At 49.6% G+C, this 56,974-nt stretch carries 58 protein-coding genes (2 of these 58 running past the window's edge); 32 read left to right on the plus strand and 26 right to left on the minus strand.

The genetic code is table 11. The annotated features are described in order from the left end of the window. From glnL to KDN34_RS16450, 7 genes are all read left to right on the plus strand, one after another. Positions 1–550, plus strand: the 3' portion of a protein-coding gene (gene glnL / locus KDN34_RS16420) for a nitrogen regulation protein NR(II) (RefSeq protein WP_212594767.1). Its footprint begins 518 nt before the window's first position; the window shows 550 of its 1,068 coding nt (coding positions 519–1,068); its start codon lies off the left edge, out of view; its stop codon occupies positions 548–550. Positions 551–572: 22 nt separating this feature from the next. Next, positions 573–1,976, plus strand: a complete 1,404-nt coding sequence (gene glnG, locus KDN34_RS16425; protein WP_212594768.1) for a nitrogen regulation protein NR(I) — start codon at positions 573–575, stop codon at positions 1,974–1,976. Between the two features lie 302 nt (positions 1,977–2,278). Then, positions 2,279–3,352 (plus strand): HlyD family secretion protein, encoded by a 1,074-nt coding sequence (locus KDN34_RS16430; protein ID WP_212594769.1) that lies wholly within the window; start codon positions 2,279–2,281, stop codon positions 3,350–3,352. 5 nt (positions 3,353–3,357) lie between these two features. Further along, positions 3,358–6,105, plus strand: a complete 2,748-nt coding sequence (gene rbbA, locus KDN34_RS16435) for a ribosome-associated ATPase/putative transporter RbbA (RefSeq protein ID WP_212594770.1) — start codon at positions 3,358–3,360, stop codon at positions 6,103–6,105. 2 nt (positions 6,106–6,107) lie between these two features. After that, entirely contained in the window at positions 6,108–7,238 is a 1,131-nt protein-coding gene (locus KDN34_RS16440) for an ABC transporter permease (protein WP_212594771.1), read from the plus strand. A 373-nt stretch (positions 7,239–7,611) separates the two neighbouring features. Continuing rightward, positions 7,612–8,835 carry an ISL3 family transposase gene (locus KDN34_RS16445; protein WP_212594041.1) on the plus strand — a complete coding sequence of 408 codons (1,224 nt, stop codon included), beginning with the start codon at positions 7,612–7,614 and terminating at the stop codon, positions 8,833–8,835. A gap of 27 nt (positions 8,836–8,862) precedes the next feature. Next, positions 8,863–10,089 (plus strand): RNA-guided endonuclease InsQ/TnpB family protein, encoded by a 1,227-nt coding sequence (locus KDN34_RS16450; protein ID WP_212594772.1) that lies wholly within the window; start codon positions 8,863–8,865, stop codon positions 10,087–10,089. Positions 10,090–10,142: 53 nt separating this feature from the next. Here KDN34_RS16450 and fieF read toward each other — a convergent pair whose 3' ends face one another. Continuing rightward, a complete protein-coding gene (gene fieF / locus KDN34_RS16455) occupies positions 10,143–11,054 on the minus strand; it encodes a cation efflux pump FieF (RefSeq protein WP_212594773.1) in 912 nt (303 codons plus the stop codon). 48 nt (positions 11,055–11,102) lie between these two features. Next, the gene (locus KDN34_RS16460) at positions 11,103–11,702 is read right to left on the minus strand and encodes a Spy/CpxP family protein refolding chaperone (protein WP_212594774.1); all 600 of its coding nucleotides are present in this window, start codon (positions 11,700–11,702) and stop codon (positions 11,103–11,105) included. A gap of 224 nt (positions 11,703–11,926) precedes the next feature. Here KDN34_RS16460 and KDN34_RS16465 point away from each other — a divergent pair, with 224 nt between their 5' ends. The 6 genes from KDN34_RS16465 to cowN all read left to right on the plus strand — a co-directional run bounded on the left by KDN34_RS16465 (position 11,927) and on the right by cowN (position 16,884). Then, positions 11,927–12,613: a response regulator gene (locus KDN34_RS16465; protein WP_212594775.1), complete on the plus strand. Its 687-nt coding sequence runs from the start codon at positions 11,927–11,929 to the stop codon at positions 12,611–12,613. After that, complete coding sequence (locus KDN34_RS16470; RefSeq protein ID WP_212594776.1) at positions 12,613–14,100, plus strand: ATP-binding protein; 1,488 nt, start codon at positions 12,613–12,615, stop codon at positions 14,098–14,100. Before KDN34_RS16465 ends, KDN34_RS16470 begins: the two co-directional genes overlap by 1 nt. 73 nt (positions 14,101–14,173) lie before the next feature. Continuing rightward, positions 14,174–14,638, plus strand: a complete 465-nt coding sequence (locus KDN34_RS16475; RefSeq protein ID WP_212594777.1) for a tRNA (cytidine(34)-2'-O)-methyltransferase — start codon at positions 14,174–14,176, stop codon at positions 14,636–14,638. 68 nt (positions 14,639–14,706) lie between these two features. Next, positions 14,707–15,714 carry a hypothetical protein gene (locus tag KDN34_RS16480; RefSeq protein WP_212594778.1) on the plus strand — a complete coding sequence of 336 codons (1,008 nt, stop codon included), beginning with the start codon at positions 14,707–14,709 and terminating at the stop codon, positions 15,712–15,714. 163 nt (positions 15,715–15,877) lie between these two features. Further along, positions 15,878–16,513 (plus strand): Crp/Fnr family transcriptional regulator, encoded by a 636-nt coding sequence (locus tag KDN34_RS16485; protein WP_212594779.1) that lies wholly within the window; start codon positions 15,878–15,880, stop codon positions 16,511–16,513. Positions 16,514–16,590: 77 nt separating this feature from the next. Next, entirely contained in the window at positions 16,591–16,884 is a 294-nt protein-coding gene (gene cowN, locus KDN34_RS16490) for a N(2)-fixation sustaining protein CowN (RefSeq protein ID WP_212594780.1), read from the plus strand. Between the two features lie 56 nt (positions 16,885–16,940). Here the strand turns inward: cowN and KDN34_RS16495 are convergent, their stop codons facing one another. The 3 genes from KDN34_RS16495 to KDN34_RS16505 form a co-directional block, all read right to left on the minus strand. Further along, positions 16,941–18,398, minus strand: a complete 1,458-nt coding sequence (locus tag KDN34_RS16495; protein WP_212594781.1) for a M16 family metallopeptidase — start codon at positions 18,396–18,398, stop codon at positions 16,941–16,943. Further along, positions 18,395–19,723 carry a M16 family metallopeptidase gene (locus KDN34_RS16500; protein WP_212594782.1) on the minus strand — a complete coding sequence of 443 codons (1,329 nt, stop codon included), beginning with the start codon at positions 19,721–19,723 and terminating at the stop codon, positions 18,395–18,397. Before KDN34_RS16500 ends, KDN34_RS16495 begins: the two co-directional genes overlap by 4 nt. 120 nt (positions 19,724–19,843) lie before the next feature. Further along, on the minus strand, positions 19,844–20,209 hold the full coding sequence (locus tag KDN34_RS16505; RefSeq protein WP_228730375.1) for a hypothetical protein: 366 nt from the start codon (positions 20,207–20,209) through the stop codon (positions 19,844–19,846). Between the two features lie 202 nt (positions 20,210–20,411). Here KDN34_RS16505 and KDN34_RS16510 point away from each other — a divergent pair, with 202 nt between their 5' ends. After that, positions 20,412–22,520 (plus strand): putative bifunctional diguanylate cyclase/phosphodiesterase, encoded by a 2,109-nt coding sequence (locus KDN34_RS16510; RefSeq protein WP_212594783.1) that lies wholly within the window; start codon positions 20,412–20,414, stop codon positions 22,518–22,520. Between the two features lie 406 nt (positions 22,521–22,926). Further along, complete coding sequence (locus KDN34_RS16515; protein ID WP_212594784.1) at positions 22,927–23,229, plus strand: hypothetical protein; 303 nt, start codon at positions 22,927–22,929, stop codon at positions 23,227–23,229. On the opposite strand, the gene KDN34_RS16520 is transcribed toward KDN34_RS16515, so the two are convergent. Next, entirely contained in the window at positions 23,220–24,632 is a 1,413-nt protein-coding gene (locus KDN34_RS16520) for a DUF4145 domain-containing protein (protein ID WP_228730376.1), read from the minus strand. The two genes, KDN34_RS16515 and KDN34_RS16520, sit on opposite strands and share 10 nt — an antisense overlap. Before the next feature lie 15 nt (positions 24,633–24,647). Further along, positions 24,648–25,349 carry a hypothetical protein gene (locus KDN34_RS16525; RefSeq protein WP_212594785.1) on the minus strand — a complete coding sequence of 234 codons (702 nt, stop codon included), beginning with the start codon at positions 25,347–25,349 and terminating at the stop codon, positions 24,648–24,650. A gap of 180 nt (positions 25,350–25,529) precedes the next feature. On the opposite strand from KDN34_RS16525, the gene KDN34_RS16530 reads away from it, so the two are divergent. Together KDN34_RS16530 and KDN34_RS16535 are read left to right on the plus strand one after the other, a co-directional pair. Continuing rightward, positions 25,530–26,066, plus strand: a complete 537-nt coding sequence (locus tag KDN34_RS16530) for a DUF2780 domain-containing protein (RefSeq protein ID WP_212594786.1) — start codon at positions 25,530–25,532, stop codon at positions 26,064–26,066. 62 nt (positions 26,067–26,128) lie between these two features. Then, positions 26,129–26,584, plus strand: coding sequence for a tellurite resistance TerB family protein (locus KDN34_RS16535; protein WP_212594787.1), 456 nt, complete (start codon positions 26,129–26,131; stop codon positions 26,582–26,584). Between the two features lie 104 nt (positions 26,585–26,688). Here the strand turns inward: KDN34_RS16535 and yjeH are convergent, their stop codons facing one another. After that, positions 26,689–27,945 (minus strand): L-methionine/branched-chain amino acid transporter, encoded by a 1,257-nt coding sequence (gene yjeH / locus KDN34_RS16540; RefSeq protein ID WP_212596701.1) that lies wholly within the window; start codon positions 27,943–27,945, stop codon positions 26,689–26,691. 146 nt (positions 27,946–28,091) lie between these two features. Here yjeH and KDN34_RS16545 point away from each other — a divergent pair, with 146 nt between their 5' ends. Beyond that, positions 28,092–28,523, plus strand: coding sequence for an Lrp/AsnC family transcriptional regulator (locus KDN34_RS16545; protein WP_212594788.1), 432 nt, complete (start codon positions 28,092–28,094; stop codon positions 28,521–28,523). A gap of 10 nt (positions 28,524–28,533) precedes the next feature. Here KDN34_RS16545 and KDN34_RS16550 read toward each other — a convergent pair whose 3' ends face one another. From KDN34_RS16550 to KDN34_RS16575, 6 genes are all read right to left on the minus strand, one after another. Then, entirely contained in the window at positions 28,534–28,965 is a 432-nt protein-coding gene (locus tag KDN34_RS16550) for a hypothetical protein (protein ID WP_212594789.1), read from the minus strand. A 2-nt stretch (positions 28,966–28,967) separates the two neighbouring features. Further along, the gene (locus tag KDN34_RS16555; RefSeq protein WP_212594790.1) at positions 28,968–29,636 is read right to left on the minus strand and encodes a TorD/DmsD family molecular chaperone; all 669 of its coding nucleotides are present in this window, start codon (positions 29,634–29,636) and stop codon (positions 28,968–28,970) included. Positions 29,637–30,076: 440 nt separating this feature from the next. Continuing rightward, a complete protein-coding gene (nrfD, locus tag KDN34_RS16560; RefSeq protein ID WP_212594791.1) occupies positions 30,077–31,021 on the minus strand; it encodes an NrfD/PsrC family molybdoenzyme membrane anchor subunit in 945 nt (314 codons plus the stop codon). Further along, positions 31,018–31,698: a 4Fe-4S dicluster domain-containing protein gene (locus tag KDN34_RS16565; RefSeq protein WP_212594792.1), complete on the minus strand. Its 681-nt coding sequence runs from the start codon at positions 31,696–31,698 to the stop codon at positions 31,018–31,020. The genes nrfD and KDN34_RS16565 overlap by 4 nt, the downstream gene beginning before the upstream one ends. Positions 31,699–31,708: 10 nt before the next feature. Next, positions 31,709–32,179 carry a multiheme c-type cytochrome gene (locus tag KDN34_RS16570; RefSeq protein WP_212594793.1) on the minus strand — a complete coding sequence of 157 codons (471 nt, stop codon included), beginning with the start codon at positions 32,177–32,179 and terminating at the stop codon, positions 31,709–31,711. Between the two features lie 86 nt (positions 32,180–32,265). Continuing rightward, positions 32,266–32,733, minus strand: a complete 468-nt coding sequence (locus KDN34_RS16575; RefSeq protein WP_212594794.1) for a hypothetical protein — start codon at positions 32,731–32,733, stop codon at positions 32,266–32,268. A gap of 376 nt (positions 32,734–33,109) precedes the next feature. Between KDN34_RS16575 and KDN34_RS16580 the strand changes: the two genes are divergently transcribed. The 5 genes from KDN34_RS16580 to menE all read left to right on the plus strand — a co-directional run bounded on the left by KDN34_RS16580 (position 33,110) and on the right by menE (position 39,114). Next, on the plus strand, positions 33,110–34,069 hold the full coding sequence (locus KDN34_RS16580; RefSeq protein ID WP_212594795.1) for a LysR family transcriptional regulator: 960 nt from the start codon (positions 33,110–33,112) through the stop codon (positions 34,067–34,069). Between the two features lie 89 nt (positions 34,070–34,158). Further along, positions 34,159–35,880 carry a 2-succinyl-5-enolpyruvyl-6-hydroxy-3-cyclohexene-1-carboxylic-acid synthase gene (gene menD, locus KDN34_RS16585; RefSeq protein ID WP_212594796.1) on the plus strand — a complete coding sequence of 574 codons (1,722 nt, stop codon included), beginning with the start codon at positions 34,159–34,161 and terminating at the stop codon, positions 35,878–35,880. Next, the gene (menH, locus tag KDN34_RS16590) at positions 35,880–36,671 is read left to right on the plus strand and encodes a 2-succinyl-6-hydroxy-2,4-cyclohexadiene-1-carboxylate synthase (RefSeq protein ID WP_212594797.1); all 792 of its coding nucleotides are present in this window, start codon (positions 35,880–35,882) and stop codon (positions 36,669–36,671) included. Before menD ends, menH begins: the two co-directional genes overlap by 1 nt. Further along, positions 36,668–37,711, plus strand: a complete 1,044-nt coding sequence (menC, locus tag KDN34_RS16595; protein ID WP_212594798.1) for an o-succinylbenzoate synthase — start codon at positions 36,668–36,670, stop codon at positions 37,709–37,711. The genes menH and menC overlap by 4 nt, the downstream gene beginning before the upstream one ends. A gap of 8 nt (positions 37,712–37,719) precedes the next feature. Next, positions 37,720–39,114: an o-succinylbenzoate--CoA ligase gene (menE, locus tag KDN34_RS16600; RefSeq protein WP_212594799.1), complete on the plus strand. Its 1,395-nt coding sequence runs from the start codon at positions 37,720–37,722 to the stop codon at positions 39,112–39,114. 234 nt (positions 39,115–39,348) lie between these two features. On the opposite strand, the gene KDN34_RS16605 is transcribed toward menE, so the two are convergent. The 5 genes from KDN34_RS16605 to ftsY all read right to left on the minus strand — a co-directional run bounded on the left by KDN34_RS16605 (position 39,349) and on the right by ftsY (position 44,460). Next, positions 39,349–40,380 carry an IS110 family RNA-guided transposase gene (locus KDN34_RS16605; protein ID WP_407695776.1) on the minus strand — a complete coding sequence of 344 codons (1,032 nt, stop codon included), beginning with the start codon at positions 40,378–40,380 and terminating at the stop codon, positions 39,349–39,351. 105 nt (positions 40,381–40,485) lie between these two features. Then, a complete protein-coding gene (gene rpoH, locus KDN34_RS16610) occupies positions 40,486–41,343 on the minus strand; it encodes an RNA polymerase sigma factor RpoH (RefSeq protein ID WP_212594800.1) in 858 nt (285 codons plus the stop codon). 160 nt (positions 41,344–41,503) lie between these two features. Then, complete coding sequence (gene ftsX, locus KDN34_RS16615; protein WP_212594801.1) at positions 41,504–42,466, minus strand: permease-like cell division protein FtsX; 963 nt, start codon at positions 42,464–42,466, stop codon at positions 41,504–41,506. Positions 42,467–42,478: 12 nt separating this feature from the next. Next, positions 42,479–43,162, minus strand: a complete 684-nt coding sequence (gene ftsE, locus KDN34_RS16620; RefSeq protein ID WP_212594802.1) for a cell division ATP-binding protein FtsE — start codon at positions 43,160–43,162, stop codon at positions 42,479–42,481. Positions 43,163–43,164: 2 nt separating this feature from the next. Next, positions 43,165–44,460 carry a signal recognition particle-docking protein FtsY gene (gene ftsY / locus KDN34_RS16625; protein WP_212594803.1) on the minus strand — a complete coding sequence of 432 codons (1,296 nt, stop codon included), beginning with the start codon at positions 44,458–44,460 and terminating at the stop codon, positions 43,165–43,167. A 244-nt stretch (positions 44,461–44,704) separates the two neighbouring features. Here ftsY and rsmD point away from each other — a divergent pair, with 244 nt between their 5' ends. Both rsmD and KDN34_RS16635 read left to right on the plus strand, forming a co-directional pair. Next, the gene (gene rsmD, locus KDN34_RS16630; protein WP_212594804.1) at positions 44,705–45,289 is read left to right on the plus strand and encodes a 16S rRNA (guanine(966)-N(2))-methyltransferase RsmD; all 585 of its coding nucleotides are present in this window, start codon (positions 44,705–44,707) and stop codon (positions 45,287–45,289) included. Beyond that, a complete protein-coding gene (locus KDN34_RS16635) occupies positions 45,289–45,582 on the plus strand; it encodes a DUF1145 domain-containing protein (protein WP_212594805.1) in 294 nt (97 codons plus the stop codon). Before rsmD ends, KDN34_RS16635 begins: the two co-directional genes overlap by 1 nt. 9 nt (positions 45,583–45,591) lie before the next feature. Here the strand turns inward: KDN34_RS16635 and KDN34_RS16640 are convergent, their stop codons facing one another. From KDN34_RS16640 to KDN34_RS16655, 4 genes are all read right to left on the minus strand, one after another. Beyond that, positions 45,592–45,942, minus strand: coding sequence for a DUF4870 domain-containing protein (locus tag KDN34_RS16640; protein ID WP_212594806.1), 351 nt, complete (start codon positions 45,940–45,942; stop codon positions 45,592–45,594). Between the two features lie 2 nt (positions 45,943–45,944). Beyond that, the gene (locus KDN34_RS16645; protein ID WP_212594807.1) at positions 45,945–46,667 is read right to left on the minus strand and encodes an MOSC domain-containing protein; all 723 of its coding nucleotides are present in this window, start codon (positions 46,665–46,667) and stop codon (positions 45,945–45,947) included. Between the two features lie 369 nt (positions 46,668–47,036). Beyond that, positions 47,037–47,882, minus strand: coding sequence for a PfkB family carbohydrate kinase (locus tag KDN34_RS16650; RefSeq protein ID WP_212594808.1), 846 nt, complete (start codon positions 47,880–47,882; stop codon positions 47,037–47,039). A 21-nt stretch (positions 47,883–47,903) separates the two neighbouring features. Beyond that, a complete protein-coding gene (locus KDN34_RS16655; RefSeq protein WP_212594809.1) occupies positions 47,904–48,770 on the minus strand; it encodes a patatin-like phospholipase family protein in 867 nt (288 codons plus the stop codon). Positions 48,771–48,911: 141 nt separating this feature from the next. Here KDN34_RS16655 and KDN34_RS17525 point away from each other — a divergent pair, with 141 nt between their 5' ends. The 4 genes from KDN34_RS17525 to KDN34_RS16675 all read left to right on the plus strand — a co-directional run bounded on the left by KDN34_RS17525 (position 48,912) and on the right by KDN34_RS16675 (position 51,637). Next, positions 48,912–49,220, plus strand: a complete 309-nt coding sequence (locus KDN34_RS17525) for an excalibur calcium-binding domain-containing protein (RefSeq protein WP_228730377.1) — start codon at positions 48,912–48,914, stop codon at positions 49,218–49,220. 232 nt (positions 49,221–49,452) lie between these two features. Then, complete coding sequence (locus KDN34_RS16665; protein ID WP_212594810.1) at positions 49,453–49,716, plus strand: hypothetical protein; 264 nt, start codon at positions 49,453–49,455, stop codon at positions 49,714–49,716. Then, entirely contained in the window at positions 49,713–49,994 is a 282-nt protein-coding gene (locus KDN34_RS16670; RefSeq protein WP_212594811.1) for a hypothetical protein, read from the plus strand. Before KDN34_RS16665 ends, KDN34_RS16670 begins: the two co-directional genes overlap by 4 nt. Positions 49,995–49,999: 5 nt before the next feature. Further along, positions 50,000–51,637 carry a PepSY-associated TM helix domain-containing protein gene (locus KDN34_RS16675; protein WP_212594812.1) on the plus strand — a complete coding sequence of 546 codons (1,638 nt, stop codon included), beginning with the start codon at positions 50,000–50,002 and terminating at the stop codon, positions 51,635–51,637. Positions 51,638–51,794: 157 nt separating this feature from the next. Here the strand turns inward: KDN34_RS16675 and KDN34_RS16680 are convergent, their stop codons facing one another. Both KDN34_RS16680 and KDN34_RS16685 read right to left on the minus strand, forming a co-directional pair. Beyond that, positions 51,795–52,334 carry a hypothetical protein gene (locus KDN34_RS16680; RefSeq protein ID WP_212594813.1) on the minus strand — a complete coding sequence of 180 codons (540 nt, stop codon included), beginning with the start codon at positions 52,332–52,334 and terminating at the stop codon, positions 51,795–51,797. 381 nt (positions 52,335–52,715) lie between these two features. Continuing rightward, positions 52,716–53,600, minus strand: a complete 885-nt coding sequence (locus KDN34_RS16685; RefSeq protein WP_228730378.1) for an AraC family transcriptional regulator — start codon at positions 53,598–53,600, stop codon at positions 52,716–52,718. A 179-nt stretch (positions 53,601–53,779) separates the two neighbouring features. On the opposite strand from KDN34_RS16685, the gene KDN34_RS16690 reads away from it, so the two are divergent. Continuing rightward, a complete protein-coding gene (locus tag KDN34_RS16690) occupies positions 53,780–54,937 on the plus strand; it encodes an iron-containing alcohol dehydrogenase (protein ID WP_212594814.1) in 1,158 nt (385 codons plus the stop codon). A gap of 68 nt (positions 54,938–55,005) precedes the next feature. Here KDN34_RS16690 and KDN34_RS16695 read toward each other — a convergent pair whose 3' ends face one another. Further along, on the minus strand, positions 55,006–55,410 hold the full coding sequence (locus tag KDN34_RS16695) for a hypothetical protein (RefSeq protein ID WP_212594815.1): 405 nt from the start codon (positions 55,408–55,410) through the stop codon (positions 55,006–55,008). A 178-nt stretch (positions 55,411–55,588) separates the two neighbouring features. Here KDN34_RS16695 and KDN34_RS16700 point away from each other — a divergent pair, with 178 nt between their 5' ends. Further along, a complete protein-coding gene (locus KDN34_RS16700; RefSeq protein WP_212594816.1) occupies positions 55,589–56,314 on the plus strand; it encodes a response regulator in 726 nt (241 codons plus the stop codon). Beyond that, positions 56,307–56,974 carry the beginning of a sensor histidine kinase gene (locus KDN34_RS16705; RefSeq protein ID WP_212594817.1) on the plus strand. It continues 793 nt past the right edge of the window, so only the first 668 of its 1,461 coding nucleotides appear in the window; the start codon lies at positions 56,307–56,309; the stop codon falls past the right edge of the window. The genes KDN34_RS16700 and KDN34_RS16705 overlap by 8 nt, the downstream gene beginning before the upstream one ends.

A 56,974-nucleotide genomic window follows, 5' to 3' on the forward strand; every position in this document is an offset into this window, starting at 1 on the left:
GCAGGCAGATCGCTTGCGTAGCTTGGTGGATCGGCTGCTAGGACCTCAGAAACCTTCGCAGCACCGGGTGTTAAATATTCATATGGTGATTCAGAAGGTGCTGAATCTGGTGAGTGTCACGCTGCCACCGAATATCCGTTTGCGCCAGGATTACGACCCCTCCATTCCAGATCTGCCGATGGATGAGGATCAGCTGCAACAGGCCATCCTCAACATCGTACAAAATGCCATTCAGGCGCTGGAGCAGCAAAAGGCGGGGGATATTATGATCCGTACCCGCACCGCGCATCAGGTCACCATCGGCACCCAGCGTCATAAACTGGCGCTGATACTGTCGATTATTGATAACGGCCCAGGGATTAAGCCGGAGCTTGTCGATACGCTGTTCTATCCCATGGTGACAGGACGTAAGGATGGCAATGGCCTGGGGCTATCGATTGCCCATAACATTGCCCGTTTACATGGTGGCCGTATCGACTGTAATTCAGCACCTGGCCACACAGAATTCAGCCTGACCCTGCCAATTAATTTGGATCAGGACAACTTATAAGATCTGCAAAACAGGGAGCAATATGAGCGAACAAGTATGGATCCTCGATGATGATAGCTCCATCCGTTGGGTACTGGAGCGTGCACTGCGTGGTGCCAAAATTAGTTGCGCCAGCTTTGCTGCCGCCGAATCACTGTGGGATGCATTGCAGATTTCACAGCCTCGCGTCATTGTCTCTGATATTCGCATGCCGGGGACTGACGGCCTGACATTGCTGGAACGCATTAATGTGCACTATCCGCATATTCCAGTCATCATCATGACCGCACATTCCGACCTGGATAGCGCCGTCAGCGCCTATCAGGCCGGTGCGTTTGAATATCTGCCAAAGCCGTTCGATATTGACGAAGCCATTACGCTGGTGGAGAGAGCGATAACGCATGCCACTGAGCATTCTCCGGTGCCGGTTGAATCCCAACTCAATACGCCTGAAATCATCGGCGAAGCACCGGCCATGCAGGAGGTGTTCCGGGCGATTGGCCGTTTGTCTCGTTCATCTATCAGCGTCCTCATCAACGGCCAATCCGGAACCGGTAAGGAGCTGGTTGCCGGGGCACTGCACAAACACAGTCCGCGCCGCGATCAATCTTTTATTGCACTGAACATGGCGGCTATTCCCAAAGAATTGATTGAGTCTGAACTATTCGGCCATGAAAAAGGGGCGTTTACCGGTGCGGCTAACGTACGCCAGGGGCGCTTTGAACAGGCAAATGGTGGCACCTTATTTCTTGATGAAATCGGCGATATGCCGCTGGATGTGCAAACCCGACTGCTGCGGGTATTGGCTGACGGACAATTCTACCGCGTGGGCGGGCATTCCCCAGTCCGCGTAGATGTACGTATCATTGCCGCAACCCATCAGGATCTAGAATCTCTGGTGCAAAAAGGCCAGTTCCGTGAAGACTTATTCCACCGTCTGAACGTTATTCGTATTCATCTGCCACCACTATCGCAGCGACGCGAAGATATTCCGCAACTGGCGCGGCATTTCCTGGCACAAGCGGCCAAAGAGATTGGGGTTGAAGCCAAAATTCTCACCAAAGAAACCTCGGCGAAACTGCAACAACTTCCGTGGCCAGGTAACGTTAGACAACTGGAGAATACCTGCCGCTGGCTCACCGTTATGGCATCTGGGCAAGAGATCCTGCCACAGGATTTACCCCATGAACTTTTTAAAGAACCAGTGACGCAAACCAGTGGTTCCAGCAATTCACACGATTGGCAAACAGCCTTACGTTTATGGCTGGATCAGCGCTTATCACAAGGTGAAAATGATCTTCTGACCGAAATCCAACCGGCGTTTGAGCGGATTTTGTTGGAAACCGCGCTAGAGCACACGCAGGGACACAAACAGGAAGCCGCCAAACGTCTCGGCTGGGGTCGCAATACCCTGACACGAAAATTGAAAGAGCTTTCGATGGATTAGCAACGATGATGGTGATCTGTCATGCTGGCACATGTAGCCGCTATCAGATCACCGCATCAGCGTCTTTGGCGAAGTCCCCTCCTCATCCCTTTATTTCTAAGCAGTTTCTTCCGCAGCATCCTGCCACCAATACCAGGGTGGCATAACACCACTTAAGAACCTCCGCGGGCGGATAATTCAAGTTGATATTTAATGTGAAACTAACGCCATGAAATGGCAAAACCGCACCACATTATCTAAGGTTTAAACGAGTGCAGTTGTTCATTTCCACTGGGTGATCCTATCGGACTAGGGAAAGGGTTATGGACCTTCTCCGCCAACGTAAATGGCTTGGGTTACTTACCGTCTTACTGTCGCTAATATTGACTGCTGCAGTGTGGTTTTACTTTAAACAAGCCGCCACGGATGAGACGGTTATCTGCCGCAATGGCAGAATCGAAGCCGTAGAGATCGATGTATCCGCAAAAAGCCCCGGGAGATTAGCCACCATTTTAGTTAACGAGGGTCAATTTGTGGTGGCGGGACAAGTGCTCGCACAAATGGACACGAAGGCACTTCAAGCGGAGCGATTACAGGCAGAAGCCCTGTTAAAACAAGCAGCAGAATCCGTTGTCACTGCAGAAAGCCAGTTGGCCTTACGTGAAAGTGAAAGAAAGTCAGCGTTAGCGGTTGTAAACCTGCGACAAACAGAACTCACCCTGGCGGAGAAAAGAAGCAAAAGAATTATTCAGTTAGCCACATCAGGTCACACTTCAGCACAATCTGTTGATGATGCTAACGCGGCGGTTGATAGCGCTAAAGCGGCGTTAAATGCAGCGACGGCTCAGGTGGCAGCAACTGCAGCAGCGATTGCTACAGCGTATGCCCAAATCGACAGTGCCAAGTCCTCAGTGGCTGCTGCTCAAGCCGGAATCACCCGCATCCAAGTTGACATTGACGACAGTGACCTTAAAGCACCGGTCAATGGCCGCATTCAGTATATTGTGTCGCGGCCAGGAGAAGTGATTGGTGCTGGCGGCAGCATTCTCAATCTGGTGGATGTCACCGATGTCTTTATGACGTTTTTCTTGCCAACAGCTTATGCCGGACGGCTGGCAATTGGTACGGAAGCGCGTCTGGTTTTAGATGCGGCACCAACATATGTCATCCCCGCACACATATCGTTCATCGCCGATGTTGCGCAATTTACCCCTAAGACAGTTGAAACTGACAATGAACGCGAAAAATTGATGTTCCGGATTCGGGCTAAAATTGCGCCGGCACTACTGGTCAAACATATCAAGCAAGTGAAAACCGGTTTACCCGGTGAAGCCTGTCTGCGTATTGCAGAAGACCAACCCTGGCCTTCTCGATTACAACAGAATCTGGTCAGGTAAGCGCTATGGCACCACCAATAGCGGATTCCACAATAGTCAAATTACAGGACGTGAGTTTGCAATACCTCAAGACTGACGCCCTTAAGCAGATTACGCTGACGCTTAATGCTGGCACGATGACGGGGCTGATTGGTCCTGATGGCGTCGGCAAATCCAGTTTGTTGTCGCTAATTTCCGGTGCAAGAGTGATCCAGCATGGCAGTATTGAAGTGCTCGGGGGCGATATGTCAGATGCCAAGCATCGACAGCGAGTATGCCCCGATATCGCCTACATGCCTCAGGGGCTGGGCAAAAATTTATACGAGTCACTCTCGGTATTTGAGAATATCGACTTCTTCGGTCGTTTATTCGGTCTTCCCCAAGAAACACGTGAACACCGCATCACCGAACTCTTAAATGCCACCAGCCTGGCAGCTTTTAAAGATCGCGCTGCGAACAAGTTATCCGGGGGAATGAAACAGAAACTGGGATTGTGTTGTGCATTGATACATGATCCAGATTTATTAATCCTTGATGAACCCACCACGGGTATCGATCCTTTATCTCGACGCCAATTTTGGGAATTAATCGCCCGATTCCGCCAGCAACAGCCAAACATGGCCGTGTTAGTTGCCACCTCCTATATGGAAGAAGCGGCTCGATTTGATCAGTTAGTGGCGATGAATCATGGACAGATATTAGCCAGTGGCACACCTCAGGCATTACTCAGTAGTACCCAAAGCCACACATTGGAACAAGCCTTTATACAGCTAGTCCGCCCCACCTCAACGCCTATTGGCAAACCGGTCACGACAATCCCCCACCATGTTACTGCTGATGCTGATATCGCCATAGAAGCACGTGGATTAACCAAGCGCTTTGGCCACTTTACCGCAGTTGATAATGTCAGTTTTTCCATTCGCCGCGGGGAAATCTTTGGCTTTCTCGGTTCCAACGGCTGTGGCAAGACAACGACCATGAAAATGTTGACAGGGCTGCTCTCGAAAAGCGCTGGCGAAGCGCAGCTCTTTGGTCATCCGGTGGACCCAGATGATCTCGAGACTCGACGCAGAGTGGGATATGTCACGCAATCATTCTCGTTATATAGCGAGCTCAGTGTTAAACAAAATCTTGAACTTCATGCACATCTTTACGGTATTGCAGCATCGCAGATTAACCATAGGGTTCAGCAGATTGCCAGCAAGTTTGCGTTACAAAAGCGCTTGGGTAGCTTACCTGGCGCCTTACCATTAGGTGAACGCCAGCGCTTATCGTTGGCGGCGGCAATGATCCATCAACCAGAAGTCCTGATCCTCGATGAGCCAACCTCTGGAGCCGACCCGCTAACGCGTGACGATTTTTGGCAAATCTTAGAGAGATTGGCTCACGAAGAAAACGTGACCATTTTTATCTCCACTCATTTTATTAATGAAGCCGCGCGATGTGATCGGGTGTCACTGATGCATGCCGGGAAAGTGCTTGTCAGCGACACACCAAGCGCCATCGTGGAAGGGAAACACGCGCAGTCACTTGAGCAAGCATTTATTGACTATCTTCAGGATGCTGAAGGCCAGAATCAACAACTACCCAATCCAACCCCCTCGGCAAACAACACCCGGCACACAAGGCGGCCTACTGGCACCGCTTTATTCAGCTTACGTCGTTTAATGAGTTACACGCATCGAGAAACACTGGAGCTACTGCGAGACCCAATACGTTTGGCACTAGCAGTTTTCGGCAGTGCCTTATTGCTGCTGGTGCTCAGTTACGGCTTGAACATGGACGTACAAAACCTCAGGTTTGCTGTGTGGGATCAGGATCAGAGCAACACCAGTCGCAATTATATTTTAGAACTTTCAGGCTCTCGGTTCTTCGATGCGCGCCCCCCCATCCAAAGTTATGCGGAACTGGACGCCCGTATGCAAGCGGGAGAGATCAGTCTGGCGATGGTGATCCCCAGTGGTTTCGCCCGCGACTTAGCCAAGGGAAATCAGGTAGAAATTGGTGCCTGGATTGATGGCAGTATGCCGCAACGAGCAGAGACGCTCAGAGGTTATGTACAAGGCCTGCACTATCAGTGGCTGACAACCCGTACCCGCGAAATTTATGGCAAGCACGCGATAGCGCCACTACTGAATATTGAGACACGTTTTCGCTATAACCCAGATGTAGAAAGCTTGCCAGCCATGGTACCGGCAATGATCCCTATTTTGCTAATGATGATCCCGGCCATGCTTAGTGCGCTGTCGATTGTCAGGGAAAAGGAGTTAGGCTCCATCATCAATTTCTATGTCACCCCCGTCACTCGGCTAGAATTTCTATTAGGTAAACAACTGCCTTATGTTGCGTTATCCATCCTGAGCTTTGTATTACTGGTGCTACTGGCATTATTTTGTTTTCAGGTACCAATCTCCGGCAGCGTGCTGACGTTGGCATTCGCAGCGGTGTTTTATATCTTGGCGGCGACGGCTCTAGGCCTGCTGGTATCAACCTTCGTAAACAGTCAGGTTGCAGCCATCTTTGGCACGGCGATCGTCACCATGTTACCCGCCGTACAATTCTCAGGATTGATCGAGCCAGTCACCGCCCTTCAAGGGATAGGTCGGCTTATTGGTGATATTTATCCAACCACTTATTTTGTCATGATTGCGCGCGGCACCTTTTCCAAAGGACTCAATTTTACCGATTTGCACAGCGCCTTTATCCCTTTGATTTTGGCCTTTCCGATCCTAATCGTGATTACGGTGGCGCGACTCAGGAAACAGGAGCGCTGACCATGGACAGGATAAGCGGCCGTCATATCTTCCATTTAGGGGTAAAAGAACTGCAATGTATTTTGCGTGATCCCATCATGCTGTTTCTGATCATTGTTTCCTTCACTTTTTCCGTATATATCGAAGGCAAATCGATGCCGGAGACACTGAACAAAGCGGCTATCGCCGTGGTGGATGACGATAACTCGCCACTCTCCCGGCAACTCATTGACGCCTTCTACCCACCGTATTTCTTGCCTCCAATCGCGATTACGCTGGCGCAAATGGATCAACGCATGGATGCAGGAATGGATACATTCGCTTTACATATTCCGACAGGCTTTGAGCGCGATGTGTTAGCCGGGCACAACGTGACGGTACAATTGAATGTGGATGCGACCCGCATGAGTCAGGCCTTTACCGGTAGTGGCTATATCCAAGCGATTATCACCGCAGAAGTTACGGAGTATCGGCAACGATTTCGTCACGATAACATCATGCCAGTGGAGTTGGTGCTGCACGCCCGCTTTAATCCCGAACTGAACAGCGTTTGGTTTGCCTCGGTGATGGAACTGGTCAGCAACATCACCATGCTGGCGATTATTCTGGCCGGAGCAGCGCTGATCCGAGAACGGGAACACGGTACGCTTGAACATCTGCTGGTGATGCCGGTGACACCATTGGAAATTATGCTGAGTAAAGTTTGGGCAATGGCGTTAATCGTCATGCTGGCTTCAGGCTTTTCACTGATAGCGGTGGTTCAAGGGGTATTGGGCGTGCCCATCGCTGGCTCGCTGCTGTTATTTTTTGCGATAGTCGCCCTGAATGTCTTTGCTGCCACCGCTATGGGTATTTTTTTGGGCTCGGTTGCCCGCTCCATGCCACAATTTGGATTATTGATGTTCTTGGTATTACTGCCTTTGCAGATACTTTCGGGTGCCATGACGCCGTTTGAGAATATGGCAGCGCCCGTGCAATGGGTAATGCGACTGGCACCAACAACCTATTTTGTTTCTTTGTCACAAGCTATTTTATATCGGGGTGCCGGGTTCGCCATGCTGTGGCCAGACATATTGATCATCAGCATCATTGGCACCGTATTGTTCTATATCGCATTGGTGAGACTACGAAAGTCTCTCAGTATGATGGAATGATGCAGCGGACTCAAAGATGACATGGCTTGCTAAGATCCATGACGTAAATATCCCCAGACTTTAGCCAAAAGCGTCAACGCACGAATAAGTAAAGGACGCCGTAGCGTCCTTTATAGACCGTTGGCGAGAAAACCCAGTGATCAGCGCTGCTGTCGCTGGGATGAATCGCCTAGCCCTGTTCTTGAATGTACTTGCGTACCGTGTCAGCACTATTTAACAATGAGAATAATGTGTAAGGCTATTAGGTGCTTACAGTGGGATCTTGTTCTGTATTCCATAGTTGACAACCCCTATATACTGTACATAATAGGCTCTTCACTGAATGTGGTGGAACAGTTAAAGTTCACCCACAACATACTCTCAAAATTCAGTGATGAGCGAAGCTGCCTTATATCAACAAATCTTGGGATTAACCCCTCCCTGGAACGTCTCTAATGTTCATCTTGATGAACAACATCAGCGTATTATTGTCATTGTTGAATATGCTGCATCATCAAACATTCAATGCCCAATATGCGAGGCTCCCAGTCGTCACTATGACTCCCGTCAGAGAACATGGCGGCACTTAGATACTTGCCAGTATCAAACACTTATTCAGGCTAATGTTCCGCGTATTCACTGTCCGACACATGGTTACCAGACCCTTCAGGTTCCCTGGGCAAATGAAAGTAGCCGCTATACCGAATTATTTGAAATGCATGTCCTTACGCTGTTGTCGATGAGTACCCTTAATGCTGTCAGCCGATTTTTCAAACTCAGTTGGGGAGCAATTGATAGGATCATGGAGCGAGCGGTTAATCGTGGTTTGGCAAAACGCGGTGCGGTGAAGACCCAGCATTTATTAGTAGATGAGACGGCTCTTAAAAAGGGACATGAATATGTCACCTTACTTTCAAACCACGAAGGGCAAGTACTGGCGGTATCAGAAGGGCGTTCAGCGACCAGTTTTGCTGATTGTCTGGCACAACTCCCTGCAAATTCAGTAAGTCATACTCAGTCGGTGTGTATGGACATGAGCCCTGCCTACATTAAAGCGGCAAGACGACACATACCAAATGCCGAAAGGAAAATAGCCTTTGACCATTTCCATATCGCTAAATTACTGACTGAAGCGGTCAATAAGATCCGTAAAGCAGACCTCTTCGGATTGGCACCATCAATGAGACAAGAAGCTCATAGGACTCGTTTTAGCTGGTTAAAGCGGCAAGAAAATCTGTGCGATACAGACAAAGAAAGGGTTAATAAGCTTGTTCCCGCCATGATGAATACTGCACTGGCTTGGTATTTTAAAGAACTCGCAAGAAATATCTGGTACAGCAACCGAGTGAGAGGAGCTAAACAACGCTGGAGCAACTGGATAGCGTTGGCCAAAGCCACAGAGTTAAAACCGTTAATCGCAGTGGCAGACACAATAGAGAATAAGCTCTGGGGGATCCTTAACGCTATGCGTTTTGGTCTATCAAATGGACTAGCAGAAGCGATAAATAGCCAGGTTAGGCAACTAAGAGTAAAAGCGATGGGATATCGGAATTCGGCACGATTTCGACGTGCGATATTGTTTCATTTCGGAAAGCTGGATATGGGATTCCACCAATAACGGCGAAGAGCCACATAATAACAGTATATGAAAAAGACGCTCAGATACAATTATCGCCTCAAACCAACACCGGAGCAGGAAGCTAAACTCATTGAGTTTGGCTCTTATTCGCGTGGATTGTGGAACCTATTGTTGTCTGAAAATCAGCGTCAACATGAGCAAGATGGCACATTTCTTTTTTACAAGGATATGGCCTCACGTATTAAGCAAGTTAAAAATCTCCCTGAGTTTGCGTGGGTTAAAGCATTTGACTCCGCAGCAGCTCAACAAGTTGCCCGCGACTTAGATACTGCACTCAGAAATGGGACGTCTAAGGGAGCACACCAGAAATTCCCGAAGTTCAAAGTGAGTTACAAGATCAAAAAGCTTCATAATGACAGCTTCAGAGCCGTAAATAACTCCAACTGCATCAGAATAGAAAATGGCACCATCAGCCTACCTAAAATTGGGTGGGTCGATATCGTTCTTCATCGCAGACTTGTAAGTAATATAAAGACAGTCACCGTTCAGTTCAGACATGGGAAATGGGAATGCAGCATTACTCAGGAAGTGGAGTGCAAAGAGGCTAAAAAGGTACTTAGTTCCATTGTCGGCTATGACATCAACTCTAAACAAACAGTGGTTGGATCAAATGGGTTGACCGTGAGCAACCCTAAGTTCCTCAAGCAATCTAAAGAAAAACTAAACACCCTACAGCGGCAGTTAGCCAGAAGAAAGAAAGGCTCTGCCCGATGGAATAAAACAAAAAACCGCATCAACACTTTACACGGAAAAGTCTCCAGACAACGATTAGACTTTGCCCACAAGACAGCCCGACAGATAACCAATGCGAGTGATATTGTGGTATTTGAAGGTTTGAACGTAAAGGCAATGCAGAAATTCAACGGTCAGATGGTGGCTGACAACATCATGGGCTTGATCTCCGACTTAACCAAGTACAAGGTTGAGCTTGAAGGTAAAATCCATCATGAGATAGGCAGATTCGAACGCTCAACAGGCATATGTTGCGAATGTAATCACCGACATAAGCTGACGTTGAAAGACAGAACCTTCACCTGCGTTAATTGTGGTACACACAATGATCGAGACTATTCAGCCTCAATCAGTATCAGAAACTCAGGTGAACGAGATTTAATGGCGAATGGAACCATCGTCAGGGTTAAACCCATGCCTCAGCAGAAATTACTTGGTAAAACGAAAGTCTTTGAACTCTCAAAGTTAAGTACGGGATCTGAGGAAAAATCGGCAGCATAACGCTACCGAAGCCCAGTGATCACGCTTCGCGTGTCGCTGGGTAGTTCACTGCTTCAAAAATCGATTACGCTCAGATCCGCGCGCTCTTCCACTACGTCATCGGGATCTTGATGGATAATCACTTCTGCACTCGGGAACTGCTCTAGAATGCGATTTTCTGCAGCTACCGCGATTTCATGTGCGTCATGGAGTGACAAGGCGCCATCCAGTTCCAGATGTAGCTGAATAAACACCGTTTGTCCGGACTGGCGAGTACGTAAATCGTGAACCCCTTTGACCCGTTGGTCCTGACAAGCTATGTCGGTAATCTGCTGGCGAGTTTCTTCGTTAAGCTCTCGATCCAACAAGGCTTGAACCGAACGGTAACCCAATCCCCAGGACTGATGACCGATGTACAGTGCAATCAATACGGCAAATAGGCCATCCGCCCACCACCAGCCATACTGTGCCAGCACCAATGCCAGTAACACCGCAGCGTTTAAAAATAGATCTGATTTATAGTGCAGCGAATCCGCTTCCACAACACTGCTGGCAGTCGCATCCAAGGCTTTTTTCTGCACGATAACCAACGCCAATGTCAGCACAATCGCGATAACAGAAACGACAATACCTACGGTGGCATGCTGCAGTGGTTCAGGAGCGGTCAGTCGGCCACCACCATGTAATAGCAGTAAGAACGCACTCCCCATGATAAAGGCCGACTGCGCGAGTGTTGCCAGATGCTCCGCCTTACCATGACCATATCGGTGGTCATGATCAGCAGGGATCAGCGCGTAGCGAATAGCGATAAAATTGACCACCGATGCCATTACATCGGCGATAGAATCAGTAACAGACGCTAGCATACTGGCCGAACCAGACCACAGCCAGGCCAGTAACTTAATGACGATCAGCGTTGAAGCCGTGGCAATTGCAGCACGGCTTGCTAACTTGACCCAAAACGCATAATGAGAACTTCGTGTCATCTAACAGGCTCAAACAACTCACAAAAGTTGAACCTATGTTAACAGATTTCAGTCATCCTGGTCTGCGTTCCACATCGGCATTTTTTCCATCTCACTCTTGAGCTTAGTTTTCTGCTCATCGGTCAGCAGGTTATAGATCTGATTATGCAACTTCATCCGTTGCAACTGCCGCTCAGTTCGTAACTGTTGCTGCTGTTCAATCAGTTTCTTAGCCTTGGATTCATCAAATTTAGTGGCCGTCATCAATTCCTGCATGGCTTTGCGATGCGCGCTACGCTCAGCTTTCATGCTATCGCGCTGTGCGTCAAACAGCTTTTTGATTGCGGTCTGTTGGGCGTCAGTCAACTCCAGCTGATGCAGCATCATAAAGCCCATATGATCCCAGCCGCCACCCATACCATGACGGAAGCCACCGTGCATGCCAGGCCCCATACCCGGCCCCTGCATCATGCCTGGTCCAGGCCCCATACCTTGACCCTGCATCATACCTGGCCCCATGCCCATATGCTTAGGACACTGGCAGGCTGGCGCAGCAGGTGGTGGAGGCGCATCTTTAGCTTTATCGGTATCAGCGGCGAATGCGGTGGTCGCCCAGATACCTGATACTGTCGCCAGCACCAACATACCCGTTTTGAAATTGTTAACCATTGCTCAGACCCTCTGGTTGCAAAGTGTTTCCATATCAGACACCTTATATTCTATAAACTATATAGTAATCGTGGATAAACGAAGGGTAAATCACTGTAAAAAGCCCAAATACCCCAATTATAGGCGGCTCTTTACCTATGCTTACACTGGATGACTACAATTGACTCACAAATCGGTATACTGCACAGCAGTATAGTGTTTGATGGCGGGAGCACAAAAATCCTATGAGCCGGATTTTATTGGTAGATGATGATTTAGCCCTGGCGGAATTGTTAGGGCAACTGCTGGAGCTGGAAGGCTTTGAGCTGACCATGGCATATGATGGCCAAACGGGATTGAATAAAGCACTGGCAGAAGACTTCGATATTATCTTGTTGGACGTCATGCTCCCCAAATTGGGTGGCTTTGCAGTGTTGCAGGAACTGCGCACCAAAAAGCAAACCCCAGTGTTAATGCTTACTGCTCGTGGCGATGAAATTGATCGTGTGATTGGCCTGGAACGTGGTGCCGATGATTACCTGCCTAAGCCATTTAATGATAGAGAATTGGTCGCCAGGATCCGCGCGATTATCCGCCGCTCAAATACACCGCCGCAAGAGATGCACCAAAGCAGTGAAGTCAGCATGGGCGACATTAAGTTAGATCCAACCCGCCAGGAAGCTTACTGTAATGACCAGTTGCTGATGCTTACCGGCACAGAGTTCGGGCTACTGTTCGCCTTAGCACAGCAAGCCGGGGATCTGATCAGCAAAGACGAATTAAGCGAACGGGTCTTAGGCAAGAAGCTGATGCCGTTTGATCGTAGTCTGGATATGCACCTGTCGAATCTGCGAAAGAAACTGCCCGAGCGGCCTGATGGACGTCCACGGGTAAAAACAATTCGCGGCAAAGGTTATATCTGGATCCCTTAATGTCGGCATTTTTTTTACCCAACCGTCTCTTTATCAAACTGTTGCTCGGCTTCTGGCTGTGCAGCAGTTTGATTATTTTGGCGGTTGGCGCCATTCCGCTGTTACAGCAATATCACGAAGCGAGTGATGTACCGCCGCCTATCTTGAATGTGCTGCAACGGATGGCCGATAAGATTAGCAACAATCCAGCGCTGTTGAATGGCATAAAGGTGTTAGTTTCGCCGGATCCGGAACTCCATCACTTAGCAGAACATTTTGGAGAGACCCCGGAAGACAAAGCGATAATTCGGGAACTGAAATTTCCAAAGCCGAATGATCGGCCAGAACTTGGCGCCCCCGACCATCCGCGCAGAGAAGACCAGCCATTTCATCTGTTTATCTTTGATGCGCAGGGACAATTGGTCAACAACCCTAAGCTGCCGCCAAATATTCGCAACAACTTGTTGATGATTGCGGCTATCGACAGTCCAGAGCCAAAGTCCTACAGCTTTCGTGATGAGATGTTCTTTGGCCCGTTGCACATCCATGTCAACAACAGCGAATACCGTCTGTATGGCGGACTGCCAGGACCGCATCGGGTTCCCTGGTTTTTCTTTTTTATTGACCATAAATTGCTGACATTGTCACTGGCAATTTTGTTGTCCGGTATCCTCTGTGGTTTGCTGGCATGGCACCTTGGCAAGCCACTGCAGTCGCTGAAACTCAGTGCTATCGCCTTGGCCCATGGCGATCTGACCAACCGCGTTGATGATGCCACCTCGCGCCGACACGATGAAATCGGTGAGCTAGGTATCGCATTTAACAGCATGGCGGATGCCATTGAGATAATGGTGAACAGTCAGCAACGACTGATCAGCGATATCTCCCATGAGTTGAGAACCCCGCTCACCCGACTGCAACTGGCACTGGCGTTAACCCGCAAGAAAGGATTAGCCGTAGAAGAAACGGAACGCATTGCTTATGAGGCTGACCAGCTGGAAAAAATGATCGCCGAACTGCTGGAGCTATCACGCGCCAAACTCAAGGCGCATCAAGAGAATAAGGTTAACGTCGATCTCGCGGAATCATTGAGTCAGGTGTTAGACGATGCGGAATTTGAAGCCGCACAACAAGGCAAAAATATCATCATCAAGATCCCGGATGAACTGACACTGCCGCAATATCCGAAGCCACTATCCCGCGCTATTGAGAATCTGTTGCGCAATGCCATTCGTTACAGTGAGTCAGAGATCACCTTATGCGCCCGGCGCGAGAAAAACGAGGTGATTATCGTGGTGGCAGATGATGGTCCGGGTATTGAGGAAAAAGAACTTCAAGCCATCTTTAAGCCCTTTTACCGGCCGCAGTCAGCGCGCGAGCGTGAAACGGGTGGCTGGGGCCTGGGACTAGCCATTACTGAGGCAGCAATTTCGGCGCACCACGGTTCAATTTCTGCCCGCAATCGCGAAACGGGTGGCTTAGAAGTCACGGTGGTGTTACCGGCCTGAGGTAACTTCGCGTGGTCACCGCCGGTAATTACTTTTATAATCCCCGGGTTCTTTAGGCAGTCGACCTTTTATCATGTTTCATATTGCGTTGTACGAACCGGAAATCGCTCCTAATACCGGTAATATTATTCGTTTGTGTGCCAATAACGGCAGTCAGCTACATCTCATCGAACCGTTGGGCTTCGACTTGGAAGAAAAGAAACTGCGTCGTGCCGGACTCGATTATCGAGATCTGACCTCGGTACAACGCTATCCCAACTTCGATGCCTTTAAACAAGCGATGGCCGGTAAACGCATTTTTGCCTGTACCACTAAAGGGAGTCGCCCCCATTCAGAAGCCCATTATCAGCCGGACGATGTACTGTTGTTTGGTCCGGAAACGCGCGGGCTGCCACTATCGATTATTGAATCCTTACCACCTGAGCAGCGCATTCGTATTCCGATGGTTGCCAGCAGTCGTAGTCTGAACCTGTCGAATGCCGTCGCCATTATCAGTTATGAGGCCTGGCGCCAACAAGATTACGGTGGTGCCCGTTAAAGCTTCTCCGGCTTGCAGCTTTTTGGTAAGGTACTGATTACAAGGCTTCTTGTTCAGGAATAAGCGGAATGGGCAAACTAAAAAGCCGCATCCATACCCAACATCAACTGAATTTCCCAGGTGATTATAGCTGCGAGGCCGTTGCCTTCTTCAACCGCGAGATCCTCGTGCTAAGGTTGTGGGATCAGCAGTCCAGTCAACCCGTGCTACAGTTTCGCCAGGCCGCTGATTTACAGTTACGGCTATCACTGCCATTGGCTGAATACGATGGTAGTCAGACATTTTGCCGTTGGGGCGATGGGCTGGCGTTACTTGGTAAAAGCGGTTTATGGTTTTGGCCAAGTATTGCAGAACAGGAAGCGGAATTTTATCCATTACATAATAGTGAAGTGTTGCAGCAGCAGCTTCACGGTCAACAATATCAATTCACCCCGTTACAGATAGTGCCGCTCGACGAACAGCAACTGTTATTGCGAATGAGTGGTGCCAATAATCGCAGTGGCCGCGCGATTTCCTGGCTGTTTGTCAATGAAGATGGCAACAGTCATATCGTCAATCGCTACAAAGAGATGAATGATGCCGAGATTCTGCAATTAGCCGAGCTCCACCAAGCCGCACCTGAGCTAATCGCATTAGCGGTTAGTGATGACACCATCTGGTGTCTTTGCAGTCCACAACTCAGCGGTAAACAGCAAAGCCCGGCAGCAAATCTCCTCATTCCTTACCAATATGCGCTGCCTAATACATTATTGGGCTCGCTGTCTAAACTGTTAGGCGCCGGACAAAGGCGCGAACTGCTATTACAAGCCAATCTGCAACAACTACCTGCTGGCAAAGCCCGTTTCAGTGAAGATCACCATTGGCTATGGTTACAGCCTAAAGGGAAAAGTCATTTTGATTGTTACGCGGTTGGCAACAGTAGCAGTTGCCATCAGATTAGCCTCACGCCGCTGCAAAATCTGGGAGACATTAATAAACGGCAAGCCAGCCTAAGCTTTTGGGACGACACATTATTTCTGGTACATAACGGCGTACAACTGAACCTGTGCGAAGTGTTGCCTGTCGCTGCGACATGATTTGTCTGAGAGATGACGGTGGTACTGTGAGAAAACAGACAACCGCCGCCATTGCCAGCAGTTAATTTATTGTTTTATATTGTTTTATATTGTTTTATATTGTTTTATCGGTGGCACTGTAATTGCTGACAGCCCTCTATGAACGTCATCATGGAAGCCACTCATGAAGTTACATTCGCCGCACGACTCATTCGATCACACCACGCTGACACAGCTGTTTGATAATTGCCGGAGCCGCCAATTGCGCGCCGGTGAAATTCTCAGTTTCCCACAGGATGCGAATGATCAAATCTTCTATCTGCAGCGCGGTCGGCTGCGAGTCTACCTGAGCTATGGCGATAAGTTGCTGACGCTCACCCTATTGCAAGCCGGCGATATTTATAGCAGTCATACGCGCGCATTTGTGGATGCGTTGGATGACAGTTGCGTAGCGCTGTGCGATCTGCGCACCTTTTCAGCACGGGTCGGCAAACATCCGGCGTTAAACGGCGCCGTCACCCGTGTACTTTCACAAACACTTTCCGGCTGTATCGATACCATTGAAAACTTGGCGTTTCGGGACGTGCGCGCCCGCTTAGCGTGCTTTTTGCTGGGGCAGGCACCCGCAAATACCGCAGACCCTGTCCTGTTGGAGCTACAATTGAATACCGAACAGATGGCGCAGATGATTGGTACCTCGCGGCAAACGTTATCGACATTACTTTCAGAATTGCAACGCGATGGCATTGTCAAAAAGCTGCAGCGCGGCCAATTGCAGTTATGCGACCGCCAGCGATTGCTGCAAATCGCATCGCTGTAACAGGGTGTCAGCTGGCTGACAGACAACCCTCGGGCGCCTTCGTTAAACTGATGCCAGTTTACGATGGGAGAACTGTTATGGCCGGCGTTATCCAACGTTATCAGTCTGAAGATGTCAAAGGCGATCGCATGGCGATCGGCGAAGCAATGTTGAGTCGTATTTTGGCGCACATAGAACAAGACCAGAGCCATAATCCGCTCTGGCAGCATTTCCGCCAAAAAGTGTTGGATATGCGCGCCGGTAACGGCCCCCAAACCGATGCACTGTTTCTATTACACAGCAATGTCTATTATCTGCGTGACTTGCTGGACGAGGTGGAAGATGACGAGGCCGTGCAACAACTCGATGCGATGGAACGAGATTTTTTCTGACGAGGGCAAAAGTAAAAATGCCGACACATGGCCGGCATTTTTAATGCGTTAATCAATCAGCCACCGAAACCCACCGCTTTGATATCCAACTGTTTAACCGGACCATACTTGGCCGCAATTGGCGCTATCTTCGCCGCATTACCAATCAGCACAAACTGCAGCTTGTCTTTAGGGAAATAACGGTCAATCAGCCGTTTGGTATCAGCCACTGTCAGACTATCTACGCGTGCTTGAAATGCATTGATATAGGACGCATCAAAGCCATAGATGTACATATCGGAGAGCAAACCAGCCAAGTCGCCATTTGTCTCATACCGTGGTGGGAACTGCCCTTTCACATAGGCCTTGGCAGAGGCCAACGTCGTATCATCAATCCCCGGTTCCCACAAGCGTTGGTAAGTCTTCAATGCCAGATCAATTGCCTGCTCAGTAGAAGCGACTTTGGTAAAGGTGCTGATTTCAAACAGACCGGCATCGCGAAAACTCACAAAGCCAGAACGGGCACCATAGGTCAGCCCGGAATTCACTCGCAGTTCATCATTCAGCCAGGAGGTGAAGCGCCCGCCTAGAATGGTGTTTACCACCGACAGACCGACATAATCCGGGTTGTCGCGGGCAATGCCCCTACCACCGATGAGAAAAGTTGTTTCTATCGCATCGGGCTTATCCACCAGTAAGACTCGTGACTGGGTCAGCGTTGGTAAGCCCTTCGCCAAGTCTGGCTGAGGTGCTAACGTATGCCCCGGCCACGCACCAAACAGTTGTTGCAGTTTGGCTTTCATCTGTGACGGCTCAAAGTCGCCTACAACACTGATTGCGATGTTTCCTGGTTGATAAAACTGCTGATAAAACGCTTTCACATCGGAGAGGGTCAACTTTGCCAGCGAATCACGGTCGCCGGAGGTGGCATTACCATAGGGATGATTGGCAAAAACCAATTTACTGAAATAACGGTTGATGACTGACTTTGGACTCTCTTTTGCCTGTTCCAGCGCTGCCATATTGCGTTGTTTGAGTTTAGCGAACTCTTGCGGCGCAAACTGAGGATGGCACATGACATCTGCGACCAGCCCCAGCATGGTATCCATATCTTTCGCCATAAAATCAGCACTGAGATAACTGCCGTCACGACTACTCTGGGTGTTAAGGCTAGCCCCGAGGAAATCTACTTGTTGCTCTAACTGCTGTTTATTGCGGGAACCAGCGCCCAATAGCAGCGAATCAGCGGTCATACTGGCAATGCCGCCAATACTATCATCCACACTGCCGGCCCTAACGACTGCATTAACCGTGATCAGTGGCACCTCATGTTGCGGCATCAACATTAAGGTCAGACCGTTAGCGAAAGTGATGGTCTCATAAGCAGGCAGCACAAACTTGCCAGTATCCTGACTCACGGTCACTGTGGAAGTTTTCGTCTCAGTGGTGGACGGGGATAGTGACTGACACCCCGCCAATATCAGCGTCGCCGCGGCTAACAGTGTGAGCGGTGTTGTGACGTATTTATTGATCATTTATCCGCGTCCTCTGTTGCTGCCAAGATCCCAACAGTACGGTTGGCCCGACTGAGATAGGTTTGCGCGACCCGTTGAATATCTGCCAATGCCACCTGGTTGTAGGCTGCCGGGGCATCAAACAGTTTCTGATAACTGCCGAAAAACAGCTCATAGGTGCCGATAGTGTTAGCTTTACCGTTGATGGTTTCCATGGTGCGATAAAAATCCATCAGTTTGAGGTTTCTCGCTTTATCGAGCTCCTGCTGGCTAACACCGAGACGAGCCACATTATTCATCTGCGCGATCAGTGCCTGCTCCAGTTTCGTTGCTGTTACGCCAGGGGCCGCCACCGCCATCACGTAAAGCAGATTCGGATCAAACGCCATCGGCATGTAAGTTTCCACGTCCAAGGCCAACTGTTGGTCCACGAGTCCGCGATAAAGACGGGAACTGTTGCCATCGCTGAGCATTGACGTCAATAAATCCAGCGCATAGTAGTCTTTGTCACTGCTGGCGGGCACATGGTAGGCCAGCATGATGTTGGGAGTACTCACGGAGGCCTTTTTCACAAAAATCCGCCGCTCACCTTGTTGTGGTGGCTCAACGGTTTTTATCGCGGCTGGCGGCTGTTGCGCGGGGATCGGCGCAAAATACTCATTTGCCAGCTGTTTGACGGCGGCCAGCGTGACGTCGCCTGCAATCACGACGACTGCGTTGTTAGGTGCATAATAGGTTTTGTGGTACTGCACCAGATCCTGCTGAGTCCAGGCGGCAATATCAGATTCATGCCCGATGACAGGCCAGCTATAAGGGTGCGCTAAAAATGCCACGCCTTTGAGCGGGCCTTGCAGCGCCTGCCAATTAGAATTTTCCAATCCGGTGGTACGCTCGGAAGCGACTACGCCACGTTCGCTAGCCACCATTTTCGGATCGATATCCAAATTAGCGATGCGGTCCGCTTCCAGCTTAAAGATAGTTTCTAACGCATTTGATGGGAACCAGTCGGTATAAACAGTAACATTTTCAGTGGTATAGGCATTGTTAGCCCCACCGGCGGCTTCCATGGTGCGATCGAACAGCTTGGGACCATAAAGCTTGGAACCGTTGAACATCATATGTTCAAAGAAATGGGAAATGCCGGTAATACCGGGACGCTCATTACGCGACCCGACTTTCCAGAACAGATACATATTGGCATTGGGGATTGAGGAATCCTCCAACACCATGATTTTCATGCCATTAGGCAGAGTAAAACTCTGAATATCCTTGGCGGTGGTCGCTTGTGCTGTGGCCGTGCCCAACAGGCCCAGTGACAACAACATAGCGGTGAGCTGACGCTTCATGGTGTGCTCCTGAGGTAAACATTCTCAGGTATGTTGTCGGCACAACATCAGCAACGCAAGTAAACAGCTGTTTCAGAACAGTACATTTTGTAAACAAGCGTGTAAATAGCCATTCACAGTTCAGTCCTCCACGGATTTCTGTTTGATCAACTTCATCTTGGGGGTATCCATCTTATGTTCCTTGGCCGCCGCCTCCTTGGCTTCTTGCAGATATTTAGCTTCCCGCTGACCACGCTCACTAAACTGTTGCTGCGCCTTCGCACGTTCTATCTGTTCCCAAGGCTCCTTCTGCTGCTGAGACAAAACTGCCTGCTCGCGCGCAGAGGTTTCTGCGGCGGCGGCACGAGCCTTCTGTAACTCTATAGATTCTGTCTGTTGCTGAATCTTATCGGCCTTTTCTGCAACTTTGGCGCCGACCTGACTTAATTCTGCTGCTTGTAACGGCGCAATCATTGCCAATAGCAGTACCGGCATTCCTTTTTTCATGCTTAATCTCCGAACAAGTTCACATCTCACCATCATAATCACACATTTGTGTTATTAAATGATTAATAATGATCTTTTTTGCAATAAATCAAAAATTTGATTGTGGAATGAGCTGAAACTGTTTATTTTTTGCTACCCAGAAAATAGACAAGCGGCATATCGGATGTCCCCTTTATCAAGGGACAAAAGTGGAGCATCGCGGATGATCGATTGGACAAGAAAATTGGCGCAACTGCAAACGGATGCCTCGTTGTTGCCACAGTTGAAAATCTGGCAAAAACAACCACACGACACGCCGCTCGCGCTATTCCAAAAGGCCGTCATCGTCGCCGCAAACCAAGCGGCACTGGATTATTTTTCCTGTGTTCATACCGAAATCCTCGGGGCAGCATTATACGACTTTGCCCCAAGATTACAGCTGAATGGTCAAAGCAGTATCGAACAAGCCAGACGCCTGTTTGAAATGGCCGGTGACCAGCCACAAATGCAGGAATGGTTGCACCTGAATCGCGATGGCAAGGAATTACCCACCCGACTTTATCTATACCCCGTGCACTCAGAGGGTGAGTCGATGGTGCTGGTACGTTTTCAGCATCTCGACCGTCGCAGTCAACCACGACAAAGCCGCAACGATGAGTTTGCCGCCATACCTCGCAGCGTGCTGTCTGGCATTCTCGAAGAAAGCGCGGAAGCGGTCGCAATTACTGACAGCCAAAATATCGTGCTGGCTGTTAACAAAGCCTTATGCCGTTTATCGGGCTATAGCTCAGGGCAATTGCTGGGCAAATCATTAAAGGTGCTGGAAGTCGCCGACGATATTCATCAGCAAGAATGCGCCACCGCCTTGCAAGAACGTGATTTTTGGCAGGGCGAAATGTTTAAGCTGAAAGCCGATGGTCAGCAATTCCCAGCATGGCAGAGCAGTCGCCGTATCATGGCCGATGGAAAGCCTTATATGGTGACCATTTTCAGTGATATCAGTGATCGAAAACGCCTCGAAAGCCGTCTGACTGAACAGGCCATGTACGATGTACTGACTGGCCTGCCAAATCGCCGGCATATGAAGAAGCTGCTGAATGAGGCGTTGGAATACAATCATAAACGTGCGGATCCTGAACGTTTATGTGCATTGATGTTCCTTGATCTTAATGGCTTTAAGCATGTGAATGATTGCTTTGGTCATTCGATGGGAGATCGCATTTTGCAACTGGTCGCCGCCCGCTTAGAGGCCTGTTGCATTGAGATGGCCGATATCGCGCGGATGGGCGGCGATGAATTCACCCTGATCCTGACGGAATGCCAGAATCGGCAGGAGATACGTTGGTTTGCCGAACAGATAGCGAAGCTGTTTGATACGCCGTTCGAACTTGAAGGCCAGAAATTCTATCTGGGTACCAGTATTGGTATCAGCCTGTTTGAGGGTGACACCCTCACCGCTTCGCAACTTCTGAGTCAGGCTGACACCGCGATGTACTGTGCCAAACGCAGTAGCGATCACATCATGTTTTATGACAAGAGCATGAGTGATGCCGCTGAGCACCGCCTGAAGCTGCTTAATGATCTGCGCCATGCCATGAGCCTGGGGCAGTTCAGTATTTATTATCAGCCCATTGTGCAACTGAAAGATAATCAGCTACTGGGTGCAGAAGCACTGTTACGCTGGCAGAAGACATCGCACGAGTTACTTGAAGCCGCGGATTTTGTGCCATTGCTGGAAGAAACGGGTCTGATTGTCACTGTGGGTAACTGGGTGCTGGAACAAGCCTGCCAACAAGCGGCGCATTGGCGCAAAATGGATTACCCCGAGTTCACCATTTCAGTGAATGTGTCACCGATGCAGCTGGAGCATCTGGACTTTGTCAAACAAGTCAAAATGACACTGAAAAATTCCGGATTACCGCCGCAAGCGCTGGCACTGGAGATCACTGAATCGGCACTGTTGAACTATCCGCAACAGGCCCGGAAAACCTTGGAAAAACTGCACAATATGGGCTTGAAGGTAACCATTGACGACTTTGGCACCGGTTTCTCCTCGTTGAGCCGCCTGGGTAACATGCCAATTGATGGTCTGAAAATCGATAAAGAATTTGCCGGTCAACTGGAAAACCTTCGCGGGCGCAAACTGTGTCATGCCATTGTGCAGCTCAGTCAGGCGCTAGAACTGTCTTATGTCGTCGAAGGGATTGAAACTGAACAGCAGAAAGTTGCCTTACAAGGCATGGGCGAGGGTAAAGCTCAGGGATTCTTCTTTGGCTATCCGCTGCACCCACAACAGTTTGCCTTGGCGCATTTCCAAAAGCATATCGCCTAATCTCAATTTGTTGCGACAAGTCAGGGGGAGACAGAAAGCTGCCAGCTTCAGGAAATTCCTGCACAGCTCCCCTGCAAAGCAATGTGCTGGCAGCTCTGACACACCAGATCTCGTTGTGGTGCCCGCTAATTAGAAAGTTCTGGCCTTTGAAAAGCCGTGATCGAGATGGGATTTCAGTGGTTTTTCTTAGCGGCAGCCAACTGTTTGACGAATCTCTACACAGCCGCGGGATTACATCGCTGAACTTTTAAGCGTTGTCACTTCAAAAAAGCAGAAATCGTCCACACATTTTAAGCCGCCCTTAAGATGTTGCTGGACATAATCCCGGAGGTTATCTAAATCATTACCACACGTTATTGGTCGCCGCGGCCCGCTTGAGCCGGCAACTGATATTGCAGGAGTCGCCATGTTCCGTCCTTTTTACTGGCAGCAGAAACCTACCATCAGCGCCATCATCGGCACCCTATTGAGTGTGTTGGTATTTTGTCTGACGCTGGTAATATTGCCGGTGTTATTACTGCTCGGTGCGGCGCTACTGTTTGCGCTAAGTTTGTTTGGCCGACAATACCTAAAACGCCAATTTGCAAAAATGCAGCAGTCACGATTTCATGGAAATAAACGCGATATCTACGACTGTGATCCCCATGTTAGCCGTGATAGTACCGTCGCTTGGCAGCCCAAAGGCCGAGTGTTAGAACATCAGGATTGATCGGCTAATAGCTCTTGCGCGCGCCGCAGTGAACGTTGTTCCGCTTTATCTTTACTCAGCGCCAACACCCGCGCGACTTGTTGTGCCAGAGATTGCCACAACGGCTGTAGCACTTGTTGTTCATGCTCATTCGCTCGACCACGCGCTAATTTCAGCCAAGCGGCGGCTTCCACAACATCAATCCGACCAAGACTACCGTCCGTCAGCGCAATCGCCAGTTCGATCATCGCGGGCACGCTGTGACCATAACGAATAACTTGTCTTAAGTAGCTTTCTGCCTGAGACATATCACTGCCAAACGCCTGTTCCTGATTCAGCATATGTTGAGCCCTAGCGAGCATGGCATCTAACTGCCCTTGTTCCGCCGCTTCAGCCAGCCATTGTTCACTGGCACTCAGATCCTGCTGACAACCTTCACCGCGCGCCAGCATCAACGACAAATGGTATTGCGCATGGGGATAGCCACTTTTCGCGGCCTGAGCAATGTTGTGATACGCCGCGGCTAAATCACCCTGCTTATAGTAAAGCACGCCAAGATTTGCCATCGCTTCAGCGTGTTCCTGTGCCGCAGCCGCCGTCAGGTATTTTTCGGCCTGCGCGATATCCGCCGTGATATCACCACTGCCCACTAAATAGAAATATCCCAGCAGCGCCATGGCATCGACAACACCGGCTTCCGCAGCGTCTCGAATCAGCTGTTGTCCGGCCGCAACATCCGCTGCGCCCACATAACCATGTAACAAGGCAACACCATGTTCAAACTTAGCCCGAGAATCGTGTGCTGCCGCCTGCGAAAACCAGTAAGCCGCCTTGGCAAGATAGGGGATTGCCTGCTGTTTGGGCACATTTTCCTCAGGCTGTAATGCCTGTTCCTGCTGCCGCGCCATTAATGCCTGACTTTTAAACGACATTCCCAGTAAATACTGCGCTTCGCTGTCATCCTCCATGACCGCGCGGAAACACAGTTCACGCCCACCCATGGCATCAAACTCATCAAACTGATAAGCCGGCGCATCCTGGCGTCGTAGCAATGGATAGACTAATTCCACCAGCTTTAATAAATCACGAATAGCCTTGCGTGCCAGCTGTTGCAGCTGCGCTTGTTCCAGGTGATATTTTTCAGGGTGGGCACCGCGGTTACCATCTGCCCGGATGCGGTGCAACGCGCGGGTTATTCGCACATCTATCAGCCGCTGCTGGTTCAGCTGTTCAATATGGTCATAAAGATTGGGGCCCTCAAAAGTCACCAGCGCCTGCGCCGCTAATAGCGTCGTCAGGCGATGCGCAAAACTGCGGACATGTAACAACGACTGGGTTGGGACCTCATCCACATACCGTTTAGCCTTGCGGTATTCTTCTGCCAGAGTTTCCGAGACACCGGCGACGAACTCGATATCGTTCACTCTGGCTCCTGTAATTTAGGCAGGTTGACGACTGACCCGGTACAGACGGAACAGCGCCACATTGACATAGAGGCTGATAAAACCGGTGATACTTTCCACCACCAGCCGCAACACCATCGGGGCTTGCTCTACCGTTGACGAAATCAGGCTGCCTACCAGCACCAATGGAAAATATAGCAACAGCACCAGTAAGGTTCTGCCAGTCACACCTTGGCTAAAAACAAAACTGGCCTTAATTGCCTGCAATGGTGACAGTCGCTCCACCACCACCATAAAATTGACATAAGACAGGCGGGCAAACAGATACAAACTGATGCCCAGACCAATAACACCGAGAGGGCCTAACGCTGAAAGCAACACCACCGGCGCGGCGATGGCCATACCGGAAAACACACCAGCTACCATCAACCACGGCAAAAATGGCAGACTATTTTTCAACACTGCAAAAACACTCGGCTGATAGCCTTCGGTGCGCAGTTCCATAAACAGCGTTAATGACGCGATTAACAACGAAAAGACTAAAAACAGTAACAAGGTTGCCAGAATGTGCGGTACGCCAATTTGCGGCGCTTTGGGATCCATCGCCGCAAACTCCGCACCTAACCATAACTGAATGCCTACTTGCACCATCAGTATCGGCAACGTCAATGCGGCCAACTGCAACAGATGATTACGGAAAAAATAAAACGCTTCAGAAAGAATGGCTGAAAAAGGCATGTAACGTTCTCAACAGCGACAGTAATAAAGGGAGATTGTGAGCGTAGGATACCGAAAATTGGCGGCTAATGCACCGCAGAAATGGCGCTTGCTGCGGCTTTTAAGGACGGAAAAGCCGTGCATCAACGGCAACAATGTGCGTAGAATAATTACCATTGTCACGTAATCAAGGAATCATTTATGAAAGGCCCTCTTTTAGCTGCGACGGCATTGGTGCTCGCACTGCCGGTACATGCAGGTCTGCTGGATAATCTGAAAACTCAGGCACAGCAAGCCGTTGCCACCACCGCCACCACTACGCCAACCACTACCACTGCCACCCAAAGCACCGGTCTGGTAGACAGCGTCATGTCGCAACTTAACCTTAATCAAACCCAGGCCGAAGGTGGTCTCGGCAGTTTGCTGACATTGGCGCAGTCCAATCTGGGGACGTCGCAGTTCTCGCAGATCACTGACGCGATCCCCAATGCCAGTAGCTTGATGTCTGCCGTGCCAGCCACAGATAGCAGTTCAGGGATGACCGGTTTGTTATCAAAAGCCGGGAGTCTTGGGACTTCCCTGCAAGGAAGTGCGATGGTTTATGATGCATTTTCGAAGTTGGGCATTTCCAAGGATTTGGTCGCACCAATGGCAGAAATTCTGAAAAATTATCTGCAGAGTAGTGGTGGTGATAGCACTGCATCACTGCTGACACAAGGACTGGGGGCATTGTTGTAAGGGAACTCACGCGCCTCAGTTCATTCTAATGAGTTACCGGTAGCGAGTATGGAAGTAACAGAATGATCGCCAAACTAAAACAGTTTCTGAAAGAGTTTCAGGATATCCCTGATCCGCAACAACAAGCACACAGTATCAATCTGGCCGCCGCCTGCATGTTGTTGGAAGTGGTATATGCCGATGAAAAACTGGATGGCGCCGAGGCGCGCTTATTGCCAGAGGTGCTAGAGCAAAATCTGGGGATTAGCGCCACCGATTGCAGTACGCTATTGGAAGAGGCCAAACGCAACCGCAATAATGCGACCTCACTGTTTCAGTTTACCTCAATCATCAACGAAAATTTCAGCTTGGAGCAAAAGCAGCAGTTAGTCCTGTCGATGTGGCAACTTGCCTATGCTGATGGCGAACTGTGTCGTTATGAAGACCAGATCATCCGCCGCAGTGCTGATCTGTTGTATCTGAAACACTCGGAGCTGATCCAGTTACGAAATCGCGCGATTGAAAACCCGGGGCACTAGTCCTCTAACTGTGTGATAACGATTTTCTCAGATATGGAGGCGACTATTGCCGCCATTCCAATCCTTAATCACCACTAGCAGAGCCTGGATGAGTTTTGAACCACTCAGGAAGCAGCCATCGGCGGCAGGGTTGGCCGACGCAACTTCAGCTGCAGCCACAACAATGGCAGCAATACCAGCATCAGCACCATGGCGTAAAACATCGCACTCGCCAATGCCACACCAAGTATCAAACACATCACCGCGCTGAGCAGTGCCCATGGCCGATAGCGTTTGCTCAGTAATCTCACCGCCGCCAACATTGACAGCAAGTAGATGATCACAAACACACCATTTGCCCAAGAGATTAGCTGATCCAGACGGGTATCAGTCAGGAAATTCGCCAGCAACACCAGCGCCATCAACGATAGCATCATAACCAGCGCGCGCACCGGAACCTGAAACTGGTTGCGAGGGGCAAACCAGCGGGGAGTAATGCCCTGCTCACTGAAACTGCTGAGTAAGCGCGCCACACTTGCGGCATAGACATTGGTAGTGGCTAAACCACTGGCGATCCCAAGGACACCAATCACTTGGACGCCATGCCCGCCCAACAAGGTGTCGAACGCCCCCATCATCGCTAATGGCGCATCAGATTGCACCGGTAACAACAGCCAGGTACAGGCCAAATATATGGTCCCCACCAGTAAGGTGCCGATCATCATCGCCGGGATAAAGTCTTTTGCAGGATTACGAAAATCAGCAGTGAGATGGGTCATTGCCTCAACCCCCAAAAAGCTCCAGAACGCGATTCCCATGGCTTGCAGTACGCCGTTGGTATTCAGTGCCGCTTCCGGCCGCTGAAATTGGGCGGCATGACCGACGCCGCTGCCAAACATCAGCACCACGACGACGACGATGCAAAGTGTCAGCGTGAACTGTGCTTTAGCCGATACCTGAATGCCTCGCAGGTTCAGCCCCAATAACACTAACAACACCATCAGCTCACACGCGAGCTGCCCCCACCCGGTGATGGGCACCATCGCCTGAAAGAATTGGAAGGTCATCATAATCGCTGCGGGGGCACCAATGGGCACAATCAGCAAAAAGCTCAAGCCCACTGCGCGACCTAATAGCCGGCCAAACGCTTTTTCCACAAAAAATGCGGGACCGGCCGCATGCGGAAACTGTGCGCCCAATTGAGCAAAAACCACCGTGATAGGAATGATTGCCAGCGTCAGTAACGCCCAAGCCAGCAGCGCACCATGTCCCGCCATTTTGACGGTCATTTGCGGCAGAATAAACACGCCAGTCCCCAGCAAAGTCGTTGCCATCAGCCCCGCCCCTTGCCAGCGTCCTATAGTTCCTGAAGTCGAATTCATCTGATAAATTAATGCCTGTGGGTATACCAGCAGTATAGTGATTTCATCACAAACAAACTGTGCCAATGCACCACAATAAATGCCGTTTTTGCCGACGGAATGACGGCGACACTACAAAAAATCAGTAGTTTCATAGGATAGACGCAATGGATAAATTTGATCAGGCGATTATTAGTGCCCTACGGCAAAATGCGCGCAAAAGCGTATCCACCATTGCGGAGGAGATCAGCCTGTCGCGCAGTGCCGTGTCAGAACGGCTGAAAAAACTGGAACAGAATGGCATTATTCGCGGCTATCAGATACTGCTCAGTGAGTCGCAAAAAGCAGGGGTGAGTGCCTATTTTGAAATTCAACATCAGCGCCGTACCTGTGCTGACATCGCCCATCTGTTTCAAGCCATTCCAGAAGTAGTGACTTGTCATGGCATTTCTGGCGACATGGATTTACTGGTTTACGTTAAAACCCCGTCAATGCAACGACTGCATGAAATTCGCGAGGCTATCGAGTCTCATCCGGCCATCTGCAAAATCAAAACCCATGTCGTGATGAGCGAGTGGATCAACAATCGCCCGGAATGAATGACTGACACTAACACATATTGCGATGCTGGCTACGCCGCTGGTTTCGCAACGTGACTAGCTGTTGTGACAGTTGCTGCATCAATGCCAGTTGCTGTTGCTGTCCGGCATCCAACATTTCTGCAGACACACACTGGCTCAGCCGGCTGCCGATACTGATAATCAACTCCTCACCCTGACTGAGCTGCTGTTGAGTGGCTTTGACAAACAATAGTCGATAGGCGCTGAAGAACAGCGCCACCATTACCCCGTCATGCCACGCTTCGGCATCAAGCTCTTGTTCAGAACTGGCTAGCGCTACTACCAGATTCGACACAGTATCGAGCGACGTCGCACCGGTGAGCAGTTGCCGTATTATCGATTCAGTCTGCAACCTGCCACTGAGTTTCTCTGCCAGTTGCGCCTTATGCCATTGTTGACCCACCGAGGAAATGACTGTCATGGTTATCGATACAGCTTACGTTGAACAACAAGCACACCCAGCGCTTCAGCAAGTGTGCGCAAATATACTTGCGCCAGATGGGCTATTGCTCGATAGAAGGCAGTATTGGCATGCTGCTCCGCCAAACTCAGGCAGCGCCCCCCCCAAGGTAACAGGTGTTCCTGTAACAGTTCTATAGCTGCACTTTGCTTAAATTCATCTTCAGAATTCCCTGCCAGTTGTTCAAAAAGGTAGGCAAGTGTGACCATAATCAGACCAATATGATCTACCGGTTCATGCTTTTGGCAATCAACCTGGATCGCGTGTTTTGCATAAAATTGTGTAAGTTTGGCGGTAGAACGATCAAATAAAATCTGGGATTCGCACAAATAGATCGAGCCCCACGGCGCCGCTATCGGTTCACCGGGTCCAAAGAATAGGCGGCCAAAATCCAGTTTTAATTTTACTAACTGCTCTTCGCTACTATCCCAGTCGGCTAACGCATGTGCGAGCGCTTCCAACGCCTGTCTCTCGTCGCTTGATGAAGCCAGAATTGGCCATGTGAGCGCTAACTTTTGTTCCTTAAAATCGTCAATTAATTCCCTTTCTGGATATTGATGTAACAAATATCCCAGGACGTTAGCTAATGCCCCCCAAGTTGCATAGGTGTCAGAGGAAATATTTAACTGCATGTTTCACCCCGCTAGTTAGAAGACGGGCGAAAACGCTCGCCCGTCTTGGATCAGTTAGACTTCTGGCGTGTTCAGCACTGAACCTGCGCCGCTTCCTGACGGTTGTCCATGGATATTGGCTTTCAATATCAAACTAGGGGTGGTAATGGACTGTGAGGGTAACGGTGCAATGTGGGCATCGCCCTCGCCATATTTTGCCTTGAGATTTTGCCCCCGCCTGCTATCGTCAAATTCCCGATGTCGATAACGGAATCAAGGCAACAAAAAGCCACCTGCGTGCTCAACAGGTGGCAAAACCCGTGGAGGTTCGGGTAATGTGTGGATAAATAGCAAAATGGCGTCCTGCCCAATTACCTCCCTGTTTTACGGCATACATAACTGCCTGAACCTGGATGCAGCTTTTACCTAACTTGTTATTGTTTTAGCTCACACAAATTTCATTAAGCGATTGTCATCTGGCCTGCATACAGGATGAAGTGACGTAACAGAATCACCCCAATCAAACTACAGGTGGCGGTACCCGCCACATAGGCGAAGCGACGCTTTGCAGTGGCGGTCATGAACAGGTTCATTGCCAGCGGCACGGATAACCCGACCAGCAAAATTCCCACCCAGAACACCACGCCCCAGAAGCCAAAGCCAACAGCATTTGCCGCGGCAACCTTGCTCTGACCGCCGGTCAATACCAGCCCGACAAAGAAGGTGAAAATTGCCACCATCTCTACCATGATCAAGGGTATTTCGATCTTATGGATCAGCTTTACTTCGCGACCATCCGGGTTGCCGCGCATCAACACGCCACCGAGCAGAGAAGCTGCGGCACCCGAAGACAACGCTGACAACAGGAACAAAATTGGCAACACCGGGTTTTTCAACATCGGATAGCCTGGCAAGGCTGATAACAGGAAGCCGGTATAGGCTCCGAGTGCCAGCGCCAGAATTACCAGTAAGCCGGTGATGGTAGGTTCATTGCGCCCCAGCAGTGCGCTGAGTTTAAGCACCCAAGGGAAGCGAACACGGCACCATTCATCAATCACCGGACGGAACACCAGTGCAATCCACAGGAACATGAAGACCATGTAGATACACAGGATAATTACACCAATGGACATTACTGATGTCAGGTTGTAGAACACCATAATCTTCCAGAAATGTAATGGTTTGGTCAGGTCGGTTACCAGAATACCCAAACCCGCCATCACCGTGACAGGTGCCACAATACAGGCAGCCTGCACAAATCCAGACTTATATGCCGGCTCGCCGCGTAAGGTAAAGTTTTTCAACAGCACGGCGAAAAACATCGCGCCGCCTGATACCCCGGCAAAAAACAGATAAAAGGCGATTGGCCAATGCCAAATCAAGTGTTCAAAATGGAAAGGGCTCATACATTTATCCCTCCCTGCTTAGCTTGAATACGGAACAACTTGGGATGGGTTCCCAAATCTCTCTTGTTGCGATAAACCGGATTTTCCTCCAGCGCCTTGACGATTTCTGAATTAGGATCATTCAAATCGCCAAATACCAGCGCTTTAGTTGGGCAAGCTTCAACACATGCGGGTTGCTTACCTTCCTTCAGCTGAGTTTCCCGGCAAAAATCACATTTATCGGCGGCTTTGGTCACCGGATTGATAAAGCGAATATGGTAGGGGCAGGCCGCCAAGCAATACTGACAGCCGACACACTTCCAGGAGTTCACACTGACAATGCCAGTTTTCTCATCCTTAAAGGCAGCGCCAGTAGGGCATACATGCACACAAGGTGAGTCATCACATTGTTCGCAGGACTTACGGGTAAAGTGGTAGTACTGGTTGGGATATTCCCCAAATGGGCCGGTCCGGATAATCTCCAGGCGCGCGACACCTTCGGGAACATTGTTCACCTTGCGGCAGTTATCGGCACAAGCATTACAACCGATGCACTTGTTTTCATCATGCAGCATGGCATATTTGACGGCACCCTTTGCTTGCTCACCGGCAACTTCGCCATTGGTCAACACATAGAGGGAGATGCCAGCAATAACAGCGCCGCTGCCCTGTAAAAATTGTCTTTTTGACTTATCCATCACGCACCCCCTACTTCGCATGACATTGACGGCACAACTGACTGTGTTGTGAGCCGGTCATTTTGGTCATTGGATCTTCCGCCGGGTGCAGTTTGTGGCAAGCAGCACAACTGACCTTGTCGGCGTGGACGTTGTGAGTCCACTCGCCAGCAGCCAGTTTTTCCGGCCGGTGACATCTGAGACAGGTTTTATTCTGCTCTTTAGGGGAGATCTCGGGATCCGGAGTAAATACCCGGATATCATTGGGTTTGCGAGGGTGGACACCCTGTTCACCGTGACAGGTCTCGCATTTAAGATGCATTTTGTCCTGTCCGTGAACCCCCAGCATTGTGCCATTGCGCTTGTGGCATTTTAGGCAGGGGCCATCATTGATTTTCAGCGCGGTAGATGTTTCTGCATTGGCGGTGCCGGCTGTGCCGTAACCCAACAGGCATACCAATGTGGCAACACCGAGCACTGTGCGCCAAGTATTCCTGAACATAATTTTTACCTGATTATTTATTATTTTTTAGAAGAAAGGGTGGCAATCCGTCATGGTGAGATTGCCACCGACATCGACTGTGCACTTCAGGCAGCCAGGGCCTGCATCAGATGCTGTTTATCCATTGGGCAATCACGCTTCATATCGATCAATCTGATGTTGAGTTTCTGAAGCAGTGGCTTAATTTCCGCACTGGACTTATCGCTGAAGTCAGAAATCACCATTTTGATTTCTGATGAATTCTGGTCAACCAGCACATAGTCCAGATATCCATGAGGTTCAGCTTCGTCTGCAGCCACTTCAATCACTGATTCCAACGGAACATGACTACAGATTTCATATTCACCTTTAGTTAAACTCTTCAGTGACTTAAGAAAGCCGAGACTTTCATTGTCAAACAGACGGTCTTTAATTTTGGCATGTATTGGTGCTGCACCTTCTGACTTGAAAAACTTAATACAAGTCATCACGAATGTAACCGCAATGAAAGGCACTGCGATAAACAATACAAAGTAGATAAACGCATAACTGAGATAGACAGATGCGGTGCTCATATTAACCTCCAACAATCACGTTTTATTTTAATTAACGATTATTTCGCAATTAAATTATTGGCAGAAAACCCAAGCGTATTTGTGATGATGATCACACTAAAAAATGCGAATAATTGGCAAATGCCATATTTAAGAGGTTAATTTGATTACTGTTTTACAGAAATGAATAATAGTAAATTTAGTTACAATAAAAGAGATATCTCAATGTGGAAATTGCAAAATACGAAATATGAAAATAGGCTGAAATTCTCGAGTTATAAAATCTAAGTAAAATACATTTTTAAATGTGACGCAAGGCGTCTTTTAAATTTTCTATTTTTCATTTTTTTTATTAATCTTAAATGCAATAGGAATTTCCATAAAAGGAGTACTAACAATGAAACACATTGATTTTGAAAAACTCGACATGCTGAGTTTAATGATCATTGTTGGATTATGTGAAAATAAATCTGCCACCCATGTCTCAAAAATTCTTAATATTCCACAATCAAAAATTAGCCGTTGCTTAAGAAACGTCAGAACTATTTTTGGCAACGAATTATTTTTTAGAAAAAAATATGGGCTAATCCCAAATGAATATGCCAAGCGGATATATCCCATCGCAAAAGAAATCGTAGAAAATGCGCATGGATTTAATAATCTCGCCGATGATCATAAAAATAGTGAACGTTGGTTTGAAGTTGCCGTTCCCGGATTAGTGACTTATCTGTATCCCAAAGCGTTAATGCAATCGATTAGAAATGAAGATAAGCAATTTCATCTCAATATCGTGCCGTGGAACAGCAGCACCTTGCAGGGCATACAAGATGGTGAAATTACCATGGGCGTATGCTGTGGTAATCATCAGGACGCGATTAAACTTCTTGAGGGTGAATATGAGATTGAATCAGTAAAACAACTTGAAGAAGTTTTTCTGATCTGCAGCAGTAAACATCCGTTGCTGCAACAGGAGATCTCACTCGAAACAATTGCAAAATATCCGTTTGTTAAAACTGACTTAGGTTGCAATCCCCATTCAACCTGCCCATTTGAAGACTGGTGCCACCGTAATGAACTGCCATTAGACATTGAGATCAGTATCAGCAGTGTGTCTTCACTGTTCAACTATCTGGAGGAAAGTCAGGCCGTATGTTTAGTCCCCTATAAAGCCATTTACGATATGTTGACAGATATTCCAAGTTTGCATGGCTGTAAACTCGCCGAATCGGAAACTATGCGCATGGCCAGCGTGGCGTTACCCAAAACTGTCGAAATGGTGACACCGTTGGATAGTGATGATAGCGACTTAGTGTGGCTCAAAGACAAGGTCAGAGAAGTGACCTTGGCGTTAGTGTAATGAGTTGATACGTTTTTTAACTATCTGCACATACATAGGGTGAGACAAACAGGTTACACTAGCAGTCATCCACGCATGGGTGTCTGTTTATGCAAAAAAATCAACACGCCGAACTGAATCTACTTTGGGGCGAACTCATTCTGGAAGAACTGGCGAGACTAGGAGTACAACATCTGTGTATGGCTCCGGGCTCCCGTTCTACTCCATTAACACTTGCCGCTGCCAAACAGCATAAGCTTCAGCAACATCTGCATTTTGATGAACGGGGCCTGGGTTTTTATGCCATGGGATTGGCCAAGGCTAGTCGCGCGCCTGTTGCCATCATTACCACGTCAGGCACCGCTGTTGCCAACCTGTTCCCGGCGATTGTTGAAGCCTGGTTGACCAATGTGCCGTTAGTGGTGCTTTCAGGCGATCGGCCACCCGAATTGATAGCTTGTGGTGCTAACCAGGCTATTCAACAGCCCGGAATTTACGGGCAATATGCCATTCCGGTGAACCTGCCAACACCTGATTTATCAATAGCACCGCAAGTGTTGTTGACCCTATTAGATGAAGCGATCAGCAATCAGCGGGGGCCTGTACATATTAACTGTATGTTCCGTGAGCCTTTGTATCCGCAAGAGCTACAAGCACCGATGGCGCAAGAACTTACCCATTATCTGTTGCCACTGCAGCGTTGGCAGCATCATGCCAATCCCTATAGCTGCTACAGCAGTAATGCCGCCAAACAACTGCCCCCCCATGATGCATTGAGCCGTTTTGTACATGGACAAGGCGTTATTGTTGCCGGGACTCTCGACCCCGCTGAACAACCGGCAAAGCTGGTCGAACTGGCTGCCAAACTTGGCTGGCCGCTACTGACCGATGCTCAGTCACAACTGCGACAGCATCCTGCGGCAATCGGCAACATTGACCAACTGTTACACCATCCCAAAGCTAAGGCGTTGCTGGAACGTGCCGACCGTGTCTTAGTTTTTGGTGGGCGTTTACTGTCAAAGCGGTTAATTGCCTATCTGGAACAACAAGATTGGCAAAGTTACTGGCAAGTGTTACCGCAACAACAGCGACTGGACCCTAGTCATAAGGCCAAAGCAGTCTGGTTAGCACCACTAAGTGAGTTTGCCTCGCTTAATTGGCCTCGGTCATCAGCGGCTAATTGGGCGCTTGAGCTGATTGCCGCCAACGACCAACTGCATCAGTTGTTTCAGCAACAGATTGATGACGGTCCGTTTGGTGAAGCACAAGTGGTAAGAGCAATTGCCAAGACCCAACCGGGTCAGCAGCAGTTATTTATCGGAAATAGTTTGCCGGTAAGGCTATACGATATGTTTGCTCCAGTGACCACAGAGCCGGCGCTGACGTATACCAATCGTGGTGCGTCCGGTATTGATGGATTGCTGGCAACCTGTTGTGGCGTCGCGGCCCATAGCCATCGCCCAACGACCCTGATAATTGGTGACATCTCAGCATTACATGATCTCAACTCACTGGCACTGGCACGCCAAGCTCGGTGGCCGCTGGTCATTGTGATAATCAATAACGATGGCGGCAGCATTTTCAATATTCTGCCAGTACCAGATCAACAAATCCGCCAGCGCTATTATCGCCTGGAGCATGGTTTGGAATTCGGTTATGGCAGTGCCATGTTTGGCTTGCCCTACAATCGGGTCGAAGACCTGCAATCCTTCAATGAGGCTTATCAAGACGCCTTAGCATATGATGGTGCTTCGGTGATTGAAGTGCGGGTAAGTCAGACACAGGCCAGCGAGCAGATAGCCCAAATGGCCCAATGGGTGAGGCAACGTTGATGCTGGCTTATCAAAGTTCAGGCGCGCGCCATTTGCCTTGTCTGGTACTATTACACGGCTTTTTAGGTACGGGTGACGACTGGGCACCATTACTGCCGCGCTTAAGCCAACATTTTTATTGTGTTGCCATCGACTTACCCGGGCACGGGGGCAGCGCTGAGCAGTTGCTACCTGAACCGGGTTTTAACGAAACCGTGTCGTTGTTACTACAGACCCTCGATCACCTTGAGATTAATCGGTTCCATCTGTTGGGCTATTCTCTGGGTGGCCGCATCGCACTGCATGTGGCGCAAGCCGCACCACAACGCCTGTTAAGTCTGCATTTGGAGTCCTGTCATCCAGGACTGCTAACCACTGCTGAAAAACAACAACGCGCTTATAACGACGCACAGTGGGCATCACGATTGGCCCAACTTCCAATACAACAATTTCTGGCGTTATGGTATCAACAACCGGTGTTTGCAGAGCTGTCTGACGCTGCCAGAGAAGCGCTGATCCAACGCCGTAGTCGCCACGCAGCTAACGGATTATTATCTATGTACCGTGCCACCTCGTTAGCCTGGCAACAGGATTTACATCGAGTGCCAGCAATGCTCACTTGCCCGGTACACTATTACTACGGGCAGCAGGACCACAAGTTTGCTGTACTTGCCAACAACTGGCACAGTAAAGTCGCGATGAATTGCCATGCAATAATGGCCGCGGGGCACAATAGCCATCAGGCTAATCCACAACTATTTCTGGCGGCACTGTTAACCGCCTTGGGTATATCTGCGGAGGTTAAACCATGATTGCCGATTCCTTTGCGCTCGCCCGCTACCACATTCCATTGGAAGCTGCGTTACCTGTCGGTAAGCAGCGTATCGAGCTGCGTCAGGGCCTGGTGCTCAAAGCAACCGTAGGCGATCAGCAGCATTTCGTCGAAATTGCCCCATTGAGCGGTATCGATCGTGATGGCAGCCCGATTAACGGCTTCAGCCGAGAATCGATTGAAGATGTCATTAACGATGCACAGGTGTTGTTACAGTCGGTTGTCGAAGGTGGTCATGATCTTATTCAGGCGAGCGAACTGACGCCTTTACCCTCGCTGGCATGGGGACTCAGTCTGCTGGATGCCAAAATAAAGGGACAGTTGCCGGTACATTTTCCGGAGTTCCAACCTATCCCCTTATTAGTTCCCAAAGAAGGGGAGCCGCTCGCACTTACCAAACAACGTATTGCTGCACTACCAGCCAACATTCAACGGGTAAAGATTAAGGTAGCGCAAACATCGTTAGCTGAAGAGTTGGCACTGATTTATGCGGTGTTAGAGTTACGGCCCGAGTTAAAGCTACGACTCGACGCCAATCAGGGATTTGAAAAGGACGAAGCCGAACACTTTTGCAGTTGTCTGCCGAAAGCTGCCATTGAGTATTTCGAAGAGCCTTGCCGCATCTGGCAGAATAACCGGGCGTTATTTGCCAGTACCGGTATTCCTTTCGCGCTAGATGAAACATTAGCGAAGACGCCGGATTTTAAAGTCGCAACAGATGCCTTTGAATTCGGCCTGCGCGCGTTAGTAATTAAGCCCATGTTGTTGGGTACACTGAGCCGCTTACAAGCGCTGATTGAGGAAGCCAATGCCCTTGGTGTGCGGTGTGTGCTCAGCTCATCTCTGGAAGCGTCATTAGGTATTCGCGATCTGTGTCGGGTAGCCGCGGCACTGACCCCTAATGAGACGCCCGGTGCCGACACCCTGTCACCGTTTAGCAAAGATCTCATCATTGGTGACCAACACAAAAACTGTCTGCAGTTTGAAGCACTGACACCAGTGCTGATGGTCGGGAAGTAATCATTACTATGTTATCCCCCTTGCATCAAAGTGCCCTGCAAAGCCCAACGGCGATTGCGCTGATAGCCAAAGGCAGAGGCACCAGTTACCGAAGCCTGAGCCAACAGGTATTAGCCTTGGGTGAGCAACTATTGGAACAAGGGATGCAGCCCGGAGACAGGCTCGCCTGTATTGCCAGCAATTGTGCCGAAATGCTGAAACTCTACTGGGTATGTGTCGATCATGGATGGGTGTTTTGTCCATTGTCACCCAAATATCCCGACAGTCAGTTATCCGTGTTACTCCAGCGTTTTGCTATCCATTATCTTTGGTGCCCAGACGACACACGTGAGCAACTGTGGCAACAGCGACACAGGTTGCAGCCCGATTTTACTCTGGCCAAAAGCTACAATGTGCCAGAAATCTCCATAGACATGCCGGTGAATATTATCCTTACCTCCGGGTCAAGCGGTGTTCCTAAAGCAGCACTGCACAGCTTGAGAGGCCACATCGCCAACGCCGAGGGGAGTCTGCGTCTAATTACCTTACAGGTCAGTGATGGCTGGCTGGCATCGTTACCGATGTTCCATATCGGCGGGCTTGCCATAATCAATCGCTGTGCGTTAGCTGCTGCAACGGTCATCATTCCCGATAACGACTTAACCCTGGCGCAACAACTAAAACGCGATCCCATCAGCCATCTGTCACTGGTTGCCACTCAACTACAACAGTTGTTGGATGAAGCCCCGACCAGCTTGGTGTTGATCAAATATTTACTGTTAGGTGGCGGGGCTATCAGCCAGTCGTTGTTAGATCGGATGCAGTCGATGGATATGCAAGTGCTGACCAGTTACGGCATGACAGAGATGGGCTCGCAAATTACTACCGGTCCAGCGCGTAGCGATGGCAGCAGTGGCAAACTATTACCTAAACGCGAACTGACGATCCGCGATGGTGTCATTTGGGTGAAAGGTGAGACACTGTTTCTGGGTTATCTGCAGGACGATGGCACTGTCGACAAAGCGACTGATGCTGACGGCTGGTTTTGCAGTAAAGATTTAGGCTACTGGGATGCAACTGGTTTACTGCACATTCAAGGACGTGCCGATAACATGTTCATTTGTGGCGGGGAAAATATTCAACCTGAGGAAGTGGAAACTGCGTTAAAACTGCATTCAGATATCATAGAAGCCGTGGTATTTCCGATGACCGATGCCAAGTTTGGCTCACTGCCTGCCGCGGTGGTCAAAACTCGCAGCGGCCAGTTACCTGATGCGGAAGAGATAAAACGTTTTCTGAGTCAGCATATCGCCGCCTTCAAACGTCCCAGACAATATTACCTTTGGCCGGTTGACGAGCAGCTGGGGCTTAAAGTGCAGCGACGCCAGATTATTGCCAAAGTCACGACGACCCCGGCTCAGTGATAGCGCGATCACCATAAAAATGTATGGTCCGCCTCGTTGTTGCAAGAATAAAATTCAATAACGAGGTGGGTCTGCGCTAATGTATTCGGAGTCTCTGTTGGAGGCTCTCGCCTACCGCTCCACGATGAGTTCCGCGCCGGAATATCCTCAAAAAAGCCCAAAGCATTTTTACTGCTGTTTTTTATGTCAGGTTTTACTCCGGTGGTTCTACCGTTTTCGTCATCTTCACTCTATTCATGCAAACTCATGTTGCAGCTTTGCTGCATTAAACGCTTCTTTACTTCTTAATACTGACCATACAATTCTCGCCAGTTTATTGGCCAGTGCCACGCAGACTACATTAAACGGTTTCGTAGCCCTCAGCTTTATCAACCATTCACCAAAGACTGCTCCAGATGTCTCTGGCCTGGCTAAAATCGCACGCGCGCCATGGATGAGCAGCGTACGTAAGTGCTTATTCCCGCGCTTGCTAATCCCGAGTAATCGCGGCTTACCTCCGGAGGAGTGTTGATGAGGCACTAACCCCAGCCAAGCTGCTAAATCGCGCCCATTTTTGAATTGCGCAGCATTACCTAACTCTGCTACACATTGAGAAGCCGTGATGTCACCAATGCCCGGTATCGACTTCAATAACTGTGCATCACCGTGCGTAGCCAGTTGTTGCTTAAGCTTGATGTCTTGCTCGGCAATCCGCGCTGAGAGGTCATCATAATGCGAATGAAGCCCTGCAAGTTCAGCGATGAACTGCGCTGGCAGTTTTTCAGCATGCTCTGCCAACCACAGGAATAAACGCTTCATGACGCTATGGTCTCTTGGCAGACTGACACCAAATTCCAATAACAACGCCCCAATGCGTGACATACAAGCTGTGCGCTCTTTGATATAGCCTTGTCGCACGCGATGAATCGCTGACATCATCTGTGCCGCTTCTGTTTTTACCGCGACAAAGCGCATCGATGGCCGTCCGGCAGCTTCAGCTATCGCATCGGCATCAATAAAGTCGTTCTTGTTACCTTTGACGTAAGGTTTTACATACTGCGGTGGAATGAGTTTGACGTGATGCTCAAACTGCTGACAAAGACGTCCAAGCCAATGTGCACCACCACAAGCTTCAAAAGCGATAGTGGTAGGTGGTAGTTGCTGAAGAAAAAGAATGAGTTGTTTGCGGGAAAGCTTCTTACGCACAACCGTTTTACCTGCACGGTCATGGCCTACAAGATGAAAGTTTGACTTGCCTAAATCGATACCGAGTACTTGAATAAACATGATGGTCTACCTCCTGTCTAGCCTAATCTCAGCATAGTCGCTGAGAAGGGAGGCGGACCATCACATTAAGCCTGCTGTTGAAGCAGGCTTTTTTGGCAATTCGTTTTAAGCTTCCATACACGCCTTAAGTTTGTTCATGGCGTTCTTTTCCAATTGACGAATACGTTCTGCTGAGACCTGATACTGATCCGCCAAATCTTGCAGAGTGGTTTTATCGTCATCCAACCAGCGCGCTTTCAAAATATGCTGACTACGTTCATCCAGCGTTTTAATTGCTGCCAGCAGTCGCGCCTGAGAACGAGCTTCCCAGTTATCATTTTCCACCTGTTCTGCGACATCAGAAGAGTGGTCTTCCAGATATAACGCTGGGGCAAAATCATGGTCATCATCGCTATCACTGCTCATATCAAACGCAGCATCCTGCGCTGACATGCGTGATTCCATTTCAGTGACATCCGCTTTGGAGACACCCAAGCTATCAGCAACCATAGAAACTTCTTCATCACTGAACCAGCCAAGACGTTGCTTAGCCTTACGCAGGTTAAAGAACAGTTTACGCTGAGCTTTGGTGGTGGCGACTTTAACGATACGCCAGTTTTTCAATACATATTCGTGAATTTCAGCTTTGATCCAGTGCACGGCAAAGGAAACCAGACGCACACCGACGTCGGGGTCGAAGCGTTTTACCGCTTTCATCAGACCAATGTTGCCTTCCTGAATCAAATCTGCCTGTGGCAGGCCATAGCCGGCATAACCACGTGCAATATGCACCACAAAACGCAGGTGCGACATAATAAGCTGCTTAGCCGCCTGCAGGTCACCTGTTTCCTGCAAACGCTTAGCCAGCGCATACTCTTGTTCAGCGTCCAGCATTGACATGCTGTTTACTGAATGAATATAGGCTTCGAGGCTACTGCTGCCCTGAGGGACCATCAGTGCCATTGATTGCGTTTGATCAGTCATTCACGCTCCCGTGTTTATTACCACTAGTTCAATTGAGGAATTTCAGTCGAACTCATGCACTATCGATTAATTGACATTATATGTCAACACTCACACTGTGCAGAGTGTTATTTTTGCTCCACAAATATGACAATGCAAGCCCCAATTAGTTCACTTGGAATCAGCTGGGTTCAATGGCGCGCAAGTGCTGTCGCACCGATAAATAGGAGCCTAACCACCCCAAAAATGATGCGGCAAACACCATCTGCAACAGTTCAGTAAAACTAAGATTTTGTAACTGCAGATTACTACCATACAGCCCCATAAAGGTGTTCAAGGCCCCCGATAGAAACCAGACCAATAGATTAATCAGAAGCCAGGCGAGAACTCCGCCAACGACACCGTACCATATCCCGGTGTATAAAAAAGGCCGTTGAATAAAAGCTTCTGTCGCCCCCACCAGCTTCATCACTTCGATCTCGCTGCGCCGGTTCATGATCGCCAGACGGATGGTATTGCCGATAACCAGCACCACGGCGAGGATCAATAACGCCGCCAGTCCGATTACCGTACGCTCTAACACTTTTACCAGCGCTTGCAGTTTCTCCAGCCATTCAATATCTAAGCGGCCAAAGCTAACTTCAGGCTCCTGCTCTAATTTATTCAGTAATTCCCGGGCACCCGCCGGTGTTGAGTATTTACTGGTAGGCGTGACAGTGACCACCGCAGGCAACGGGTTCTCATCAAGATAAGATAAGGCGTCACCAAACCCAGATTGTTGCTGAAACTCGGCTAAAGCTTGTTCGCGACTAATATATTTAATATCACTGATTTCGGGATAGACCTTGATACGAGCAATCAGACTCTGAATACTCTGCTCAGAACGGGCACCATCAATAAACAGGGAAATCTGCGCTGCACTATTCCAGGAATGCGTAATATTCTCGGCATTCTTTACTAACACCTGCAAGGCCGCGGGCAAGCTCAAGCTGACCCCGAGAACCGCCATGGTCATTAACGATGACATGGGGGTTCGCCACAATTCGCCGATACTGGCAGTAGCATGCTGAATATGCCGAATAAAAAACATCACGATGCGACCAGATAGCGGTAATTTGGAGCGGGTCAATGACGACGGGGACATAGCAACTCCTAATCAGCTCAAGGGTTCGACAATATCGGCTTCACCACCGATCATCCGCCCCTGTCGCAAGGTCAGGGTACGGTATTTCATGCGCGCGATGAGCCCAAGGTCGTGCGTCGCAATCAGCACACTGGTACCGGCATCGTTAAAGGTTTCGAATAACCGCAGGATGTCCATCGACAGTTTGGGATCTAGGTTGCCGGTGGGTTCATCGGCCAACAATAACGCCGGCTTGTTCACAATCGCACGAGCGATGCCCACGCGCTGTTGTTCGCCGCCGGAGAGCATGATCGGATTATGTTTATCCTTTCCATAAAGTCCGACCATATCCAGCGCCCCGGCCACACGCTTGCGGATTTCGCCCAACGTAAAACCTTCAATCACCAATGGCAGTGCCACATTATCGAATACACTGCGATCCATCAGGAGATGATGGTTCTGGAAAATCATACCGATTTGCCGACGTAAATAAGGCACATGCTGACGCTTGATGTGGGCAATGTCATGCCCGTTGATATAGACCTTACCAGCACTAGCGCGCTCGATCACCGTGATCAATTTGAGCAGGGTACTCTTACCCGCACCGGAATGGCCGGTAAGAAACGCCATTTCACCCCGCTGCAGATGAAAATTCACTTCCGTCAGCGCTTTCTGGCCACCAGGGTAGATTTTACTGACCTGCTCAAATCGAATCATATTTAACTATCCGCTTTCTCCTGACTGAACAGGGCATCGATAAAGTCTTTGGCATTAAAAGTCCGCAGATCATCAATCTGCTCACCTACACCTATGTAACGGATAGGAATACCAAATTTATCAGCGATAGCAAAGATCACTCCGCCTTTAGCAGTGCCATCCAGCTTGCTGATTGTGATACCGGAGACCCCCACGGCTTCATGGAACAATTGTGCCTGACTGATCGCATTCTGGCCGGTGCTGGCATCAAGGGTTAGCATCACTTCATGCGGAGCGTCTTCATCGAGCTTTTTCATCACCCGCACCACTTTTTTCAGCTCATCCATCAGGTGTGCCTTATTCTGCAAACGCCCCGCAGTATCGGCGATCAATACATCCACTTTACGGGATTTAGCCGCTTGCAGTGCATCAAATAATACCGATGCGCTATCAGCTCCGGTGTGCTGTGCAATGACGGGAATATTATTACGCTGTCCCCATACCTGGAGCTGCTCCACCGCTGCCGCGCGGAAGGTATCACCTGCCGCCAGCATGACCGATTTGCCCTCGCGCTGATATTGCTTGGCCAATTTACCGATAGTGGTGGTTTTACCGACCCCGTTAACGCCGACCATCAAGATCACAAACGGGCCAGCGGCATTTTCCGGCACTAACGGTTTACTTACCGGTTCCAGTGTTGCCAGCATCTCCTGTTGCATCAAGGCATACAGCGCTTCTGCATCCTTGAGTTGCTTGCGATTAGCATGTTCGGTCAGGCTATTGATGAGCTTGGTGGTAGTTTCCACGCCAACATCAGCGATCAGCAGTTGTTCTTCTAGCTCTTCAAACAACTCATCATCAATTTTCTTACCGCGGAACAAACCGATAAAACCACTACCGATGTTCTCACTGGTACGCATCAGACCGCGTTTCAGGCGGGCAAACAGCCCCTCTTTATGCGGCTTTTCCTGAGGCTCTGGCTGAACTTCAACGCTAACGGTTTCTGCGACAGCTTCCTCTGCTGATGGTGTAACGTCCTCAGTCACGACCTCATCTGCAGCGCCCTGGAATGCTTCAGCAATAGCGGAAGCTGCAGTGTCCGCGGCGACGGCCGCTTCGCTCTCGGGTGCTACGGTGTCTGTCTCAAGACTTTCAGTGCTTGCTGCCGCGCGATCTGGTGTCTCAATAGCAGAGACGTCCTCTTCAGCAGACTCGGCTCCGGTTGCAATGTTTTCAACATCGGTAGCAGGCGATTCCGCTGCGGCGTCCTCAACAGGTGCATCTTTACGGAACCAGGAAAATAAACCTTTTTTTGCCATCAGTATTCTGTGCTCAATCTCTTGGGTGGGAAGTTTCAGGAGCCTCTTAGGCCACTGTTTAGTGGTCGCAGACTTATCGCAGCATTGGCTTTTCGCCTTCAACGATAACTTTGTTATAGAATAGCGACGCTTTTAGTTCCCTTCCAAGCCTTCATTGGCGGTTAACGCACTGCATTATGAAGGGAATTTAAATAATCGGGACAGTTTACCACTTTATTTCTGTCGGCAACATCACGGGGGCACAATGACCAAAAATCGTCCGGGCAGCGGTCAGGTAAGAATTATCGCGGGACAATGGCGTTCTCGCAGACTGCCGATTAAGGATCTGGAAGGTTTACGGCCCACAACCGACCGTGTCAGAGAAACGCTATTCAATTGGTTGAGTGGCTACCTGACCGGCGCTAATGTGCTGGACTGTTTTGCTGGCAGCGGCGCATTGTCGCTGGAAGCCCTGTCGCGTTACGCAGCGTTTGCCCGGATCCACGAACTACAGCGCAGTGCGGCCGAACAGCTGCAGACCAATTTAGCCACACTGAAATGCGATAACGCCGAAGTGATCATTGGCGATTCGCTACAGCTATTGAATCGTCCGGCAGACAAGCGGTTTGATATCGTATTCATCGACCCGCCATTTCGCAAAGGTCTGGCAGCACAGGCTATTGCGCTAGTGCAACAGCACGGCTGGCTTAATGATGGGGCATTGATTTATGTCGAAGTTGAAGCAGAGCTGCACGGGTTACCACTGCCACCACAATGGCAACCGCTGAAAGAAAAGCAAGCCGGACAGGTCAGTTATCGGCTGTATTGTTATCAGGAGGAGGCTAACTGATGCGTGCTACCATCCTGTTTGGCAAAAGCATCACCGCGCTAGCGTGGTTGTTGATGGTATTTAATCTGCTGCACCCATTTGCCGGCAATATCGCCATCATCCTTAACATTCTGTTGGGAGTGACGACCATGATGCATGGGTTGCAAACGCTGATCTTTTACACGCTGTTCAATCAGGCCTTGCCACTCGCAAAAGCCGACTATGTAAAAGCGTTTATTTTTGGCGTATTTGCATTGTTGGAGTACCGGCAGAAGTTGTTGCAGCAGCAAGCGCAATCACCACATCAGCGATAAACGCCGTGCTTACAAAAAGCCAATCGCCAACTGATATTTAAACACCTTGCCTTCGCTGGCTTTAATGGCGGCAACAATAGTGAAAATCACATTCAGTAAAACCAGCAAGCCGATCAGAAAAAAGCCTATCAGCACAAACGCCAGCACGATGGCAATGGCGTAATAAATCAACATGCTGATTTGAAAGTTGAGGGTGTTGCGCCCGCAGGCATCAACAAATGCGGAATCTTCGCGCTTCATCAACCACACAATGAGCGGCCCAAGGAGATTACCAAAGGGGATCAGGTACCCGGCAAACGTGGCTAAATGCACTAGCATTCCCATATCCCGTTCCTGTTTTGGTAATGGTGAATTGTACATGGTTACCTTCCTTGTAAAGCCTGAAATTGTACGGGGCCGTGTAGGCGCTTTTGCCAATCTTCAATCTTACCGTTAGCTAAGCGCTGTTGCAGATTGTGCTGCCAGTCGCTGGCTAAGCCGGTGGCGGTTAACAGCTTTTCATAGGCCGCAGCATCATATTGTGGGGCAAAATACAGTGCCATCGACTCCGCGAGGCTGATATCCGAGTGCCGTTCACGCAAAATCAACTGATCGTCTAATTTGATCGTCCCTTCTTGCAATACCCGATAAAACCAACCGCACATGGCGGTTTCTTGCATGGCCAGTGAAAAGCCAGGATGACCAAACTGCACATTGAGCTTAAAACAGGGCGCGCGGGGTTGCGTCACCTGCAATAACACATCACCTAACGCCACGATATCGCCGATATGCAGATGGTGCTCCGTGATCCCCAAAGACGAAATATTTTCCCCCATCGCTGGCGCAGTGCGCTTCGGCACCATCAATTCCCGTTGTTGGTAAACCTGATAATGTTCCAACGGGAAATGGTGCAGCACGCGTTCAGCACCGCCATGATTTTTGCCGTCAGCTTGTGCGTCGTGTAACACCCCGTAGAAAGATACCTGTAACACGGGTTGCGACTGTTTGCTGTCGATGCCACTTAGCAAACCTTCACGAAACAGCAGATTGTCACCCGCATATAAACCGCACAATTGATGTGATGGCAAAGACAGAGAGGCAGACATGAGAGAACCTTGAAAAATGACCTTAACTAAGTAATTGTTTTATCACAAAAGCAGCAGATGAGTCACTGATTGTGTGGTACACAGGACTTACCTAAAAAAATGCCCCGTTGGGGAACAGGGCGGAAGGAGTAAACAGCAAATGAGCAAGCACTCGCAGCAATTGACCACGAGGTTGTAACACCATCATGTCAAAACGAGATGACAGACGAATGACAAAAATAAAGCCCCGCTAACAGCGAGGCCAAAAACCACAAACAACGAAGAAGGAAGGGAGAGTCTGCAGAAAACTGCCTTATCTAACTCGAGGGAAATGCTAGGGGTTAACCATGACAACGACATGACGCCCATATAGTGTTTTTATGACATCTACTAAATGGCCCCTTGCAGGTACAGTCGTAATGCGGCCCCGGGCACCGAAGTTTCTGATGCCACCGCATAAGCGCCCCAAATTGCCGCTTCCTGCATGGCCTGTTCAATTGCCAGCCCTGACAATAAACCATGAATCAGTCCCGCAGCGTAAACATCGCCAGCGCCGGTAGTATCGACGACGCTAGCCGTGACAGCGGGCACCTGTAACTCACCGTCAACACGATATAAACGCGCGCCCAGTTCACCTTCAGTCACAATAAAATAGCGAAGCGCCTCACCGGCAATCTGCTTCGCAAATTCCCAACGAGGAAGTGTTGTGCGTTCATGCATATCAGAGTGCGACGACAACAACACATGACATGGCCGAGACCGATCATCTTTAGCGAGTTGAGCTACCACGAGTGTCTGCGGTAAAGCGGTCAGCGCCCAACTTACGGCACCTTCGGCAGAGGTATTGAGGTACAACGCATCCCATTCTGACCAGCGCGGCGGTGCTGCCAGTTGGAATCTCGGGCGTTCTGGGCGAATGATGGTGCGTTCACCATCCGGGGTCATCACTAGCAGGATCTCGCTGGTACTGCCTTCATGCCGCTGTACGCGTCGGCAATCCAAGCCTTGCATGCCCGCTTCCGCCAGCACCCAATCCCCTAATTCATCACGGCCCAATTGGCTAACCAGCGCGACTTTATGGCCCGCCCATTCCAGCCCGATACCAGTATTGGCACCGCCACCACCCAAACGGCGACCACCATCCTGATAATGAAAGCGACCACCGGTTCGCAGCGCTTTGTTAAGCAACAGCAGACGATCACAATTCAGATTCGCCACCAGCAAGATATTGGCCATAATGTTCCCCTGTGCTAACAGTTACTGCGACGATAATTGCAAGAATGCGTGTACCCTTGCCAATTGCTCGGTGCCGTCTTTTCTTCCCAGTTGATACACCGCACTGACTTTGCTGACATTACGCTCCAAACGCGACAACCCCAACGGTGCCTGCGGTTGGATCACCAAAGCATTTCCCTCAATGACCTGTTGTTGTAACGCATCCAACGCCTGGTTATAACGTTGATGCCGCTGTAACAACGCAGCGACCACCGCCGGATAACGTCGATAAATTTTGCGCGCCAACCAGGCCGGTTTAAAGGCGGATTTGCGATAGGCAGCATCCTGAGTCAGGATCACGACTTGCTTACTGAAACCATCTTTACGCGCCTGCGCCATAGGAATGGGCGCAGCAATACCACCATCTAGATACGGTGTCCCGTTAATCCACATTGGCGATGACACAAACGGCAAACTGGAAGAGGCAATCAGCACATCCAGAAACTGCTCATGGTCCGAGAAATCGGCCATGCCAAAAAAGTCGGTGTTGCCCGTCAGACAATTAAATGCCCCCACGCGAAATTCAGTGCCACTATTGAGAAACGTATTGAAATCAAAAGGGATTAGCTTGTTAGCCATTTGCCTATAGCTAAAATCAACATTGATGTAATTGCCGGTTTTCAGCCAGTGCCGCAACCCCATATAACGTTTGTCCGTCAAATAGCTTTGTTGAATTTGCAAGTTCCGACCGAGCTGGCGTGACACATATGAGGCCGGATAAATGGCCCCGGCAGACACCCCTACCAGATAGGGAAATGTCAACCCCGCGTCCAGAAAGGTATCCAGCACCCCGGCAGTATAAATTGCCCGCAGGCCGCCGCCTTCCAGTACTAATGCGGTTTGCATCATCACGATTCTCCTTGGTCATAAGGGGTGCAGCATACCCAAGGATTTTTCGCAGGAAAACCTTTTGTGAGATCCATTGGCTATTTTTCAATAGGTGATAATCTGTAGTTTGTAACGACCGTCACTTTTACAGGGAGAGAATTGGTGAAACGACTGTTATTTTATGTGGTATTTGCCTACGCCTGCTGGATGGTATGGCAACGGTTTGAAGGCAACAAAGTGTTTGTCACTCAATCGCCGCAATGGAAGCAAACCGTGATTGACGAAGCCAGCAAATTGCCGGCTTATGGAGATCGCATGCCCGCAGCAACCCAATTTAAATGCGATGGTCGCCAGTATTGCTCGCAGATGCACTCACGCGCCGAAGCAGAATTTTTCCTCCACAATTGTCCCAACGTCAAAATGGATGGCGATGGTGATGGTATCCCCTGTGAAAATGACAGTCGCTGGTAATCTACCGTCCTAAAAACGCTATGCTGTTTTAGCAATATTCAATGCGCTGACGTCGAGTCATTTTGTCCCGCCAACACAGTGTTCTGGTGGATAAATCCGTTTGATTTCACACTTCTACATCCGCTAATGAAAATGATAATAGATATCATTTAATAACTACGGTTAATGTGCTACGTTAGCGCGCATTGTGATGATTTTCTGGCAACCAAGGCGTGCCAGTTAAGGAAATTATATGGGGTTTAGCGCGCTCATATTAATGATGCTGCTCGCAACGCTATTGCTTTACCTGAGCAGTAAACAACAGGCATTACTCAGCGAACCGTTGGCAAAGGCACCTTATCGCTACCTAGCCTATATGCTGTTACTGACAACGCTGCTCGGCTGGAATCTTTTGCTAAGTACAACCGCTGCCTTCTTTCTGTGGCTGATGCTCTTAGGGACATGCTTGGGTATGGCACCGTTTGTCAGCTTACTGCGTGAGAGTCCGCTGAAATGAATGAGCATGGCAAAATTCGTCCCGATTGGACCGGGAAAACACTCTGCGGATTGCTGTTAGGCTTCACATTCGCCTTAGCGTTAGTGGGATTATTCGCCTGGTTTGGCCCTGGGGGCATTGCGGCCAAAGATAAATATCAGGTCAATATGTGGCTACTAGCGCCCATCTGGCTGAGCATTCTCAGCTTTGTGTATTTTTTCCATTCATGGCGTCGAGCATTGCTTTGGCTCGGTAGTGTAAATCTGCTGGCCTGGGGCCTGCTAATTCTGCTGAGGTAAAAACCATGCAAATCCGCAGTGACGTTCTCCGGATCTATCAGAAGGTACATCTCTGGACCGGGATAACCGCTGGCATACTGCTGTTCATCTGCTTCTTTGCCGGCGCGTTAACCATGTTCAAACCACAATTATCAGCCTGGGCTTCACCCCCCACTGATATTTTGCCGCAGATTCCGGTGACACAAGTCGATACCCTGCTACAAAAAGCACTAGCCCAACACCCAGAGATCGGTAAAGGCTTTACGCTGCATCTCGATGATAACAAATATGCCCCACTGACCTGGTACCAATCTGGTGGCGGTCGTGAACTCAATTTAGATGCACAACAATGGCAAGCAACGTTGGATGAACAGGGCAAGCTGCTGACGCAAAAAGTGCAGCCCAGTCAGCTCGGGACATTGATCGATCAATTACATCGTACCGCAGGGATCCCAGGTGATGTTGGCCATGAGCAGCTCGGAGTGCTGGTGATGGGCATCGCCTCGATACTGTATTTTATGGCGTTAGTGTCAGGCGTGATTTTCTTGCTCCCGACATTAGTGAAAAATCTATTCGCGCTGCGTCAGAAAAAAGGAGCCAGTCGCTTCTGGCTGGACACACATAATTTGCTGGGGATTACCGCCTTACCCTTTCACATCGTCATCGCCATCACCGTCGTTGTGTTTGCATTTCATGATGTGTTTTACGATGCGCTGAGCGAATTTGTTTATGGTGAACGCCCGGTGTTCAACCGTGTCGCGCCATTAAAGCAGCCATTAGACATCTCACATTTACCCCTCCTCAGTGACATTATCGCGACTGCCAATCGTCATGCTCCCGGCTATCAAGCGCAATCACTGACGTTTATGGGGCTCGACTCGCCCCGGCCCGCCGTGAGAATCGAAATGTATAACGAAGCCGCACTGATGCGTGGCCCCATCGCCGACTTTTTGTCGCTGCAACCCTATTCGCTGCAGCCACAATTCAGCACCTTCACGCCGGGTGAAACCGGACTTTGGGGACGGGTAGTCTCAGTATTCTTTGGTCTGCATTTTGGCAGCTTTGGCGGTATGCCTGGACGCTGGTTGTATTTTTTTATGGGGCTTAGCGGGGCCATGCTGTTTTACAGCGGCAATCTGCTATGGTTGGAAAAACGGCGCCAACAACAAAAAGGAACAACGCTCCCACAACAGCCACGAACAGTACGCTTGATGGCGGCAACCACCGTCGGCTGCTGTCTGGGTTCGGTGGCATCAGTCGCCATGACCCTGTTGGCAGCAAAATGGCTCCATGCCTGGGTAGACAACAGTAATTACGCTTATCTGTGGAGTTACTACCTGTGTTTCTTCGCTGCGGTCATATACAGCTTCTGGCGGGGAGCAGCGAGAGCCGCCATTCATCTGCTCAGACTAACAGCACTCGCCTGTGTTGCCATGCCACTGACGGCTATTGCCGCCACATGCTTTCCCACCCTTGGGATCTGGGCACCACAGACACTCTCTAACCTCATGGTGGAGTTAGTGGCCTTGTTATTTGCATTTGGCTGTTCATATAGTGCGCGTCTCACTTGCCAGCGCGCCTACCACGGGCCAGCAGACAGTATCTGGGCAATAGCGCCAAAAGCTAATGCTCAGTCAACAACCTCTAATGCCTCAGCTTGCTGAGGCTGTTCCTTGGTAGCTGTCGGAAACGGGTCGAAAAAATACCCTTTAAACCATGAGATTGATGGCACTAGGCAATAACACATAAAAACCCCGACAGTTTAGACGGGGTTTCAAGTTAAATGAGTCACCGATAACGCAGTCGTACATCAACCGCTGTTTAATGGGCGGCCAGCACTAGCTGCCCTGCACCAAAAGCAAAATACCGAAAGCTGTTGGCCCCGGTAACCACAAATGCGATTTGATCTGGGTAGTCACGGCAAATCTGTTGTACCTCAACCTGACCGTGGTAATTGGCAGAGCCGGTGTTATCCAGAGAAAACGTCTCTGTAGATACCGTGACCGGCTCACCATACTGTCCGCGGGCATCGCACACAAACCGGCCCCGACGCAGGATAGGATAAGTGCCTAAAGGCGCCCCTATCGGACTTTGAGCTGAAGGATTATTAGAAGCCCAAGACAAGTATTTGAACTGGATATCCACCTCCCCGCTATCCAAATTAAACATCACTTTGCCGTCTTCAACCCAAAACCAGTTAGGGCTGGGAAAGAACTCGCCGACGACCAGATTGGGAGAATCCTCTTCCGCCTGTACACCGACGACGGCATTCCAACGTACGATTTCAGATTGAGCTAATCCTGAACCTAAGATCCCCAGTAACATCAACGCTGCTACGCTGAACGACCTGATGCCGCACATACAACGCCTCCGCATTAATCACTGACAATTGTTGCCATAATTCGCTCCACCACGTCCCTGGCAAACGACTGTCCTACTATTAATATTAGCTATTTCTTGGATATTAACCTGATAAAAAGTACGGTTAATAGTATAGGATTTTTAGGTCTTGGCATGGTTTTTAGCAAGTGCAGTGAGATGTTGTTTAAATCTGAAGACTTAGCATTGAATAATGTTATATATCATTATGTTAGTGTAAAATTTATCGTACATCTGACAACCAGGTTAATGCTAGAGGGATGGTGGAGCTGTTTGTGTTCGGCTGCGTTATCCATAGTGACCCTCAACGTTCTGAACCGGGCCACTAAAACGCCAGCGGCATTCACGTATGCTACGCGATTGCTACTGCCATGCTTCCAACGTTTTAGCACAGCTACCGGGGCTCTGATTAAAGTAACGTTTGAACTCACGACTGAACTGGGCAGCACTCTCATAGCCCACACCAGTTGCCGCCTGCTTCACTTTAACCCCTTGCAACAGCAGCTCTCGCGCCCGGTTTAAGCGTAACTTTTTCAGGTACTGGATTGGTGAAGAGGAAGTGACTTCACGAAAACAGCGATGAAACGCTGAGCTGCTCATATTCACCAATGCCGCTAACTGTTCCACCTCGACCGTGTCACTGTAATGTCGGTGGATATACTGCAATGCTTTATCAATGCGTGCTAAACGGCTATGTGCCGACGCCAACGCATATAAAGGTGCCGCATCTTCTGTCAGTAAAATCCGGAATAACAACTCCTGCACTATGCCCTCGCCTAACACACAAGCCTCGAGTGGCGATTGCAAGGTGTGCAACAGTCGTTCGATACAACATTCCAGCAGTTCATTGTTTTGCGCCAAAAACAGTCCGGGCTGACGGCTGAGTTCCAACGTTACCGGTAGATTATGGTACTGGCTGAGCTGATGGATCACCCGACTCAGCAGTTGCGGGTCAATATCCACTATCATCACCAACGTGGGCTCTGCCGCGGAGGCAAAGGTCTCACACTCCACTGGCATCGGGACGGTCATCACCAGCGGCTTCTGCGCGTTATACTCCAGAATTTTGTCTTCAAGGTATAACCGCTTACATCCCTGTCCCACGATCATTATTCCTTGCCAATAGCACATCGGGCGACGGCTTTGGTAACTATCAGTGCGAAAGATACGGATCCCAGGCAACACTGTTGGGAAGGTTCCCGCCTTAGGTGCCAGCGCCGCCATTAGTCGTGCAATGTCAGACATCATTTTTCCTTCTCAGAAGAACTGCGACAGAATTAAGCATTATTTAAGCACTAAATTCATCATAGATGACAGCTCATGATAGGAATAGGCATAAATTGACCAGCAATGGGTATGGCGATTCTCACACAAAGGATTACCATGGCCCCCTGTAAAATTCGCATCTGCAAAATGGAGAACTTTCCATGTTCAATTTTGATTATCGCAACCCAACCCATATTGTTTTCGGCAAAGATCGCCTTGCCGAAATCGATAAACTGGTACCACAGCAGGCACGGGTACTGGTGTTATATGGTGGTGGCAGCGTGAAAAAATTTGGCACGCTTGACGCAGTAACAAAGGCATTGGGCAATCGTCACGTCGTCGAATTTGGCGGGATTGAAGCCAACCCACGCTATGAAACTCTGATGAAAGCCGCTGTCATCGCCAAAGCCGAGCATATCGACTTTCTGCTGGCGGTTGGCGGTGGCTCGGTCATGGATGGCACCAAATTTGTTGCCTTAGCAACTCACTTTGAAGGTGATACTGCCACCTTATTGTGGAACGGGACAGCGGCGGTCGACAGCAGCAAAATCCTGCCATTAGCCACAGTCGCAACCCTGCCTGCCACCGGTTCTGAAATGAATGCCTTTGCCGTGGTCAGTCACCCGAAAGGTAAATTTGGCGTGCATCATCCGCAGTGTTATCCACAATTTTCGGTACTGGATCCAAGCCTTACCTTCACTCTGCCGAAAATCCAGGTGGCCAATGGGGTGGTTGATGCATTTGTGCATGTCTGCGAACAGTATGTCACTTATGCTGCAGACGCCCGCATTCAGGACCGCTTTGCCGAAGGCATTTTGCAGACATTAATCGAAGTTGGCGCAGTAACTGTTGCTAACCCTGAAGATTATGACGCCCGCGCCAACCTGGTATGGGCTGCGACCAATGCCCTCAATGGGCTGATTGGCACTGGTGTTCCTCAGGACTGGGCAACCCATATGATTGGTCATGAACTCACCGCACGTTTCGGCATCGACCATGCCCAAACACTGGCGATCGTTATGCCATCCCTGTGGCAAGTCTGCCGCGAACAAAAGCGCACCAAACTGCTGCAATATGGTGAGCGCGTGTGGCATATCACGGAAGGTAGCGAAGATGAACGGATTGACGCCGCGATTAGCAAAACTCGCGAATTCTTTGAAAGTCTTGGCATTAAAACCCGGTTACGGGACTATGATGCGGCCAAGGCGGACATCAACGACATCATCGCAGCACTGGAAGCCCACCACATGACTAAGCTCGGCGAGCATCAGACTATTACCCCTGCAGTTAGCCGGCAGATATTAGAATTGGCTTGGTAACTCGCTGAATGATGCCACAACAAAAAAGCAGGAGATAACACCTGCTTTTTTTGTTGGACCACGGTATCTTATTTTGCAGCTTTGGGGGCGGGAGCGGGTGCTTTATCTGGCTGAGCGTGCCATCCCATACCTTTGCCCATTACGCCTGGATTCCCGCCACAACTACCGCGCATCGCAAAGCCTTCGCCTCGGCGATGATTTCCATGCATGGCGAAATGTTGACCTCGGCCACCGTTTGCCTGCATCTGCTGCATCCATTGCTGACGCGCCTGTGGATTATTGCGCATCATTTGGTGCCGTTGCTGCATGGCCTGCGGATCGCGATGCATACCTTGCATGGTCTGGTAGTTGCCATTCATCATGCCGTTGCCATATCCCATGTTGCCATCGCCCATGTTACCCCAGTGCGCATAAGCGCCAGCAGATACGGTCAGGGCAGTTACAATCAAAGCAGCGCTAAATAAGGTTTTCATATTGATTCTCCTATTACTGTGTACGGTTGTATTACAGCAAGAACCCACCAGTAATGTGTGTCGCAAATCCTTTCGTTTCTGACAAATGGTGACAATCCGGAGAACTGACAAACTTTGCCACACTTTTCGCCATAATCTGTATATAGTAATGACTGAAAGAGGTAGCTAAGAGGTTGAAATGGAACGGGCTTATCAGATACTAGTCGTTGATGATCACAAAGATATCCGTGACTTACTACAGCGTTTCCTGCAACAACATGGCTTGCGCGTAGTGACGGCTGCCGATGGTGTTGATATGTACAAACAGATGTCAGCGCAACGTTTTGACCTGCTCATTCTGGATCTGATGTTACCGGGTAAAGACGGCGTCACGCTTTGCCGGGAAATCCGCGCGGAGAGTAATATCCCCATCATCATGCTGACGGCATTAGGTGAAGAAATTGACCGGATTGTCGGCCTCGAAGTTGGTGCTGACGATTACGTGCCAAAACCATTCAATCCTCGGGAACTGTTAGCCCGAATAAAATCGGTGTTGCGGCGCCATTTTGCGATTCCTAATGTGGAAGAGCTGGCAACCGCAAGCCCTAGTCTCTACATTTTTGACCATTGGCAGCTCAACACCACCACTCGCGAACTCAAAGATCCGGCGGATGCGCTAGTGGCACTGACCTCCACCGAATTCACTATGCTGCTGGCATTTCTATCGCACCCGAATGTTGTCTTAAGCCGCGAGGATTTGTTGAAGCTGGTGCAGGGACGTGGAGCGGATGTGTATGATCGTGCGATAGACACCTTGATCAGCCGATTACGCAAGAAAATTGAACAAGACCCGAAACAACCCAAATTAATTAAAACCATCTGGGGCGGCGGCTACCAATTTAGCTGCGAGGTGACACATGGTTAACTGGTATCAACGGCAGAAGCTTATTCACCAAATCGGTTTGGTGATCCTGATTGGCTTTGCCGTGAGTTTTTGCCTGACCTTGTTTCTGCTATCGTATGACAAATCACAGCGCCTGAGCCAACTGTCGGTATCGGGGGCGTTACAACGCGTCATTTCCATTGCTGATACCCTTGAACAAACCTCAGACGCTCTGCATGACTCTATTTTAAAAGCCAGCAGCAGTTCTGATCTGCAGTTATCACTTACCGATAAACCGCGGGTAGAAAGTCAGCAAAATTCCAGCGATATGGCACAGCGACTGCTGCAACGTCTTAACGCCGCCGGTATTCAGGAGGCACATATTGCGCTGGTCTCACAAGCAGAACGCCCGCTGATGGATCTGTCATCGCGGGACATGAACGCCATGCATCGGTCGATGATGGACAACGATTCCACGAGGAATGGCATGATGGGTGGCAACCAGAGTCGGCGCGAACCACGCTATGGTCGGGGTGTAAGGCTGAATTACAGCGCCACCGTTGACGGCTCAGTGAAACTGAGCTCCGGCAAGTGGCTTAACTTTTCTTCCGGTATTGAAAACGATATCACCCATTGGTCCACCAGCGTGTTGATTGCGCTCGCCAGTGTCATGTTGCTAACGGTGTTGATATCACTATTCAT

Source organism: Shewanella yunxiaonensis (assembly GCF_018223345.1).
Taxonomy (GTDB): domain Bacteria; phylum Pseudomonadota; class Gammaproteobacteria; order Enterobacterales; family Shewanellaceae; genus Shewanella; species Shewanella yunxiaonensis.

Excerpts from the sequence above, each read along its gene's own strand:
- KDN34_RS16525 (WP_212594785.1), bottom strand. The coding sequence starts at position 25,349 with ATGCCTTTTTCAGCCATTCTTTCTGAAGCGTTTTATTTTTTCCGTAAT.
- KDN34_RS16695 (WP_212594815.1), bottom strand. The coding sequence starts at position 55,410 with ATGAAAACCTTATTTAGCGCTGCTTTGATTGTAACTGCCCTGACCGTA.
- ftsX (WP_212594801.1), bottom strand. The coding sequence starts at position 42,466 with ATGTCCCCGTCGTCATTGACCCGCTCCAAATTACCGCTATCTGGTCGC.
- KDN34_RS16645 (WP_212594807.1), bottom strand. The coding sequence starts at position 46,667 with ATGTCTGCCTCTCTGTCTTTGCCATCACATCAATTGTGCGGTTTATAT.
- KDN34_RS16510 (WP_212594783.1), top strand. The coding sequence starts at position 20,412 with ATGATCGATTGGACAAGAAAATTGGCGCAACTGCAAACGGATGCCTCG.
- nrfD (WP_212594791.1), bottom strand. The coding sequence starts at position 31,021 with ATGAGCCCTTTCCATTTTGAACACTTGATTTGGCATTGGCCAATCGCC.
- glnG (WP_212594768.1), top strand. The coding sequence starts at position 573 with ATGAGCGAACAAGTATGGATCCTCGATGATGATAGCTCCATCCGTTGG.
- fieF (WP_212594773.1), bottom strand. The coding sequence starts at position 11,054 with ATGACACGAAGTTCTCATTATGCGTTTTGGGTCAAGTTAGCAAGCCGT.
- KDN34_RS16555 (WP_212594790.1), bottom strand. The coding sequence starts at position 29,636 with ATGCAGTTAAATATTTCCTCTGACACCTATGCAACTTGGGGGGCATTA.
- menC (WP_212594798.1), top strand. The coding sequence starts at position 36,668 with ATGATTGCCGATTCCTTTGCGCTCGCCCGCTACCACATTCCATTGGAA.
- KDN34_RS16535 (WP_212594787.1), top strand. The coding sequence starts at position 26,129 with ATGATCGCCAAACTAAAACAGTTTCTGAAAGAGTTTCAGGATATCCCT.
- KDN34_RS16495 (WP_212594781.1), bottom strand. The coding sequence starts at position 18,398 with ATGATCAATAAATACGTCACAACACCGCTCACACTGTTAGCCGCGGCG.
- KDN34_RS16670 (WP_212594811.1), top strand. The coding sequence starts at position 49,713 with ATGAATGAGCATGGCAAAATTCGTCCCGATTGGACCGGGAAAACACTC.
- KDN34_RS16445 (WP_212594041.1), top strand. The coding sequence starts at position 7,612 with ATGAGCGAAGCTGCCTTATATCAACAAATCTTGGGATTAACCCCTCCC.
- menD (WP_212594796.1), top strand. The coding sequence starts at position 34,159 with ATGCAAAAAAATCAACACGCCGAACTGAATCTACTTTGGGGCGAACTC.
- KDN34_RS16565 (WP_212594792.1), bottom strand. The coding sequence starts at position 31,698 with ATGGATAAGTCAAAAAGACAATTTTTACAGGGCAGCGGCGCTGTTATT.
- KDN34_RS16465 (WP_212594775.1), top strand. The coding sequence starts at position 11,927 with ATGAGCCGGATTTTATTGGTAGATGATGATTTAGCCCTGGCGGAATTG.
- KDN34_RS16635 (WP_212594805.1), top strand. The coding sequence starts at position 45,289 with ATGCGTGCTACCATCCTGTTTGGCAAAAGCATCACCGCGCTAGCGTGG.
- menE (WP_212594799.1), top strand. The coding sequence starts at position 37,720 with ATGTTATCCCCCTTGCATCAAAGTGCCCTGCAAAGCCCAACGGCGATT.
- KDN34_RS16605 (WP_407695776.1), bottom strand. The coding sequence starts at position 40,380 with ATGTTTATTCAAGTACTCGGTATCGATTTAGGCAAGTCAAACTTTCAT.
- KDN34_RS16440 (WP_212594771.1), top strand. The coding sequence starts at position 6,108 with ATGGACAGGATAAGCGGCCGTCATATCTTCCATTTAGGGGTAAAAGAA.
- KDN34_RS16675 (WP_212594812.1), top strand. The coding sequence starts at position 50,000 with ATGCAAATCCGCAGTGACGTTCTCCGGATCTATCAGAAGGTACATCTC.
- KDN34_RS16665 (WP_212594810.1), top strand. The coding sequence starts at position 49,453 with ATGGGGTTTAGCGCGCTCATATTAATGATGCTGCTCGCAACGCTATTG.
- ftsE (WP_212594802.1), bottom strand. The coding sequence starts at position 43,162 with ATGATTCGATTTGAGCAGGTCAGTAAAATCTACCCTGGTGGCCAGAAA.
- KDN34_RS16500 (WP_212594782.1), bottom strand. The coding sequence starts at position 19,723 with ATGAAGCGTCAGCTCACCGCTATGTTGTTGTCACTGGGCCTGTTGGGC.
- KDN34_RS16550 (WP_212594789.1), bottom strand. The coding sequence starts at position 28,965 with ATGACAGTCATTTCCTCGGTGGGTCAACAATGGCATAAGGCGCAACTG.
- KDN34_RS16680 (WP_212594813.1), bottom strand. The coding sequence starts at position 52,334 with ATGTGCGGCATCAGGTCGTTCAGCGTAGCAGCGTTGATGTTACTGGGG.
- KDN34_RS16650 (WP_212594808.1), bottom strand. The coding sequence starts at position 47,882 with ATGGCCAATATCTTGCTGGTGGCGAATCTGAATTGTGATCGTCTGCTG.
- KDN34_RS16460 (WP_212594774.1), bottom strand. The coding sequence starts at position 11,702 with ATGGTTAACAATTTCAAAACGGGTATGTTGGTGCTGGCGACAGTATCA.
- cowN (WP_212594780.1), top strand. The coding sequence starts at position 16,591 with ATGGCCGGCGTTATCCAACGTTATCAGTCTGAAGATGTCAAAGGCGAT.
- KDN34_RS16530 (WP_212594786.1), top strand. The coding sequence starts at position 25,530 with ATGAAAGGCCCTCTTTTAGCTGCGACGGCATTGGTGCTCGCACTGCCG.
- rpoH (WP_212594800.1), bottom strand. The coding sequence starts at position 41,343 with ATGACTGATCAAACGCAATCAATGGCACTGATGGTCCCTCAGGGCAGC.
- KDN34_RS16480 (WP_212594778.1), top strand. The coding sequence starts at position 14,707 with ATGGGCAAACTAAAAAGCCGCATCCATACCCAACATCAACTGAATTTC.
- ftsY (WP_212594803.1), bottom strand. The coding sequence starts at position 44,460 with ATGGCAAAAAAAGGTTTATTTTCCTGGTTCCGTAAAGATGCACCTGTT.
- yjeH (WP_212596701.1), bottom strand. The coding sequence starts at position 27,945 with ATGAATTCGACTTCAGGAACTATAGGACGCTGGCAAGGGGCGGGGCTG.
- KDN34_RS16470 (WP_212594776.1), top strand. The coding sequence starts at position 12,613 with ATGTCGGCATTTTTTTTACCCAACCGTCTCTTTATCAAACTGTTGCTC.
- KDN34_RS16450 (WP_212594772.1), top strand. The coding sequence starts at position 8,863 with ATGAAAAAGACGCTCAGATACAATTATCGCCTCAAACCAACACCGGAG.
- rsmD (WP_212594804.1), top strand. The coding sequence starts at position 44,705 with ATGACCAAAAATCGTCCGGGCAGCGGTCAGGTAAGAATTATCGCGGGA.
- KDN34_RS16640 (WP_212594806.1), bottom strand. The coding sequence starts at position 45,942 with ATGTACAATTCACCATTACCAAAACAGGAACGGGATATGGGAATGCTA.
- KDN34_RS16570 (WP_212594793.1), bottom strand. The coding sequence starts at position 32,179 with ATGTTCAGGAATACTTGGCGCACAGTGCTCGGTGTTGCCACATTGGTA.
- KDN34_RS16505 (WP_228730375.1), bottom strand. The coding sequence starts at position 20,209 with ATGAAAAAAGGAATGCCGGTACTGCTATTGGCAATGATTGCGCCGTTA.
- KDN34_RS16430 (WP_212594769.1), top strand. The coding sequence starts at position 2,279 with ATGGACCTTCTCCGCCAACGTAAATGGCTTGGGTTACTTACCGTCTTA.
- KDN34_RS16575 (WP_212594794.1), bottom strand. The coding sequence starts at position 32,733 with ATGAGCACCGCATCTGTCTATCTCAGTTATGCGTTTATCTACTTTGTA.
- KDN34_RS16475 (WP_212594777.1), top strand. The coding sequence starts at position 14,174 with ATGTTTCATATTGCGTTGTACGAACCGGAAATCGCTCCTAATACCGGT.
- KDN34_RS16580 (WP_212594795.1), top strand. The coding sequence starts at position 33,110 with ATGAAACACATTGATTTTGAAAAACTCGACATGCTGAGTTTAATGATC.
- KDN34_RS16700 (WP_212594816.1), top strand. The coding sequence starts at position 55,589 with ATGGAACGGGCTTATCAGATACTAGTCGTTGATGATCACAAAGATATC.
- KDN34_RS16655 (WP_212594809.1), bottom strand. The coding sequence starts at position 48,770 with ATGATGCAAACCGCATTAGTACTGGAAGGCGGCGGCCTGCGGGCAATT.
- rbbA (WP_212594770.1), top strand. The coding sequence starts at position 3,358 with ATGGCACCACCAATAGCGGATTCCACAATAGTCAAATTACAGGACGTG.
- KDN34_RS16545 (WP_212594788.1), top strand. The coding sequence starts at position 28,092 with ATGGATAAATTTGATCAGGCGATTATTAGTGCCCTACGGCAAAATGCG.
- KDN34_RS16685 (WP_228730378.1), bottom strand. The coding sequence starts at position 53,600 with ATGATGTCTGACATTGCACGACTAATGGCGGCGCTGGCACCTAAGGCG.
- menH (WP_212594797.1), top strand. The coding sequence starts at position 35,880 with ATGCTGGCTTATCAAAGTTCAGGCGCGCGCCATTTGCCTTGTCTGGTA.
- KDN34_RS16485 (WP_212594779.1), top strand. The coding sequence starts at position 15,878 with ATGAAGTTACATTCGCCGCACGACTCATTCGATCACACCACGCTGACA.
- KDN34_RS16690 (WP_212594814.1), top strand. The coding sequence starts at position 53,780 with ATGTTCAATTTTGATTATCGCAACCCAACCCATATTGTTTTCGGCAAA.
- KDN34_RS16515 (WP_212594784.1), top strand. The coding sequence starts at position 22,927 with ATGTTCCGTCCTTTTTACTGGCAGCAGAAACCTACCATCAGCGCCATC.